The following is a 57671-nucleotide window of genomic DNA, read 5'->3' as shown; positions in this document are numbered from 1 at the left end:
ACGCCCCACCCCCTCAGGCGCGACTGACACCCTCTCACCTGCAGAAACAGCCGCGTCAGCAGCCGATCGCTCACAGCGAACAACAGCCCGGGAACAACAGCGGAGCGCCGTGCATTGAGTCGGCATAGCTCAAGTTGACTGCCTAAGGGGAGATCATGGCTGCTGAGTCCACGGCATTCACGCTCGTGTTGCCCGTGCTGCCGCTCGACGACGAGGTCGTGCTGCCCGGGATGGTGGTTCCGCTGGACCTGAGCGACGCCGAGGTGCGGGCCGCGGTGGAGGCCGCGCAGGCCGCCGCCCGGTCGGAGCCCGGGAAGCCCAAGGTTCTGCTGGTGCCGCGCATCGACGGCACATACGCCAAGACCGGTGTGCTGGGCACCGTCGAGCAGGTCGGCCGGCTGGCCGACGGCGACCCGGGGGCCCTGATCCGCGGCCGCGGCCGGGTGCGGATCGGCGCGGGTACGACGGGTCCGGGCGCGGCGCTGTGGGTCGAGGGTGCGCGGGTCGACGAGACCGTGCCGGATCCGCTGCCCGGGCATGCCACCGAACTGGTCAAGGAGTACAAGGCCCTTGCCACCAGCTGGCTGAAGAAGCGCGGCGCCTGGCAGGTCGTCGACCGGGTGCAGGCCATCGACGACGTCTCCGCGCTCGCCGACAACTCCGGTTACTCGCCCTTCCTCACCACCGAGCAGAAGGTCGAGCTGCTGGAGACCGCCGACCCGGTGGCCCGCCTCAGGCTCGCCGCGCAGCAGCTGCGCGACCACCTCGCCGAGCAGGACGTGGCCGAGACCATCGCCAAGGACGTCCAGGAGGGCGTCGACAAGCAGCAGCGCGAGTTCCTGCTGAGGCGTCAGCTCGAGGCCGTCCGCAAGGAACTGCGCGACCTGAACGGCGAACAGGACGGCGAGGAGTCCGACGACTACCGCGCCCGCGTGGAGGCCGCCGACCTGCCGGAGAAGGTCCGCGAGGCCGCCCTCAAGGAGGTCGACAAGCTGGAGCGGGCCTCCGACCAGTCGCCCGAGGGCTCGTGGATCCGCACCTGGCTGGACACGGTTTTGGAGATGCCGTGGAACGAGCGAACCGATGACAGCGCTTCCGCGTACGACATCCAGGGCGCCAAGGCGATCCTGGACGCCGAGCACGCGGGTCTGGAGGACGTCAAGGAGCGCATCACCGAGTACCTGGCGGTGCGTAAGCGGCGCGGTGAGCGCGGACTGGGTGTCATCGGCGGGCGGCGCGGCGGTGCCGTGCTGGCGCTGGTCGGGCCTCCTGGGGTCGGAAAGACCAGTCTAGGGGAAAGTGTCGCTCACGCCATGGGCCGTAAGTTCGTCCGTGTCGCTCTCGGTGGCGTCCGCGACGAGGCGGAGGTCCGCGGTCACCGGCGTACGTACGTCGGCGCGCTGCCCGGCCGTGTCGTGCGTGCCATCAAGGAGGCGGGGTCGATGAACCCCGTGGTCCTGCTGGACGAGATCGACAAGGTCGGCTCGGACTTCCGCGGCGACCCGGCGGCGGCCCTGCTGGAGGTGCTGGACCCGGCGCAGAACCACACCTTCCGGGATCACTACCTGGAGGTCGAACTGGACCTGTCCGACGTGGTCTTCCTCGCCACCGCCAACGTCCTGGAGGCCATCCCGGAGGCGCTCGCCGACCGTATGGAGATCGTCCGCCTGGACGGCTACACCGAGGACGAGAAGGTCGTCATCGCCCGTGACCACCTGCTCCCGCGCCAGCTGGAGCGGGCCGGCCTGGCCAAGGACGAGGTCACGATCGACGAGGGCGCGCTGCGCAAGCTCGCCGGCGAGTACACCCGCGAGGCGGGCGTGCGCACCCTGGAGCGGTCCATCGCGCGGCTGCTGCGCAAGGTCGCGGCCCAGCACGAACTCGGCGAGCGAAAGCTGCCGTTCACCGTCCGGGACGAGGACCTGCGCGCCCTGATCGGGCGTCCGCACCACGTGCCCGAGTCCGCCCAGGACCCGGCCGAGCGCCGTACGGCCGTGCCCGGTGTGGCGACCGGCCTCGCGGTCACCGGAGCCGGCGGCGACGTCCTCTTCGTCGAGGCGTCCCTGGCCGACCCGGAGACGGGCGCGGCAGGGCTGACCCTGACCGGACAGCTGGGCGACGTGATGAAGGAGTCGGCGCAGATCGCGCTGAGCTTCCTGCGCAGCCACGGCGCCGAACTGGAGCTGCCGGTGGCCGACCTGAAGGACCGGGGTGTGCACATCCACTTCCCGGCGGGCGCGGTCCCGAAGGACGGTCCGAGCGCGGGCATCACGATGACCAGCGCCCTCGCGTCCCTGCTCTCCGGCCGCCTGGTCCGCACGGACGTGGCGATGACCGGCGAGGTCTCGCTGACCGGCCGGGTGCTGCCCATCGGCGGGGTGAAGCAGAAGCTGCTCGCCGCCCACCGCGCCGGCGTGACCACCGTGATCATCCCCAAGCGCAACGAACCCGACCTGGACGACGTCCCGGCCGAGGTGCTGGACAAGCTCGACGTCCACGCCGTGACCGACGTCCGCCAGGTCCTGGAGCTGGCGCTCGCGCCCGCCGTGAACGGCGCGGAGCCGGAGGTTCCGGTAGCGGCGTGACGGACGCTGCCGGATGAGGGAAGGCCCGGGTCCCGTGAGGGAGGCCCGGGCCTTCGCCATGCCATGGGCGGGCGCGCAGGTGGACAAGCGTGCGGATGGATCAACTGGATAGAATTCAGGCGTGAGTGGGCAGGTGGTGCAACCCTCCGGCCCGATCGGGACGGAGATCGCCGGCTACCGGGTGGACCGCGAGCTGGGCCGCGGCGGCATGGCCGTCGTCTACTGCGCCACGGACCTGCGCCTCGGCCGCACGGTGGCCCTCAAACTCCTCGCGCCCGAGTACACCCGCAACGACTCCTTCCGCCGCCGCTTCCACCAGGAGTCACGGATCGCCGCCGCCATCGACCACCCCCACATCGTCCCTGTCTTCGAGGCCGGCGAGACCGACGGGATCCTGTACATCGCGATGTGCTACGTCCACGGGCTGGACCTGCGCGCCGTGCTCGACCGCGACGGCCCCCTGCCCGTACCGGCCGCGCTGCGCATCGCCGCCCAGCTGGCGTCCGCGCTCGACGCGGCCCACGAGCACGATCTGGTGCACCGGGACGTCAAACCCGGAAACGTCCTGGTCACCGAGGGCGTCGACAGCGAACACCCCGAGCACGTCTACCTCACCGACTTCGGGCTGGCGAAGAAGTCCCTGTCGCTGACCGGGTTCACCACCGCGGGCGAGTTCGTCGGCACCCTCGACTACGTGGCGCCGGAGCGGGTCGCGGGCCGCCCCGTGGACGGCAGGTCCGACCTCTACAGCCTGGCCTGTGTCGTCTACGAGACCCTCGCGGGCGCCCCGCCCTTCCGGCGGGACGACGACCTGGAGCTGCTGTGGGCGCACCAGTACGACCCGCCGCCCCTGCTGAGCGAGGAACGGCCCGGGATCCCGTCGGCCGCCGACGACATCCTGCGGAAGGCGCTGGCCAAGGCCCCGGACGACCGTTTCGGCACCTGCCTGGAGTTCGTCACCGCCCTGCGCGCCGCCCTGGCCGACTCCGGCCCGCGGCGTCGTACGCCCACGCTGGTGGACGCCCGTGCGGCCGGCACCCTCCCCGCCGCCGAGCCGGTGCCTGCCCCGCCCGCCTGGGCCGGCCCGGTCCTCAAGGGACCGGAGGCATAGGCGCCCGCCTAAATACCGGGCGTTTCCCTTCTCGTCAAGTCCCGAGTCCTCGGAACGTGACCCCGTTCTGGCATTCCGGCCTACTTGAAGCACGGCCCCACCGGAGAAACCGGAAACCGAAAAAGGGCCCCGATTCAAGTAGGAGAAAGTCATGAAGCGCATCAACGAGAGCCACGCCGTCCGTCCCAAGCGTGGTTTCCGTCTCTCGACGATCGTCGCCTCGGCCGTGGTCGTCGCCGGCGGAATCGTTCTCCCGGCCGCTGCGGCCTCGGCGAGCCCGATGCCGGACTCGGTGGCCGTGTCGATGGCGACCACGCACCACGACAAGAAGGACGAGCACCACAAGAAGGACCACCACAAGAAGGACCACAAGAAGAAGGACCACGGCAACGCCACCGGCGGTGACGGTGGTAACGCCACGAGCAATGGCAAGGGTGATGCGACCGGCGGTGACGGTGGTAACGCCACGAGCAATGGCAAGGGAGATGCGACTGGCGGTGACGGCGGTAACGCCACTAGCAATGGTGCCGGCGACGCGACCGGCGGTGACGGTGGTAACGCCACGAGCAACGGCAAGGGTGATGCGACCGGCGGTGACGGCGGTAACGCCACGAGCAACGGTGGCGGCGACGCGACCGGCGGTAACGGTGGTGACGCCACTTCCAACTGAAGCCCACCTCGCTGACAGCAGCCAGTGAGCGACGGCGGACTCGGGTGGCGCGGTCACCGACCGCGCCACCCGACCCCCGGCCACGAACTCCCCCCGCAACCCCGACCCCCCTCACGAAACGGCACCCCCCCATGATCCGCAACGTCCGCAAGAGCAGCCTGGCCGTGGCCGCCGCCTCCCTCCTGTTCCCCATCGGCGCAGTCCTGGTCCCCGCAGGCGCCGCCTTCGCCGCTCCCGCGTCGCACAGCGTGACGGCTTCCGAGGCGCACGACGACCACGGCAGCAAGGACCACAAGAAGCGCGACGGGCACCACGAGGACGACCACCACAAGAAGCACGGCGATCACGGGGACGGACACCACGGAGACCACGACACCTGCAGCGCCGGCAACGCCACGGGCGGCAACGGCGGCAACGGCACCGGCGGCGACGCCACGGTCTGCACGGCTCCGGGCGGTACGGGCACCGGCGGCACCGGCGGCCGGGGCAGGGGCTCCTGCGGCGGCAAGGGTACGAACGGCCGCAACGGCACCGGCACCAACGGCAGCGACGGCCCGCCGTGCCCCGACCACAAGCCGGACCCCTCGGGCGGGGACACCGGCGGCAGCACCACCACCCCGGAGTCGCCCACCCCGGCGCCCTCTCCGGCCGACCCCCCGGCCGACTCCGGACCCGCTGCGCCGGACCCCGGTCATGACAGCGGCGGCGGCACCGCCCCGGACGCGCCCGCCCCGCCGGACGTGGTCGTCAACTGAGCACAGCGAGACCCGGACAACCGAGCAGAGCGAGACCCGGACTGCCCCGCCCCTCCCGGCGGGGCAGCCCCATGTCAGAACCCGGTCAGCGACTGCTCCGCCCACACGGTCTTGCCGACCCGGTCGTGGCGGGTGCCCCAGCGCTTGGCGAGCTGGGCGACGAGCAGCAGGCCCCGGCCGCCCTCGTCGAAGATCCGGGCGCGCCGCATGTGCGGGGTGGTGCCGCTGGAGTCGTAGACCTCGCAGATCAGGGTGGAGTCCTGGTGGATGAGCCGGAGCTGGATGGGCGGGCGGCCGTAGCGGATGGCGTTGGTGACCAGTTCGCTGACCATCAGTTCGGTGGTGAAGGCGGCCTCCTCCAGCCCCCAGGCGCTCAGCTGTGCGTTGGTGTGCTTGCGGGCCCGGGCCACCACGCTGGGGTCGCTGTCCAGCTCCCAGGCGGCGACCCGGTCGGCGTGCAGGGCCCGGGTGCGGGCGACGAGCAGGGCGATGTCGTCGTCGGGGCGGTGGCTCAGCAGCTCGGTCAGCACCCGGTCGCACACCGCCTCCAGGGTCGGCGAGGGGCGGCCGAGGGCGCTGAACAGCTTGTCCAGCGCCTCGTCGATGTCGTGGTCGCGGGCCTCGAGCAGCCCGTCGGTGTAGAGGGCGAGCAGGCTCCCTTCGGGCAGCTCGGTCTCGAAGGCCTCGAAAGGCAGCCCGCCCAGCCCCAGCGGCGGACCGGCGGGCACGTCGAGGAAGCGGACGGTGCCGTCCGGGGTGACCACGGCGGGCGGCGGATGACCGGCCCGGGCGAGCGTGCACCGGCACGAGACCGGGTCGTAGACCGCGTACAGACAGGTGGTGCCGATGCCCCCGGCGGTATCGGCGGCCGGGTCGGCGCTGCCCTCGTCGGCGGCCAGCCGCAGGACGAGGTCGTCGAGGTGGGTGAGCAGTTCGTCGGCGGGCAGGTCGACGTCGGCCAGGGTGCGCACCGCGGTCCGCAGCCGGCCCATGGTGGCGGAGGCGCGGATGCCGTGGCCGACGACATCGCCGACGACCAGGGCGACCCGCGCCCCGGACAGCGGGATCACGTCGAACCAGTCGCCGCCCACACCGGCCCGGGTGGCGGCGGGCAGATACCGGGTGGCGATGTCCAGGGCCGCCTGGTCGGGCAGCGTGTGCGGGAGCAGGCTGCGCTGCAGGGACATGGTGGTGGTGCGCGCGCGGGAGTAACGGCGGGCGCTGTGCAGGCCGGTGGCCGCCTGGGCCGTGAGTTCCTCGGCGAGCCGCAGATCCTCCGGACCGAACGGCTCGGGGCGCCGGTGGCGGCCGAAGAGGGCCACCCCGAGCGTGCTGCCCTCGGCGAGCACCGGCACCAGCAGCAGCGCGTGCGTACCGTACGCGCGCAGCCACGCGGCCGCCGGATCCACGGCCGCCCACGCCGAGACCACCGGGTCCAAGGCGTCGTACAGGACGGAGTTGCCGGAGGCCAGGCAGTCCGCCGGGGGTGAACCCGGCTCGTAGGCGATCGCGTCGCCGACCCGGGCCCCGGACGCGCGTCCCTCGTCCTCCGGGAGGGCGCGCAGCGCGGCGCGGCGCAGGACCACCGGACCCGTGTCGGCGGCGCCGGCCGGGGTCCGCGGGGAGTCCAGCAGGTCCACGGCCATGAAGTCCGCGAGCCGGGGGACCGTGGCCTCGGCCAGGTCCTGCGCGGCGCGCGCGAGGTCGGGAACCGCACCCGCGTGGGCGCCGGTCTCGCCCTCGGTGCCCTGCGGGGCGGCGGTGTCCGGGGCGCGCCGGTGTGCGGCGAGGCAGACGGCGCGCACCCTGCCGGTCCCGTCCTTGAGCGGGGTCAGGACGGTGGGCCGGCCGAGGTCCGGGACCAGGTCGGTCTGCACCTCCCGGGCCTCGCCGGTCTCCAGCACCTGGCGCATCGTCCGGTCGGCCTCCTCGCTCGCCGGACCGGGCGCGATGTGCGGCAGGCGCAGCCCGCGCATCGCCGCCTCGGGCAGGGACAGGGCACGTTCCAGACGGCGGTTGGCGCGCATCAGGTGCTGCTCGGTGTCGAAGATCGCCAGCGGGAAGGGGGACTGGATGAACGTCCACTCCTCCAGCGGTTCGCCCCGGGGCGGCTGCGGCCGGTCCGCGACGGCGGTCACCACGAGCCAGTCGGTGGCCCCGGTGCCCGAGGTCCGGCGGTGGGCGAGGAGCCCCTGCTCCAGACGCCGGCCGTCCCGGTGCCGCAGCGGCACGGTGCCGTTCCAGCGGTCCCGCCCGGCCAGGGTCCGCCGGGCCGCTCCGGCCTCGGCCGCAAGCAGCGCGGACGCGGGCCGTCCGACGACCTGAGAGGCCTCGTGGCCGAGCAGCCGCTGGGCGCCTTCGCTCCAGCCGGTCAGGATGCCCTGCTCATCGATGGTGGCCGTGGCCGTGTACGTCGACTGTCGCTCCATCGCCGCTCATCTCGCCCTTGCTCGGCAGGCTCCTCTCCTGACCAGCATGATCCCGGCCGGCGCGGAGCACCAACGCAGCGCACGGCGGCCGCCCCCGGGGGAGACGGCCGCCGGATACGCACAGTGCGGGCTAGCCGTTGGCCAGCGCGACCACCCGGTCCAGGGCCCCGTTGAACTTGTCGTGGTCCCCGACCGTCGGGCCGGAGGACGTGTACTGCCACATCGTGTAGTACGACCAGCCCGCCGGCAGCGTCCCCGGGTCCGAGGCGTAGCGGGCGATCCACAGCGGGTTGTTCGTGGCGAAGCCGCCGTAGTTGCCGGTGCACTGGGTCCACCAGCTGGTGGCCGTGTAGATCACGGCGTCCCGGCCCGTCCGCGCCTTGTAGGTGTTCAGGAAGTCGGCGATCCAGCTGACCATCGCACTGGCGGACTTGCCGTAGCAGGCGGCGCCGTACGGGTTCCACTCTATGTCCAGCGCGCCGGGCAGGGTCTTGCCGTCGCGGGACCAGCCGCCGCCGTGGTCGACGAAGTAGTTCGCCTGGGTGGCGCCGCTCGTGGTGTCCGGGGTCGCAAAGTGGTACGCGCCGCGGATCATGCCGACGTTGTACGAGCCGTTGTACTGCTGCGCGAAGTAGGGGTTCGTGTAGTACGTGCCCTCCGTGGCCTTCGTGTAGGCCCAGCGCACGCCGCTGCTCCACAGGGTGCTCCAGGCGACGTTGCCCTGGTAGCCGGAGACGTCGACGCCCTCGGTCTGGGTGGCGTCACCGGTGGAGGGGGTGCCGTTCTGCCCGTCGTGGGCGAGGACTCCCATGCCCATGTACGCCGAACCGCGGCTGGGCGTGCTCGCGGCCTGGGCGGTGGTGAGGGGGAGGGCCAGGGAGAGCGCCGAGAGCAGGGCGGTGACGAGGACGGTGAGGGGACGCGGGCGGGGGGAACCGGGTCTGTGCACGGGCATGACGTGCCTCCGGGGAGTGAGGTGGGGGGACCGTGAAGTGACCGCTGATCGAAGTGACCGCTGATCCACTGGCGTGGGCATGCCATTGATTGCCTGCTGAAGAAGCTACGCACGTAGATGACGGCGTGGGAAGGGGGTCCGGAGGCTGCCGTTGGTCTACGCCTGCGAAATACTTACGGAGCTGCGGCAATGACGGCGTTTGACAGAAACTTTCAGGACAGCGAAACCGATCAGGGGTGCTGACGTGCACGAGGACGGAAACGGTGACGGACATCGGGTCACCGGCCAGGTGACACCGAGTGGTGCAGACCAGGAATTCCTGGCGCTGGAGCGCGAGTTGACCGTGCTGCTCAGGCGGGCCCGGGCCAACCAGGGCGAGATGGCCCGCGAGGTCCACCCCGACCTGGAGTCCTCCGCCTACGGCCTGCTCATCCGCCTCGACGAACTCGGCGGCCAGCGCGCCACCGAACTCGCCGCCTACATCGGCGTCGGCAAGGCCACCATGTCCCGCCAGCTGCGCGCCCTGGAGGAGCTGGGCCTGATCGCCCGCGAGCCCGACCCCGCCGACGGCCGCGCCTGGCTGGTGACCCTGACCGACGAGGGCCGCGGCCGCGTCGGCAAGGTCCGCGAGGCCCGCCGCGCCCGCTACGTCAGCCAGCTCGCCCACTGGGACCGCCGCGAGGTGGCCGAACTGGCCCGGCTGCTGCACCAGTTGAACACGGTCATGAAGAAGTAGCCGGCGCTCAGGGCTTGTCGGACAGGCCCTACAGCTCGACGTACACCGCCGTCGCGTCGTCGTGAGTCTTGCTGCGGCCGAGGAACGCCCGCTCCTCCCGGTCCGCCGACTCCAGTTCCCGTACCCGGTCGACCAGGGAACGGGTGCCCTCCTTGGCGACGAGGTCGAACAGGGCCGTCCAGTCGCCCTCGTGGAACTTCTCCGTCCAGCGGGTCGCGCCGTCCGTCAGCGCGGCCAGGGCCCGGACCCCGTGGCGGGGGAGGGTGCCGCTGACCGCGCGGGAGGCGACCGAGGGGTCGGCGGCGACCGTGAAGAAGCCGCCCTCCTTGTTGCGCAGGTTGGCGTCGATCAGGGCGTCGGTGGCGAGGGCGGAGCGGGGCAGCCGGGCGAGCCGGTCGTCCAGGACCGGGGTGACCGTGCCGTCGGGGGACTGCACGAGCAGCACCGAGTCGGACAGCACCAGGTACTCCAGGGTCTCGGCGGACCAGCGGGTCAGGACCACCGTCGCCTGGGGTGTTCGCGGGTGAGAAAGCTCACAGGTGTGCGCGTGGGCCTCCGCGGTCCGGCGAATCGCCCGCGAAAGAATCTCCGGGAGCGTCAGATCTGGGTCGGAAACGGTCAGTTCGGTCAGCGCGCCGCCGAGCCGCGCCGTGAACCACGCGACGGAATGCAGACACCCCGTCCCGTCCCGCGGCGGCGTCACTCCGTCCAGCAAGATCACACAACCCCCCTGACCGGACGCGGGTAGTCCGACTCCCGCGAAGTCCTCGTTGGGGCGGGTCGCGTCGCCGGGTTCGGAAACCAGATCAGTGCGCATTCGGCCAGTCTGCACGACCCCTTCACAGACTTCGCCAAAGGCTGGCAAGCGCCGCCGAATTGGCACGGCCCCGCAGGTCAGGCGCCTGGTTTGGGGGTAAATGACGTACTCCGGGAAGGCGTGTCGGCGAATACTGCCAAAGCCTGCCGCGCGCGTCCAACCGGCCCGCCGCACAGGGGTCCTGCACACGCCACAGGAACTTGCCCGCCAACTCCCCTCCGATGTTCACTCCTTCGGGTGGCGGGTCAGGTGATGCGCGACCGCTGCCCACCGGCGCTGGGAGGGTCGGGAACCGTACGAACCGGGTGTACGCACCACTTGGCACCTGGGCCCTGTCGCAGATCACGGGGCGCCACCCGGGCCCTTGGGTAGACGAGTTCAGGATTGCGAGCACCGGTGCAGAAGAAGCGGCCTCGGCGCACAGGCAGGCAGACGGCCCCCGAGGGGGTCGCCGAGCAGACCCCCGTGGGCAGCGGCCGCCCCACTCATGTGCGCACCCGGCTGATCATCGCCGTGGCCGTGGTGGCCGCGGCCATCGCCGCGGCGGGGGCGCCCGCGCTGCTCACCGCCTCCCAGGACCTCAGCGACTCCCAGGACCTGGTGACGCTGGCCGCCCGCACCCAGGACGCGCTCGCGCTCGCCCACTCGCTCGCCGACGAACGCGACGAGGTCACCTCCTACATCGCCGCCGGCCGCCCCAAGGCCAAGGCGCCCTCCGAGCAGCGCAGCGCCCGCGTCGACCGCCAGGTCGAGGACCTGCGCGCCGACACCGACACCCCGGTCTCGCTGCGCACCGACCTCGACGCCATCGCGGCCGTCCGGCGCGCCGCCCTCACCGGCAAGACGAACGCGCTGCAGACCCACCAGGCGTACTCGGCCACCATCAGCGAACTGCACCGGCTCGCCGACAACCTGGCCGATCAGCTGCCCCCGCGGGCCGGCTCCGGCGCCTACTCCCTCGCCGAACTGGACTCCGCCGTCCAGCAGTCCGCGGCCGCCCGCGGCCTGCTGCTGGCCGCGCTGAACATCCCGTCCACCACCCAGACGGTGATCAGCCCCACCACCGGTCTGCCCACCACGACCACCACCACGACCGAGGCGGACCGCAAGCAGCGCGACGCGCTCACCGCCGCCGCCCAGCAGGCCCGGCTGCGTGCCGACGCGGCCCTCGCCGACTTCCGGGAGACCGCCCCCAAGGCGGCGGTGGCCTCGTACGACTCCACGGTCACCGGCCCCGAGGTCAACTCGGCGGAGAAGTACCTGGCCGCCCTCACCGACCAGCCGACGCTCACCGGCAGCGAGCCGACCACCAGCACCAAGAAGCTGGACGCGGCCCTGTCCGCCCGCGTCGACCTGATGCGCGGTGCCGAGTCGGCCCTCTACGACCACCGCACCAAGGACCTCGCGGTGCTCCGGGACGACGACGTCACCGCCCTGGAGATCCGTGTCGCCGTCCTCGGCGCCCTGATGCTGGTCACCGTCGGCATCGCCACCGCCATGGCCCGCACCCTGACCCGCCCGCTGTCGGTCCTGCGCCGCGGCTCCGCCCGCCTGGCCGAGGCCGCGGACCCGGTCACCCAGGAACCGATCACCTTCACCGGCCGCAACGACGAGTTCGCCCAGGTCGTCCGCTCGGTCAACGCCCTGCACGCACACGCGGTCGCCCTGCACGAGCAGACCGCGGCCGCGCACGAGCGGGTCACCACCCTGGAGACCGACCGCAAGCACCTGGTGGGCCAGCGGCAGAAGATGGCCGACGCCCGCGAGGAACTGCGCGCCGAACTCGCCGACTCCGCCGCCCAGCTGGAGCGGCTGCGCGGCAGCATCGGCGGTACGTTCGTCAACCTCTCCCTGCGGACCCTGGGCCTGGTCGAGCGCCAGCTGGCGGTCATCGAGGGCCTGGAGGAGCGCGAACAGGACCCCGAGCGGCTCGCCACCCTCTTCAAGCTCGACCACTTCGCCACGGTCATGCGCCGCCACAGCGAGAACCTCCTGGTCCTCGCCGGCACCGAGCACGTCCAGCAGCACCACGGCCCGGTCCCGCTGGTCGACGTGGTCCGCGCCGCGGTCAGCGAGATCGAACGCTACGAGCGCGTCCGCATCGCCGCGCTTCCCCCGCACGCCCATGTGGCGGGCTTCGCGGCCGACGACCTCTCCCACCTCCTCGCCGAACTCATGGAGAACGCCACCTCGTTCTCCCCGCCGGAGATGCCGGTCGAGGTCTCCGGATGGCTGCTCGAATCCGGCGAGGTCATGCTCTCGGTCCAGGACGAGGGCATCGGCCTGGCGGCCGACCGCCTCGACCGCCTGAACTCCCGCCTGACCGACTTCGACCCCGCCTCGCCGTACGACCAGGAGGGCGAGGCCGGTCTCGGCCTCGGCCTGTACGTCGTGGCCCGCCTCGCCCACCGGCACGGCGTCCGCGTCCAGCTGCGCGAGCAGAAGCAGGGCGGAGTGGCGGCGGTCGTCGTCCTCCCCCAGCCCCTCCTCACCGAGGCCCCCGCAACGGCCCCACCCTCGGACACCACCCAGACCATCGCCTTCCCCGGCGCCACCGCCGAGGCCAACTCCAACGTCCTGCCGGCCCGCCCGAAGACCAAGACCTCGGACCCGCTGGTGGCACTGGCGGAGAAGGCGGTACGCGAGGCGGAGGAACCGACGCCGGAGCCTGCGGCTGGGGAGACGTACGCGGGTGCGGCTGATGCGGAGTCTGCGGCTGGGGGGACGTACGCGGGCGCGACCGACCCGGAGCCTGCGGCTGGAGAGAGGTACGCGGGTGCGGCTGGCGCGGAGCCTGCGGCTGGCGAGGCGTATGCGGGCGTGACCGACCCGGAGCCTGCGCCCGGCGGGACGGTCGCGGGCGTGGCCGAGCAGGAGCCTGCGCCTGGTGAGACGCACGGGGGTGCGGTCGACCCGGAGCCCGCGTACAGCGAGACGCATGCGGGTGTGGCCGACTCGGAGCCTGCGCCCGGCGAGACCCATGCGGGTGCGGTCGAGCAGGACACCACGTACAGCGAGAGGCTCGCGGGTGCGGTTGACCCGGAGCCCGCGCATAGCGAGACGTACGAGAGTGCGGCCGACCTGGAGCCTGTGCCTGGCGAGACGTACGCGGGTGCGGTCGAGCAGGAGCCCGCGCACAGCGGGACGCGCGAGAGTGTGGCCGGTCGCGAGCCCGTGCCCGGCGAGACGTACGCGGGTGCGGCCCAGCAGATGCCTGCGCACAGTGAGACGTACGTGGGTGCGGTCGGCCCGGAGGCCGGGACCGTGGAGACTCACGGACGGGCGGATGTGGTCGAGTCGAGCGCGGCCGAGTCGCCGACCCGGCCGAAGGCGCCGGCGGAGACCTTCGCCGAGACGACGATGGAGCTGCTGCTCCCGGACCTGACGGCGGACCCGACGACGGCCCCCGCGGCGGAGTTCACGACGGAGCCCGCGGCCGCCGACGGCGAGGACGCTCCACCGGGGCCACCCGCACCAGACGACGAAAGCCGCACGGGTGGTGCGGGTGGGGACGAGGACGCCGAAGGCGAAGCCGAGGCGGTTACCAGCAAGGGCCTCCCCAAGCGCACACCCCGGATCACCGCACCCGCCCACACCCCACGTCAGCGGACCAGCACCGTGGACGCCGAAGCCCTCCGCAGGAGACTCGGCGGCTTCCGCCAGGGAGCACAGGCCGGCTACAGGGACGTAGAGGCAGAGATCGCAGAACGTACCGAAGAGACCACGGGGGGCACAGTCGAGGAGGCAAGCAGTTGACCGCGCCCAGTACCTTCGGACTGAGCAGTGAGGCCCGCAACCTGCACTGGCTGCTGACCAACCTGGTCGAGGAAGTCCCCGGCATCCAGTCCGTCGCCGTGGTCTCCTCGGACGGCCTGCTGCTCCTCTCGTCCGACCCCGGCCACACCGAGCAGTCCCGCCAGAAGGTCAGGACGAAGGGCCCCAAGGGCTCCTCCGCCGACCTCGCCACCATCGTCTCCGGCATCGGCAGCCTCACCGTCGGCGCCGCCAGGCTCATGGAGTTCGGCGGGGTCAAGCACACGATGATCGCGATGGACGAGGGCAGCCTGTTCGTGATGTCGATCAGCGACGGCTCGCTGCTCGGCGTACACGGCTCCGCCGAGTGCGACATGAGCGTGGTGGCGTACCACATGGCCCTCTTCGTCGGCCGCGCCGGCCACGTCCTGACCCCCGAACTCCGCAGCGAGCTACGGAAATCCCTGGAGGCCGAGTCGACCGGGAGCGCCCAGTGAGCGGCACAGCGAAGAAGCAGCAGCTCCCCGTCCGCGGCGGCGACCGCAAGCCCGCCCGCGTCCGCCCCTACTCGCTCACCGGCGGCCGTACCCGCTTCGGCCACGTCCTCCTGGTGGAGACCTTCGTGGCCGCCCTGGAGGCCCCCGAGGAGCGCAGGGAACTGACCAGTGCGCCGCTCTCCGCCCGGGTCATGCCGGAGATGCGGGCCATAGTCGAACTGTGCCGCCGTATGCGCACGGTGGCCGAGATCGCCGCGCTGCTGAGGATGCCGCTCGGCGTGGTCCGCGTCCTGCTGAGCGACCTCGCGGACCAGGGAAAGATCCGTGTGTACGGCACCGGAACCGGTCACGGCACCGGCCGTCCGGACCGCGTCCTGCTGGAAAGGGTGCTGAGTGGACTCCGCCGTCTCTGACGTCACCGGCGTCACCCCCCTCGTCGCCGGGTTCGCCGAGCCCGACGAGGATCTGAAGGCCTGGCAGAAGGACCGGGACCGGCCCCCCGTCGCCACGAAGATCGTGGTCGCGGGCGGCTTCGGCGTCGGCAAGACCACGCTGGTCACGACCGTCTCGGAGATCACGCCGCTGCAGACCGAGGCGCTGATGACCGAGGCGAGCGTGGGCACCGACGACCTCTCCGCCACGCCCGGCAAGCTGACCACCACGGTGGCCATGGACTACGGCCGCCTCACGCTCGACGACGACCTGGTGCTCTACCTGTTCGGCACGCCGGGCCAGCAGCGGTTCTGGTTCATGTGGGACGACCTGGTGCGGGGCGCGATCGGCGCCGTCGTGCTGGCCGACACCCGCCGCCTGAAGGACTGCTTCCCCGCACTGGACTACTTCGAGAGCTGCGGACTGCCGTACGTCGTCGCGGTCAACCACTTCGACGACAGCGAGCTGTTCGAGCCGGAGGATGTGCGCGAGGCCCTGACGATCCCCGCGCACATCCCTGTCATGATCATGGACGCGCGGCGCCGGATCTCGGTGATCGAGACCCTCCTGGCCCTGGTGGGCCACGCGCTGGACGAAACCCCCGAGTAGTCCCCAGCCCCCGTAGGAGACACACCCGCATGCGGAAGATACTCGTCGTCGGAGCCGGCCAGTCCGGACTCCAGCTCGCCCTCGGCCTGCAGTCGCACGGCTACGAGGTCACCCTGATGTCGAACCGGACCGCGGACGAGATCCGCTCCGGCCGGGTCATGTCGACGCAGTGCATGTTCGACACGGCACTGCAGCACGAGCGCGATCTCCAGCTGAACTTCTGGGAGTCCCAGGCCCCCAAGATCGAAGGACTCGGCGTCTCGGTCGCGGCCCCCGGCTCGCACGACCCCGGTCCGACCCAGCGGGCGATCGACTGGGTGGGCCGGCTCGACGGGTACGCCCAGTCGGTCGACCAGCGGGTGAAGATGGCCGGCTGGATGGAGACCTTCGCCCAGCGCGGCGGCCAGCTGGTCATCCACGGCGCGGCGGTCGGCGACCTCGACTACTTCTCCCGCACCTACGACCTCGTCCTGGTCGCGGCGGGCAAGGGCGAGCTGGTCTCGATGTTCGCCCGCGACCCGGAGCGTTCCCCGTACGCCGAGCCGCAGCGCGCGCTGGCCGTCGCGTACGTCCACGGCCTCGGCCCCCGCCCCGAGCACCCGGAGTACGACGCGGTCCGCTGCAACCTGGTCCCCGGCGTCGGCGAACTCTTCATCATGCCGACGCTCACCACCTCCGGCCGCGCCGACATCCTGTTCTGGGAGGGCATACCCGGCGGCCCGCTCGACGTCTTCAACGGCGTCAAGGACCCGGCGGAGCACCTCTCCCTGACCCTGGAACTCATGGAGAAGTTCACTCCCTGGGAGTACGCGCGGGCCACGCAGGTCGAACTGACCGACGCCGGCGGCACGTTGGCCGGCCGCTACGCCCCGACCGTCCGCAACCCCATCGGCCGTCTTCCCTCCGGCGGTCTGGTCCTCGGCGTGGCCGACGTGGTCGTCGCCAACGACCCGATCACCGGTCAGGGCTCCAACTCCGCCTCCAAGTGCGCGGCCGCGTACCTCGCCTCGATCCTGGAGCGGGAGGACAAGCCGTTCGACGAGGAGTGGATGCGGCAGACGTTCGACCGGTACTGGGCGACCGCGTCGCACGTGACCAAGTGGACCAACGCCATGCTGGCCCCGCCGCCGGAGCACATCCTGAACCTCATCGGCGCGGCCGGCCAGCTGCCCCCGGTGGCGAATCGATTCGCCAACGCGTTCAACGACCCGGCGGACTTCGAGGACTTCTTCTACGAGCCGGAGAAGACCGAGGCGTACCTGGCTTCGGTCGCCGGAGCCTGACAGGGCTCTGACCAGCGATCCGACCGTTGTTACTGGTCGTCGTCGGCTGCCCTGGACGGCCCGGAGACGGCCCCGGTTGTGCTGCCGGGGCCGTCCCTGCATGCTCACCGCTCGCTGCTGCATGAACTACGGTTCACCCCACTCGGGGACGCACATCATGCTGTGAGCCGGCACCACGGGTTCGCTCGGCAACGGATCGATTCCACGGACCCGTACGGCCACGACATCGGCGGGGATGTGAGAGCGGGCCGGGAGTCTCGTCAAACGCCACCTGAAGGCCTCCGGGACGTCTTTCGCGGGCAGTTCCACCATGGCGAGGCTGACCCATCGGTCGTAGTTGGTGGGGTACAGGCGGATCGAAGCGCCGCATTCCGGGCACATCGGTGGCTCGATCCATGTCACGTCGTCGGGGTCGGATGCGGGCCTGGGGGCGGCTGTGGCCCCGTCGGCCTCGGCCATCTCGTTGGCGAGGATGTTCCAGCACTTCTCGCAGTACCTCGCCATGAGGCTGATCCGCCCGCGCTCGCGTACGGAGCCGCCGGCCTCTCCGCAGCGAAGACATATGGACTGGTCACCATCCCGCGTCGCCCCCATGTGTTCGAGTGTGGGCGAATCTGACCGGTTCCCAGTAGGTCGCGATTTAGCCTCATTTGGCGATCACGTGCTCGTCTTCGTCCCGGTCATCTTCGAAGACGAAGAGCGGTTTGGCGTCGTGTGCGGGTGTTTCGGCGAACGCGATGGCTTCGGTGAAGCGTTCGAGCGGGAAAGGCCGGCCTTGGGGGATGCTCAGCACTTCGTCGGCGACGAGACCGCGCACCTCGGACAGCGCGCGCAGCGCATCCGCGGGTGAGGCAGTGCCGAACCAGCGGTTCAGCCAGAAGCCACGGACTGTTTTGGTCTCGTAGATGACCGAGCGTGCCTGCAGCGGGATCGTCAGCGCTGCCGGGTCGGTCTGCCGGTGGGTGGAGAGTGCGCCGTAGACCACGACCTCTCCCCCCGGAGCCAGTGCCTGGGACACCTGGGCACCCACGTCGCCCGCGACGCAGTCGGTGGCCTTGCGCACGCCGGCCGGTCCTGAAATCTCGGCCACACGCCGCACCAGGTCCTCGTCCTCGGTGCAGATGACCTCGTCACCACCGAGCGCTCTGATCTCCTCGACGGCAGCGCGCCGCCGTACGACATTGATCGTGCGGATACCCAGATGCCTGGCCAGCTGAATGACGAGCCGGCCGACGGTGGAGCCCGCGGCCGTCTGCAACAACCATTCACCCGGCTGTACGTCGAGTTCGCGCGTCACCAGGAGCAGCGCGGTCAACGGGTTGACGGCGAGTTGGCAGGCGCTGGAGTCGCTCAGACGATCGGGGACCGGCAGGAGCCTTCGTACATCGGCAACAAGGTATTCCTGCCACGTACCGGCCACCTTCGGCCCGGGTACCGCCGGGACGGCAACGGCCACCACGCGCTCGCCGATCTTCAGTCCCTCGGTATCCGGGCCCAGGGCCTCAATACGGCCCACGCACTCCATGTGACCCCCGACAGTGGGGAACTCGGGGGAGAATCCGTAGCGGCCACGCAGCACATGCAGATCACTGGCGTGAATCGGAGTCGCCTTCACGCGGATCAACGCCTGACCGGCCTCCGGCGTGGGAACAGGCCGGGATTCCAGCCGGAGGACATCGGCCGGCTCGCCCACCATTCCGGCTACGAGCGCGCGCATGGATCGTGGCATGAGTGACCTCGTCTCTCAGCGCCCGAGGAGACTCGGGCCTACTTGGCTTCCGTGGCCTGATCGGGTCGTACGGCGCCAAGTACCGGATAGGACGCCAGGGGGGAGAGCTTCACCTTCTCGCCAGGTCTAGGCGCCTGTACGACCTTTCCGTCCCCCACGTACATCGCCACGTGCGTCGCCTCCGGGAAGTAGACGACCAAGTCTCCGGGGCGCAGGTCGGTCAGCGGGATCCGCTTCAGTCGGGCCCACTGTTCCTGGCTGGTGCGGGGGATGGGGGTGCCCGCGTGGTCCCAGGCCTGTGAGGTGAGGCCCGAGCAGTCGTACGACTTCGGGCCCGTCGCTCCCCACTGGTACGGCTTGCCGATCTGGTCCATGGCGTAGCGGACCGCCCGCTCGCCCCCGGCCGAGGAAGGGGCCGCGGCCTTGCCGAGGGCGCCCGAGGTGACGAGCTTGTCCTGGGCCGCGGTGACTCCCTGCTGTTCCAGTCCGGCGATCGCGCTGAGCTGTTCCGGGGTGAGGGAGGCGAGGAGCCGTTCGACATCGGTGAGCTTGGCCGTCACGTCGTCGCGCTGCTTCTTCTGCCGTGCGGCGAGGGTCTGCCGGGTGTCCAGGGCCTTGCGGGCCGCCCTGGCCAGTGCGTCCTTCCTCCTCTCGGTCCCGGTCAGCCGGTCCACCGTCTCGGCGCGCTCGCGGGCCAGCTGTCCGATGACATGGCCCTCGTCCAGCGCGTGCTGCGGGTCGGGCGCGAGCAGCAGGCGGAGGTAGGGGGAGAGGTCGCTGCGGTTCTGGTACTGCTGCCGGGCCAGGCGGCCGGCGTCGATCCGGCTGCCCTGCAGGGCGAGCCGCGCGCGGGCCAGTTCGCCGTCGAGGCGGTCCACCTCGTCCTGCTGCTTCTTGAGCTGCTCCGCCGTGGCGTTGTAGGTCTCGGTGGCCTGTTCGGTCTGCCGGTAGAGCTGCTGAAGGTCCGTCAGCAGCTCGGAGACGGGCCGCTGCGGGTCGAGCGCGGCCACCGCGGGTACGGGCGCGAGGACGGCCTGGGCCGCCACCGCGGCCGTACAGGCCAGGCGCAGAAGCACTCCTGACACGTCATCACCTCCGATGCGGTACGGGCGGTCCTTCCGCCTGGTGCCGCACGGCGATAATCAGACATGTACGGAGATGTATGTGCCCTGCCTACGCGGTTCGGCGCAACCCTGTCACCCGGTCGCGTCATCCGGCTTGCCGGACGGGCCGTCGTCCGGCTTGGACCAGGGCCACCTGACCTTGCCGCCGAGCCTGCCCTCGGGGTCGTACTGGTACTTCCACCCCCGCACCACGCCGATCTTGCTGTGCCCCCTCGGTACGCGGCGATACACGAGCACGGTGGGCGGGCCGCCGGCCGCGTCCGGGACGGGGATGCGGTACGTCTTCGGAGGGTGGCCGGTCATGCCCAGCAGGACGGGGAGCACGCGCCCGTCCATGGGGCCGCCCTCGAAGGGGGTGTCCTGACTCTTCACGGGGTCAGTCTCGGCCATCCTCGGCGAGCGCGCCGACGAGGGCCGCCGTCTGCGGGTCGCGTCCCGCGGTCACCGTGAGGACCGCCACGAACTGCTCGACCAGCCAGTCCCGCAGCTCCTCGACCGGGGGCTGCTTGTCCTCGTCCAGCCAGATCAGGGAGGCCGCCTCCACCGCGGTGATCCACATCCGGACGGTCATGCGCAGCCGGGGGCCCGGGGCGGTGACGCCGAGGTGGCTGAAGATGTGCTCGGCCGCAGCCCGGCGCACCCCGTCCACTAGGGCGGTCGTCCGGGACGTCTCCACCACGCTGCCGCCCTGGAGCAGCGCGCTGAAGCCGGTGTCGTGCTGGTCCACGAAGCCCAGATAGCGGTCGAGGGCCCGGGACAGGCGGGGGAGCAGGGGGCCGTGCAGGGGTTCGTCGAAGCACAGCCGCAGTTCCTCGGCGGCGGATCGCAGCGCGGCCTCGTACAGCTGCTGTTTCCCGCCGGGGAAGTACCGGTACACCAGGGGCCGTGAGACTCCGGCCGCCTCGGCCACGTCGTCCAGCGAGACGTCCTCGGGGGCGCGGTGCGCGAAGAGGGTGAGCGCGGCATCGAGGAGCTGACTTCGTCGCTCCTCGACGCTCAACCTGCGGTAGGCCGGGACGGTGGGGGTCATGACGCTCAGCGTAGTCGCCGCGCTGCTTGGGTCGTGATTCGTCTGCCGGTCCGTTGTGGCTGGTCGCGCCCACGCGGCGGAGCCGCATATCGATACAGCCCCGCGCCCCTGGGGAGTTGCAGCAACGTCGGCTGTCATGGCGCCGTACGTAGCTGCGGGCAAGCGCCCCACCCCCGCCCAGCCCCCGCCTACGCCAGCAGCCCGGACGACCTCCACAACCGCCGCCCCACCCCCCGCAGCACCCCGATGTCGTCCAGGAAGTCCGTCAACCGCTTCGCCCCCGTCTGCATGACCTCCCGCCGATGTCCGCTGGCCTTCACCTGCGCCATCGCCTCCCGCTTGTCCAGTCCCACGTTCGTGTAGACCTCGGGGTTCACGAACGCCACCGAGAAGACCCGCGCGAACTCGCCCGAGGTGACCCGGGTGAACTCCTGGGACCACTTCGGGGCCGTCAGCATCTGGCGGCGCAGTTCCTCGCGGGCGTAGCGGACGTGCCGGGCCTCCTCGACCACGTGGATGCGGGTGACACCGCGGATCAGCGGCTGCACCCGCTCGTCCGGGAACGTCAGCCGCTGCATCCAGTCCAGCACCTCCTCGCCGAGCAGCGTGGCCGTGAAGGAACCGGGGGTCGTGGAGATGGTCTTGAACACGCGGCCGAGGTTCTGGTGCGCCCGGCTCACCGGGTACCAGGGGGCGTCACCCCGCGAGATCAGCCGGGCGAACATCTTCGAGTGCCGGCACTCGTCCTCGATCTCGGTGAGGGCGTACCGGACGTGTGCGCTCGTCGCCGCCTTGTCGTAGATGTGCCGGACGAGCAGCTGCATGAGGATCAGCTCGAACCATATGCCGAGCGAGGCCAGCGCCGCGGACTCGTGCTGGGAGAGCAGGATCCGCTGTTCCTCGCCCATCCGCTTCCACAAAGGCGTGTCGTAGAGCGAGACCAGCTCCGGCGGCCAGAACCACTTTCCCTCTTCGAAGGGCGCGTCCCAGTCCAGCTCCTTGTCCGGGTCGAAGGAGTGCTTGGCGGAAGAGACGAGCAGCCGTTCGGCCACCTGTTCCCGGTCCTTCAGCAGGCCGAGTGCGTCGCGCAGCCCGTCGAGCGCGTCCGCTTCCGTCAGGGTCGTCATGGCTCTTTCACCTCGTTACCCGGGGTACGTCGTCGGCTCTTATGAGACTGCCTGTCAGCAAGGCCGTCAATCCCCCGCGCGTGACTTGTTGACTCGCCGTCTACGTGTGAGCCTGCGGGGTATGCCGACCCATGACCTGTACACGAACAACCCCGGAGACTCCCCCTGGCAGGTACCCGCCAGTGGCGCGGCCCGGTTCAGCTGGGAGTACGACGAAGGCCGGGACCGCCTGCTCGCCCTGTACCAGAAGGGCAAGGACAAGCAGTGGGACGGGCAGACGCGCATCGACTGGGAGCTGGAGGTCGACCCGCACGACCCGCTCGGCACCCCCGAGGAGTCGATGTCGCTGTACGGCACCCCGTACTGGGCCAAGCTCACCGACAAGGACAAGGGTGAGCTGCGGCAGCACTACGCGTCCTGGCAGTTCAGCCAGTTCCTGCACGGCGAGCAGGGCGCCATGATCTGCGCGGCGCGGATCGTGGAGTCGGTGCCCGACATGGACGCCAAGTTCTACTCGGCGACCCAGACGATGGACGAGGCCCGGCACGCGGAGATCTACGCCCGCTTCCTGCACGAGAAGATCGGGATGGTCTACCCGATCAACGACAACCTCCAGTCGCTGCTCGGCGACACCCTCCGCGACAGCCGCTGGGACATGCCCTACCTCGGGATGCAGGTCCTCATCGAGGGGCTCGCCCTCGCCGCCTTCGGCATGATCCGGGACACCACCAACAAGCCCCTGCCCAAGCAGATACTCGCCTACATCATGCAGGACGAGGCCCGGCACGTGGCCTTCGGGCGGATGGCCCTGCGCGACTACTACAAGCAGCTCACGGACGCCGAGCTGCGCGAGCGCGAGGAGTTCGTCATCGAGGGCTGCTATCTGATGCGCGACCGGCTGCGCGGCGTCGAGGTGCTGGAGAACTTCGGCATTCCCAGGGCCGAGGCCGAGCGGATCAGCGCGGACTCGGAGTTCCTGCAGCTCTTCCGGCGGCTGCTGTTCAGCCGCATCGTGCCCTGCGTCAAGGACATCGGCCTGTGGGGCAAGCGGCTCCAGCAGGCCTATGTCGACATGGGGGTGTTCGAGATGGGTGACTCCAACCTGGACCTGCTGATGGCCCAGGACGAGGAGATCGCCGAGCAGCTGGACGCGGAACGTTTCGCCGCGGAGGAGCGGGAGCGGGTGGCCGAGGTCCAGGAGGCGATCGAGTCGGGGGCGGGCGGGGTCTGACCCGCTCGCCCGGGTGCAGTAGCGTTCTGGCGTGTCCATGCCTCCGCCGCCGCAGCAGCCGCAGTACCCGCACCAGCCCCAGCAGCCGCAGTACCCGTACGGGCAGCAGCCGCCGCAGGCTCCCCCGCCTCCGGGGCCGTACGGCTCCCCGTACCCCCAGCAGCAGCCGTACCCGCAGCAGCCGTACCCTCCGCAGCCCTACCCCCAGCAGCCGTACCCCGGCTGGGGCGCGCCGCCCATGGGTCCGCCGCCGAAGAAGCGCGGGGTCGGTCTGGCGCTGGGGATCGTGGGCGGGGTCGTCGGTCTGTCCGTGCTCGGTTCCGTCGGCGGGTTCGGGGCGCTGCTCGGGACCGACTTCCCCACGGCCGAGCACAAGCTCACCCTGCCCCACGAGCTGGTGGACGGGAAGTACACACTCGCCCAGGACCTCTCCGACACCGAGGGGCAGAAGGTCGAGGACGAGGCCGACGGCGCCTGGGACGCCAAGGACGTCCACGCCCTGGTCGGCCGCTACAGCCCGGGCGGCGACGACTCCAAGGGCATGCTGCTGGTGTCGAGCATGTACGGCCGGTTCAAGAACGAGGACGACGTCCGGAGCAACATGCTCAAGGGGGCCACTGACGCCGACGGCGTGACGGTGGTCGAACCCGAGAAGGACGTCACCCCGTCCGGCTCGGACGTCACCATCAGCTGCGAGGTGCTCACCCAGAAGCAGTCCACGCTGACCCTCACCTACCCGGTCTGCGCCTGGGCGGACGGCAACACGGCGGCCGTGATCGGCGAGGTCGACCTGGCGCTCAAGGACTCCGCCGACGTGGACCTCGACGCCGCCGCCCGCGACACGGTCAAGGTGCGCGACGAGATGATCAAGCCGATCGGCTGACCGCCACCGCCTCCTGCGCCGGGAACGACGTCCGCAGCGTGAAGGCGTACGGCGTCGGGCCGTGCGCCCTCAGATGCAGCAGCCGCTCCTCCGCCTCGGCGACGGTCGGGCGGTGGCCGGCGGGAACCCACCACAGGGCGGCCATCGCCTCGGAGACACGCTCGAACCATTCGCGGCGCCGGGCCAGCAACTCCCGGTGCTGCCCCTGGTACATGAACGCGGTCAGCGCGTTGCTGTCCCGCCACACCGACATGTTGATGATCAGCCACTCGTCGCCGAGGACGGGGATGTCGGTCGCGTTGCCGGAGTCGCTCTCCAGCCGCCAGACGAACCCGTCCGCGGCGTCCGCCACCGCGTTCACCGGGTCGAGCGCGTCGACGAAGTCCTTCAACTCGGGGGAATCCACCGGGAACTTGAGGCGGGCGATGTTGACCTGGGCGAGTTCGTGGCCGACCGGCGCATGCGTCATGACCGAACGGTAGGTCGGTCGCCCCGGCCGCGGTACCCCCCGTCTCACAACCCGAGAACCGCCCGCATCACCTCCCGTGCGATCGGTGCCGCGTCCCCGCCGCCGCTGATCTCGCCCCGGTCCGCCGAGGCGTCCTCGACCACCACCGCGACCGCGACCTTCGGTTCCAGGTCGGCGTCGGCCTGCGCCCAGGAGACGAACCAGGCGTACGGCACACCGGAGTTGCCGACGCCGTGCTGGGCGGTACCGGTCTTGCCGCCGACGACGGCGCCGGGGATGGCCGCGTTGGTGCCGGTGCCGTCCGTGACCACGTCGGTCATCAGCTCCCGCAGCCGCACGGCCGTGGACGGGCGCATCACCTGCCGGTCGGGCCGCATCCCGCCGCCGCTGATTGTCTCGCCGCCGTGGCGGGTGGTCCGCTCCACCAGGTACGGCGTCCGCAGCCGGCCGCCGTTGGCGACGGCCGCCGCGACCATCGCCATCTGCAGCGGCGTCGCCCGGGTGTTGTACTGCCCGATCGAGGACAGGGCGAGCTGTGCCCGGTCCACATGGGTGTCGAAGGTGCTGGGGGACACCTCGAAGGGCACGCGCAGCCGGGTGTCGTTGAAGCCGAACGCCTGGGCCGTGGCCGACATGTCCGCCACCCCGACATCCACGCCCAGCTTGGCGAACACCGTGTTGCACGACCACTCGAAGGCCTCCCGCAGCGAGGCGTCCGCGCAGCCGTCGCCCTCGTTGGTCAGCCGGGTCCTGGTCCCGGGCAGCCGGTAGGGGTCGGGGGAGTCGGTGGACGCGTCCAGGTCCGTGACCACGTCCGCGTCCAGCGCCGCCGCCGCGGTGACCACCTTGAACGTCGACCCCGGCGGATAGGTCTGCCGTACCGCCCGGTTGAGCATCGGCTTCTCCGGGTCGTGGTTGAGCCGCGCCCACGCCGCGGCCGTCGCCTCGCTGTTGCCGGACAGTGCGGCGGGGTCGTACGACGGCGTCGACACCAGCGCCAGGATGCGGCCCGTGGCCGGCTCGATCGCGGCCACCGCGCCCCGGCGCCCGTGCAGCCCCTGGTACGCCGCCTGCTGCGCGACCCCGTCCAGGGTGGTGACGACGTCCCCGCCCGGGGTGGACCCCCGCGTCACGTCGTTCCACAGCGGGAACGGCGACAGCATCGGGTCCGTGCCGGAGAGCACCCCGTCCTGCGCGTGCTCCAGGAACGTGCTGCCGTACATCTGCGAGGCGAAGCCGGTGACCGGCGCGTACAACGGGCCGTCCCGGTAGGTGCGTTCGTAGCGCAGCTGCTCGCCGGTGTCGTTGGAGCCGGTGACCGGCTCGCCGCCGACCAGGATGTCGCCGCGCGGCTGCTGGTAACGGGCGATCGTGGGGCGGCGGTTGGCCGGGTTGGCGTCGTAGGAGCCCGCCTGGATCACCTGTACCCGGGCGGCGTTGACGAGCAGGGCCGCCAGCAGCAGGGTGCAGAACGCCCAGGCGTGCCGGATGTACCGGGCCATCGGCCGGCCGTTGCCGTACTCGGTCACGGGGCCTCCCGCCCGTCGTACTGGCTGCGGGCCGAGTCGCTCACCCGGATCAGCAGGGCCACGATCGCCCAGTTGGTGACGACCGAGGAGCCGCCCTGGGCGAGGAACGGCATCGCCATGCCGGTCAGCGGGATCAGACCGGTGACCCCGCCCGCGATCACGAACACCTGGAGCGCGACGATCGAGGCGAGGCCGACCGCGAGGAGCCGGCCGAAGGGCTCGCGCAGGGCGAGGCCGGCCCGGTAGCCGCGCTCCACGAGCAGGGCGTAGAGCAGGAAGATCGCCGCGAGGCCGGCGAGGCCCAGCTCCTCGCCCGCCGTCGCCAGGATGAAGTCAGACTTGGTGGCGAAGCCGATGAGGATGGAGTGGCCGTACCCGAGCCCGGTGCCGAGGACCCCGCCGGCGGCGAAGGCGAACAGGGACTGCGCGAGCTGGTTGGGGCCCAGCCCGGCGTCGATGGTGGCGAAGGGGTGCAGCCAGTCCTCGATCCGGCCGTTCACATGCGGCTCGAAGTGGCCGACGGCGAAGGCGCCGAGCACGGCGAGCACCAGACCGACCGCGATCCAGCCGGTGCGGCCGGTGGCGATGTACAGCAGGACGACGAACAGGCCGAAGAAGAGCAGCGAGGTGCCGAGGTCGCGCTCCAGCACCAGGACGCCGACGCTCAGCAGCCAGATGGTGACGATCGGCCCGAGCACCCGCCCGGTCGGGAACTGCATCACCCACAGCCGGCGGCCCGTGTAGGCGAGCGCGTTGCGGTTGTCGGCCAGGTAGGCGGCGAAGAACACCGCGAGCAGCACCTTCGCGAACTCGCCCGGCTGGATGGAGAATCCGGCGATCCGGATCCAGATACGGGCGCCGTTGACCGCCGGGAAGAGGATCGGCAGCAACAGGAGCGCCAGGGCCGCGACCACGCACACATAGGAGTAGCGCTGGAGCACCCGGTGGTCCCGCAGCATCAGCACGACGACGATGAACAGGCCCACCCCGAGCGTGGACCACACCAGTTGGGTGGGGGCGGCCCGGTCACCCGGCGTCTCCAGGTCGAGCCGGTAGATCAGCACCAGGCCGAGGCCGTTGAGCAGCACACCGATGGGCAGCGGGAGGGGGTCGGCGTACGGCGCCCGGATCCGGACCGCGAGATGCGCGCACAGGGCGAGCACCCCGAGTCCGGCGCCGTAACCGACGGCGCCCGGTGGGACGGTACCGGTCCGCGCCAGGCCCACGGCGCAGTAGCCGTACACGGACAGCAGGACGGCCAGCACGATCAGGGCCAGTTCGATGCCACGGCGTCGGGGGAGGCGTACGGCGGGGGCGGGTGTCCGCGGCGCCGCCATGGCTGTTCCGGCCTTGGTCATGTCCGGAACCTACCCAAACGGGGCGTGCTGTGTGCTGTTTGCCCGAGTTGTCGGCATCAGCGTGGCGTGGACCCGGTGGTGCGACCCGCGGTCGGCGGATCACCCGCAGTCCCCAGCTCTCACCCGCCCGCCCGCCGGAGGTCCAGCGTCGCCACGGCCCCACCGCCCACCGCATTGGCGAAGTACAACCGCGCGCCCAGCACCTCCGCCTGGCCCAGCGCGATGGTCAGCCCCAGCCCATGCCCCTTGGCCCCGCCCTCCGTACGAAAGCGCTGCGGCCCGTGCGCCACCAGATACCCCGGATACCCGCTCCCGTGATCCCGCACGGTCACCACCGACCCGTCCACGGTCAGCACCACCGGCGCCCGCCCGTGTTTGTGCGCGTTGGCCACCAGGTTCCCCAGCACCCGCTCCAGCCGCCGCCGGTCGGTCTCCACCCGGGCGTCCCGCACGATCCGCACCTCGGTGTCCGTCCCCGAGGCCCGCACCACCCGTCCGGCCAGCGCGCCCAGCTCCTCGGTGTCGGCTTCCAGCTTCTCCCGCCCGGTGTCCAGCCGGGAGATCTCCAGCAGGTCCTCGGTGAGCGTGCGCAGGGCCGCCACCCGGTCCCGCACCAGCTCGGTCGGCCGCCCGGGCGGCAGCAGCTCGGCCGCCGCGTGCAGCCCGGTCAGCGGGGTGCGCAGCTCATGGGCCACGTCCGCGGTGAACCGCTGCTCGCTCAGCAGCTTGCTCTGCAGCGAGGAGGCCATGGAGTCCAGCGCGGCCGCCACCGCGGCCACCTCGTCCTGGGGGCGCGTCGGGTCCTTGGTCCGGGGGTCGTTCACGCGGGCGTCCAGATCGCCCGCGGTGATCCGCCGGGCCACCTGCGCGGTGCCGTGCAGCCGCCGCGTCACCCGGGTCACCGCGAACGCGCCGACCAGCAGCGTCGCCCCGATCGCCAGCGCCGACGACCACAGGATGGAGTGGTCGAGCCCGGCGATCGTACGGGCCTGCTGTGAGTAGTCGACCTCCACTGCGAGCGCCCGGTGGCCGTTGGCCGGGCCCGCCGCCCACATGGTCGGCCGGCCCTGGTGCGAGGAGACCATCGTGCCGCGCTTCCCGGTCAGGGCGAGCGACCGCAGCCGTACGGGCAGCCCCTCGGGGTCCACCCCGGCACCCGGCAGCAGCGTGTCCCCGGCCTCGTACGCCTGGGTGGCGTCCTGCAGCCGGGTCAGCGCGAGGTCACGGGCCTGGCCGACGGTCTGGTTGGTCACCGACACATGCACCAGGACGCCGAGCAGCGCGGCCAGCGCGCAGCACATCACGGTGATGAACGCGGCCGCCTTCACCGCGAGCGTCCCGGCCCACCGGGGCAGCGTGGGCCTCATCCGGCGCTCGCCGCGGGGGTGCTGCTGGGGGACGGGGAGGGTGCGTGGCTGTGTCTGCCCTTGCCGGTGCGCAGGAACTCGTCCCGGGAGAACACCATGGCCCGCTGGTCCGGGTCCCAGGCCCAGGTGGTGCGGTACTCGTACCCGGAGATCCCGGCCGGGGAGCGGACGATCACCGCCCGGCCGGCCAGCTCGACGCCGATGATCGCGTCGTTGTCGGCCAGCACCTGCACCAGTTTGTGCTTCTCCACCGTGTAGACCCGCACCGCCGTCTGGTTGGTCGGGTACAGCCGGAAGCCGAGCGTCATGTCGGCCCGGCCGTCCCCGGTGAGATCCCGGTAGTACGCCTTGAGCAGCGGGCACCGCGCCCGGTCCCCGCCCGCGCCGCACTCCTTCATCCGCTCGACGGTCGCGTGGTACGCCCCCTTCGACCCGTAGTCGTCCGGATGCGCGGCTATCTCGGCCCGTACGACGTCCACCGGATCGACCTTGCGGATGTCGTCGCCCGGGATCCTGACGCCCTTGACGGTCTCGGTGTTCCCCTCGTCGTAGGGGTAGGCCGGGCTGGACGCGGGCCGGAGGTCCGGCCAGAGCTTCGCCGGACTCACCGCGGTCGGGGTCGCCCCGGCGCCCTCCAGGCCGCCCCGGTCGCCACAGGCCGCCGCCGTCGCCGACAGCAGGGCGGCGACGGCCGCGGTGAGGGCGGTGCGCGCGATGCGACGGGTTGGCACGGGGCTCCTGAGGATTCGGGGACGGCAGTGGCCCCGTACACCTTATTCGTAGGGAAGTCCTTTTTGCGCACCCGGGGCGGTGCTGGGGGAGAGGCTACTCGGCCAGTTCCTCCAGCAGCCGGGCGGTGGCCAGTCCCGTGCGCAGGTACTCCACGAACAGGTCGTTGTGCAGCGCCCACGGGGAGCGCCGGGCGCGGATCAGCTCGATCGCCTCCTCGGCACTGCGGCCCCGCCGGACCAGGGTGTGCGCGACGACCAGACCCGAGCGGTTGTAGCCGTGGTAGCAGCGCACCAGCACCGAGCGGCCGGCGTCCAGCGCCTCGTGCGCCGCCCGCGCGAGCCGGATCACGCCCGCGAGCTGCGTGCCGTCCAGCGGGCCGTCCGGAATCGGCCACACATGATGCTCGGTCCCGGGGCCGGGGCCGTAGCCCGGCAACCTCAGGAGCGACTGCACCACGTCGAACTGATCTCGCACGACGGCGGACTGCAGGCGCCCCGAACCGCCCCGGAACTGGTGCCCGCCCATCCACAGGCCGGGCTCTATCTCGCTCCAGGGGCTCTCCGGAGCCGGTACGTCGGGCTGCGTTCCGCGGGTACGCAACGGCGCCTCCCCAACTCCCCCTCGCAGGGCCGCTCTCCACGGTAGCCGGGTTCTTGCGTGGGAGCACCCCGCCTGTTCCCATGGTCGAGGGGTGATGGCGCATGAGCGGACTGCGCGTGGTGCCGACCTGGCGGCACGGCCACGAACGGCTGTACGTCTGCGGCCCGGACGGACGGAACATCGCCTGGTACGACCGGGACACGGGCCGGGTGAACCTGATCGCCGAGGACCGTCAGGCGGACGTGCTGGACGCCCTGAAGCCGTTCCTGACCGGCCCGGTGACCGTGGGCCCGCCCCCGGTGCCCACCCCCGCGGAACTGGCCCGGCTGACCCTGCACCCGGACGACGACCTCGCGCCCAACCGCCCCGGCGAGGCCCTGCTCGTCGCCCTCGACCGGGACCCCGGCCCTGCCCACCGGCTCCGCCCGGACCCGCGCCGGCGCGCCCTGACCGCGGAGCAGACCGTCGGCGAGGCCCTGGACCAGTGGGAAGGGGCGGGCTGGCACACCCTGCACTCCGTCCCGCTCCCGGGCGGCGACCGCATCCACCACCTGCTCATAGGCCCCGGCGGCCTCTACGTCGTACACGCCCTGTACGCCCGCAAGCAGCGGGTCCAGGTGGCCGACCCGATGGTCACCCTGGGCCGCCACGACCCCGAGCCCCTGCTCCGCCGCCTCCGCACCACCACCGACCGGGCCTCCTACGCCCTGACAGCGGAGGTCCACCCCGTCCTGGCCCTCCTCGACCCCACCGAGATACGCATCACGACCCCACCCCGAGCCCTCCGCATCCTCCCCCACACGGACCTGCCGACCCTGGCCCACCTGGGCGGAGTACTGAAGCCGGCGGACGTGGAGGCACTGCACGCGATGGCGCGGGACCGGGGGACGTGGGGGAGGGTGTAGCCGATCAGCCTGGGTGGCGTAAATCAGCCCGTTCGGTGCTTGAGGATGAAGGCCCACAAAATCAGCCCGTCCGGCGTTTGAGGACAAGGCCCGTTCAGGGCCGACAGTGGGGGCCTGGGGGCGGCAGCCCCCAGCAGGGGTCACAGGGCGACGGAGTCCCCTGGCCGGGACGGGTAGGGGCGGCGGGGGCGAGAAAACCTCAGGGCAGCGAGGCCGACCGCCCGGAATCCAGCAGGGGTGCCAGCAGATCCCCGTGGTCCTGCACCCGCGCCGCGACGTCCCCGGCCAGAAACTCCAACTGCCCCGGCGCCCGACACCCCGCAACCTCCTCCCACGTCACCGGCGCCGACACCAACGGAACCCGCCGAGCCCGCAGCGTGTACGGCGCGGCCGTAGTCTTCCGCCCGGCGTTCTGACTCCAGTCCACGAACACCTTCCCCGGCCGCAGACTCCGCGTCATCCGATGCACCACCAGCCGCGGCATGGCCCGCTCCGCCTCCACCGCCAACGCCTTCGCGTACTCACTGGCCCGCTCGGACGACCCCCCGCGCACCCCCGCCAGCAGATGCAGCCCCTTCGACCCGGCCGTCTTGGCGTACGCCTCGATCCCGTCCACCGCCAGCCGCTCCCGCAGCCACAGCGCGACCTCGCAGCAGTGCACGATGGTCGCGGGTGCCCCGGGATCGAGGTCGAAGACCAGCCGGTCGGCCTCCTCCGGCGCCTGGACCAGCCACTGGTGCGTGTGGAACTCGGTCACCAGGTTCGCCGCCCACACCAGACTCGCCAGGTCCTGTACGACCACCATCCGGGCCGGCCCCTCCGACCGCGGGACCTCGGCCGTCGTGACCCACTCGGGCGTACCCGGCGGCACGTTCTTGGTGAAGAACACCTGCCCGTCCGGCCCGTCCGGATAGCGCAGGAAGGACACCGCACGGTCGCGCAGATGCGGCAGCAGCACCTCGGCGCTGGTCGCGTAGTAGTGCACCAGCTCCCCCTTGGTGAAGCCGGTCTCCGGATACAGCACCTTCTCCAGGTTGCTGAGCGCGACCCGTCGCCCCTCCACGTCGGTGATAGGCGTCATAGGATGACGATTCCAGGCATATAGCCACGTAACACCGCAAACCAGAAATCAGGAAACCGGAAGCCGGAAGGACGGGTGCTGCACGTGCGATCCATATGGAACGGCGCCATCTCCTTCGGTCTCGTCAGCATCCCGATCAAGCTGGTGAACGCCACCGAGAGCCACTCGGTCTCCTTCCGCCAGATCCACACCGAGGACAACGGTTCTCTGGGGGTGTGAGGTGTTCGCTCGGTGTCGTTCTGGCATCAGTGCAGCTCAGAGCTGGTGCTGAGAACTCTATCCAGCGCAACAGCTGTGGCGGCATCGCTGAATCGGATGAAGCTGCTCCGTCCGGGGCAGATGCCGGCGCCGACGCAGCGTCTAGGACACCGTCGCCTTGCGTCGGCCGCTCTTGCTGGAGAGGGCCTTGATCAGTTCGTCGCGGCTCATTGAGGAACGACCAGGGATGTTCGCGTCGGATGCCCGCTGGTAGAGCTCTGTCTTGCTCAGGCCTTTGAGTTCGGAAGGCTTCGGCAGCTTCTCTTCGGACTTGATTGCAGCCCGGGCCCGGCGTTTCTCTGCCGCTTCCTTGATGTGAGTCGGCGGGCGACTGCGGCGGGTCGCTTCCTCTTCTTCCGCGTCGGCTTGCTTTCTGCGGCCCTTGGCTGATTCGACACTGGCCTGCAGAGCCGCCATGAGGTCGACGACCTTCGTTGTTGTCGGGGGCGGCTCGCCCTTCTCGACCGTTGCGCCAGTGCGCTTAGCCTCGATCATCTCGAGCACGCGCTCCTGGTAGGTGTCGTGATACTCGTGCGGATCCCAGTCCATGCTCAGCGCCTCGACCAACTGGACCGCTGTCTGCACCTCTCGCTCGGCGAGCTCTGCTTGCTCCAGCAGCGTTTCGAGATGGGCGTCTCTGACCTCATCGGCCCAGTGCAGGGTGTGCAGGGCCAAAATGTCGCCCTCTGCCTTCACCGCGACGAGGTATTCGCGGTTGCGCATCACGAAGGTGGCGATCCCGGCCTTTTCGGAACGGGACAGGGCTTCGTGGAGCAGGCCGTAGACCTTTGCGTATTCCTTGCTCTTTGGCGCTAGGTAGTAGGTCTTGTCGAAGAAGATCGGCTCGATCTTCTCCAGATCGACGAATCCGGTGATCTCCAGCGCCTTCGAGCGGCCAGGGGCGAGTTCTTCCAGCTCCTCGGGCTCGACCACCACGTAGTCTTCCCCTGTGTCATAGGCCTTGACGATCTCCTCGAAGGGGACCTCGTCGCCGGTGCGCTCGTTCACCCGCTTATTGCGTACTCGGTCAGAAGTGCCGCGCTGAAGCTGGTTGAACCGAATGGTGTGGCTCTCCGTCGCGGAAACCAGCTGCACTGGCATGGCGACCAATCCGAATGACAGAGCGCCGCTCCAGACTGCCGCCATGACCATCCACCTCCTCGGTTCCCATACGACCTCCACTGGGCGCTGATCGCATCCTGGATCTGCGCCAGTCGCGGACACGGTCAGCGATGGCTGTGGTTGAGCGAGCGGGTGAGTTCCCGGTTCGCCGCTCGTGCAGCCTGGAGTTCTTCGGTGCGTTCTTCCAGCTGGCTCTGGAGGTCGACCATGCGTTGTTCGAGGGTGGTGACGTGCCGTTGGAGCTGGTCGAGATCGGCTGCGGCCCCGAGCCCGGAGTCTCGCCATGCCTGTTCGCCGAGCAGCTGCGAAAGGCGCTTCTCTAACTGCTGCACTCGTGTGGCGAGCCGCCGATTCTGGGCGAGTGCGTGCGCCAGGTCCGCCTGGAGGGACGCGCGGCTCACCCGTTCCGCCCGGTCAGCGGAGGTCGCCGGGGTGCTGGCAACAGAGTGGAGGTGCGTCAGCAGGTCGCGGTGCCGATAGAGGAAGGAGCGGTCGACGCCGGCGGCGCGGGCGATGCTGGAAACCGTGATCTCCTCGCCGCCCTTGGCTGCCGAGTCGATGACTTTCAGGACCCTCTGGCGGCGGCGTTCCGCGTCTGCTCGTCGGCCCTCGGCCATGGCGCCATCGCTGGTCATGCGGGCCTTTCCGGTCGTAGGTCAGGAAGTGGCTGACGGACTCGAGGCATCCCCAGCAGGACACTCTGCCGGCCGCGACGGACCACGGCGACGGCTTCTTCGATCTCGGCTTTCTGGTTGTCGTCCAGGTCGTCCAAGCCGTCCTTGACGCGTTTGATCAACCGCCTGACCCGGCGGATCTCCTCGTCTGAGGGCATCGCCTCAGCCTTCGCCCAGTCATCGGCGTCCAGTGCGGCGGCCAGCCGTTCTCGGTTGCGCAACAAGTCGGAGAGGTATGCCTCCAGGTCCGGCAGGTAGGAGACATCGGTGCGGAAGTGACCGCAGCCGACGCAGCGGAACCGGACCGGGCAGTCCTGGCCGCCGGCTGCGACGTTGGACGGCTCGGTGCAGACCCCGTAGGGAACGGCGACTTCCCCAACTGCCCTGCGTGCATGCTCGGAGTCGAGCAGGGCCTTGGCCTGCCGCCAGATGCGCTTGCCGTGACGGTCGAACTGCATCTCGGTGACCCGGTCGACGGCCTCACGCCGACGTTCTTCCGTAACCCGGTAGTAGGCCTGAGTGGTGTCCAACCGCCGGTGATCCATCAATTCCCGCAGGACATCGACGGGGACACCGGCGTCCGCGTGTCGCTGGCAGTAGGTATGCCGGTAGGCATAGAGGAAGATCTTGGACTTATCGAAGGGCAGCATCCTGGTGACCGGCTGGCCTTCGCTCTCGACACGAGTCGGGACCAGGAAGTCAGGCAGGGAACGGATCCACTCGCGGTGCCTGCCAGAAAGCCAGCCAGCCGTAATCGGCTTCCGGCCGTGCGGGTTGGCCACCCGTGTCGGCAAGAGCATCAAGTCGGCAGTGGGCGTTGCGGGGAAGTCGGCGCGGATCAGTTCCTGCTGCCTAGTGATCACCCCGGCAGTGGCCTGGGAAATCGGTAGTCGGCGCCCCTTGCGGTTTGCCTTGTAGTTGTCATAGATCAGCACGTGCTGCCCGTCCGCATCCTGCTTGAGGCAGTCCCAGCGTAATTGGGAGATTTCCTGCGGCCGTCGCCCAGTGTCGATCAGCAGTTCCACTGCCACGTGGTTCTCATTCCCGTTTCGCTTCGTGCCGACAAGGGACGGTAGGTGCTCGCAGATCCGCCGCATGACCTCGACAGGAAGGTCCTTTCCCGCTTCGGTGTCCTCGGGATCGTCTGGGATGTCCTCGGCCAGGAGGGCGAAATCATCCGCCAGGCCGTGCAGCGGCTGGCCGGGGCGCGTCAGCCCCAGCGACCGCATCCGGACCAGGTTGCTGCGGATGTAGCGGCAGGCCACCACAGATCTGCGGGCCGAGATGGCACCGGTGTTCCGCAAGAAGGCGATGCGGTTGGTGAAGGCAGTGATGTCACGGCGGCCGACGGCCCGGATGTCGTTGCCGTGGTCCTCACGCTGTAGCCGCAGGCTTTCGGAGAGGAGTGCGAACGCGCTGAGGATGTCCTGAACTGAGCTGAGGACCCGGCCTCGGCGTTGGGGAATTGAGAAGAACGCCCATTCCTTCGCGGCCTCCCGCAGCCAGGGCTGATGAATCGCGGTGAAGCGCAGGTGGCCGGCGAGGCCGAAGACGGCGCCGTTCCAAACGTCCTTGGTCCGCTCGCCGTCCGGCGTGAGGCCGAAGCGGCCGACGAGGGTCACCAGGCTGTTGCAGATCCCCCGAACACCGCGGGAGACCTGACTGGGCTCCACCGCGGTCAGCGAAGGCAGTTCAAGCTCGCGCAGCCGGTTGGTGAGATTGCGGATCAGGAACGGGGTTGTGTGGAAGCCCTCGCGGGTGCGGGCCTGGATGCCGAAGAGGATCTCCGCGACTACTCGCTCGGAGAGCCCGCGCAGGCTGACCTCATTGTTTGCCGTGACCGGCGGGGTCGTGCGGCGCCACCGCTCTTCCTCTTCCGTGCTCAGTCCGCGGCTGACCGCATGGGCCCATCGCACCTGGTGAGCGTGACAGTAGGGGCTCTTGCCGTCCCGGTTCCGGTGACAAGCGGCGACCTCGCAGGGCCCAAAGGGCGCCAGGGGGACGACATCGTCGAGCGTGAGGAATTCCTCCAGCGTCACCTGCCGCCGCCGGAGCTGTGCCAGATGGGTCGAGCAAACCGGCTGCCGCCACGACATAAACGGCCGAGCGCATCCCGCAACCGCGCATTCCTCAACCCCGACCTGCCGCCGGGGTCGGTCCATCTCAACGAACTCCTCCAGCGGGGGCATCCCCGCCTCCCTCCAGCGCAGTCGGCAACCCGAACAAAGCCCTCTGGCCCGACTGGTCTGAGAACATCCCTTCGCCCTGCAGAGTGGGGTGCCCAGGAGCGGGTGGTCAAAAGGGAAGAACAGCACACGCACCTCCGCCGACCACCCAAGGAGAGCCAGGAACTCCGGCTCCACCGCGGCCCACAAGCCCGAGGTGAACGTGTCCTCGTCTGCTTGCTCAACGGCCCGGAGCGAAACAGCTGGAACCGTCATCAAACCTCCACCTCGCTCAGCTCTCGCGGAGAGGGAACGCGGTCGACCGCGGCCCGCAGCCGGGTCGCCGCCGGATGCAGGTATGGCCGAGCGGAATCCGGGTGCTTCTGCCCCAAAAGCGCCTGGATCTCATCCAGCGTGCCGCCGGAGTCCGCGACGTTGCTGGCCATGGCATGCCGCATCATGTGCGGCGCGATCTTCCGGTCCAGCCCCGCCTGGCGAGCCAGACTCGCCACCGTCTCGCCGATCGCGTCTGGCGTGACCGGCGAGCCCAGCGGTTCGCGGAAGAGATTGACCAGGACGAAGTCACTGCCGGCTGCCCCGAGCCGTTCATGACGCTCCAGCGCGTACTGGTCGAAGGCCTGCACCACCAGGAAGTCCACCGGCAGCACCACCGGGCGGCGTGACTTCGACCATGCCTGATTCGGATTCTGGCGCCGCACGACATGCAGGTGGGCGCCCTCCACTCGGCATCCCAGAGGAGCCGAGTCCATCAGAAGGTGTACGTCGCTGCGGCGAAGCCCGGCGGCTTGGCCCCGGCGCAGTCCGACCCGGGACAGGAGCAGGACTAGCAGCCGGTCACGGGCCGAGCGGCTGGCCCGGAACATCGCCACGATCTCCTCGTCGCTGGCGCGGTCCACCTCCGGCTCCGCTTCCGGGAGCCGGTGCTGGGCCTGCAGCCGATATCGCAGCCTCCCGTCCTCGCCCTGGGCCTGGAGCGGAAGATCCAGACTGTCTCCAAGCTGGTAGAGCTGTTCCAGCACCCAACCCGGCGCCTCTCGCTCCGTCACCGCGTGAGCCAAGAACCCACGAACCGCGACGAGGATCCGGTTGATCCGACGGTTTCCCCGCACCGGCTTTGCCCCGGGACCCGGCACTACTGGCGTGCATCCCTCTGACCTGCGCGGTTGCCATTTCAGCCAGAGGATGAACGAGCTCAGGTCGCGAGCGGCGGTGTGCCAGTCCCGGCCCGTCGTCACGCACCAGCGCAGGAACATCGCGATCGCACCGGCGTAAGACTTGGTCGTGGACTCAGCCCGGTCCTTGCTCAACCTCACGTTCATCAGAAAACGGTCGGCTGCTTCCACCACCCGAAGCTCATCGTCGAGAACCGTCCAATACACAGACCCGGACGGCATCCGAACCGGAAACGCACGCACCAGCAAACCCCTCGCTCCGCCAATAGATCGCCACGATCCAGCGCAGAGCAGCACCCCAAGAGAACCGTCGCAGAACCCTCAACGACGAGCCCAACCACAACGTCACGCCACGAGACCCGACCCCCCGGAGAACAACGGCCGCATCCGTTACCGCAAGGTGTGCGAACTGGAGGACCGCGAGGTCAGCCAGGCCGAGATCGGCAAGGGGTACGAGGACGCGGACGGCACGATCATCCCGATCAGCGACGACGACCTCTCCCACCTCCCGATCCCGACCGCCCGCACGATCGAGATCGTCGCCTTCGTGCCGGCCGACCGGATCGACCCGCTCCAGATGGACGCGGCCTACTACCTCGCCGCGAGCGGAGCCCCCGCCGCCAAGCCGTACACCCTCCTGCGCGAGGCCCTCAAGCGCAGCAACAAGGTCGCCATCGCCAAGTACGCGCTGCGCGGCCGCGAACGCCTGGGCATGCTGCGCGTGGTCGGCGACGCCATCGCCATGCACGGCCTGCTCTGGCCGGACGAGGTACGCGCCCCCGAAGGCGTGGCCCCGGACGTGGACGTCACCGTCCGGGACAAGGAACTGGACCTCGCGGACGCCCTGATGGACACCCTCGGCGAGGTCGAGCTGGAGGACCTGCACGACGAGTACCGCGAGGCGCTGGAGGAGGTCATCGCGGCGAAGGCGGCCGGCGAGACCCCACCCGAGGCCCCCGAGCCCGCCGCCGGCGGCAAGGTGCTGGACCTGATGGCGGCCCTGGAGAAGAGCGTGCGCGCGGCCCGGGAGTCCCGCGGCGAGGAACCGGCCCCGACCGAGGAGGCCGAGGTCAGGCCGCTCGCCCGCGGCCGGGCCACGCCCAAGGAGACGGGCGGCAAGAAGTCGACGTCGACGGCGGCGAAGAAGACGGCGGCGAAGAAGACCACGGCGGCGAAGACGACCGCCAAGACGGCCGCGAAGAGGACGACGGCGGCGAAGACGACCGCCAAGTCGACCGCCGCCAAGACAACCGCCAAGACGACCGAGAAGAAGTCCCCGGCGAAAAAGACCCCGGCGAAGAAGACGGCGACCCGCAAGCGCTCGGCCTGACCGCACCGTCCGACCCCCACGAAGGTCACCGGCCGAGAGGCGGCCGCGGCCGTCGGCTGAAGATGACCCCCTGATTCCCTCCCGCGAGGTGGGACGACTCGGGCACGATGAGGGGGTGACATACATGGTGACCGTGGCCATGGCCCCTCCCAAGGGCGCTCCGGAACTCGACGCGCTCCAGCGGGAGGGCGTCATCTTCCTGTTGCGGAAGGGGTTCGACTCGCTCGAAGCGATCGAGGGGCCCGACGGCATGGAGATAGACCTGATGGACGACGTCATCGCCGCCCATCCCGGAGGGGTCCTGCTGAAGCTCTTCGTGGACGCACCGGCCCTGGAGTTCGCGGAGGACGCCGCCCGTGAGGTCGTAGCGGAACTCCTGGAACGCACCGAACCGCTCGCCGACTGGCAGATCACCCGGTGCGCGGTGGAGCTGAACTCCGAACTCCTCCAGGAGAGCCTGGACGCGGCCGACGGCCCCGACGCCCCGCCCGCCGACCCGGCGGAACGCGCCCGGCGCCACCGGGCCGCCGAGCCCGCCCCGGCCCCGGGCCGTCTCGACCCGGCCGAGGTCGAGGCCATGCGCTCCCGGCTCCGCGCCCTGGCGCCCCTGCTCGCGGCCTTCCCGCTCGACCGCTTCGGCTACTCCGACGACCCCGGGCAGCGGACCGTGGGCCGGGAGGCGGCGGAGATCGCGGCCGGCGCCCTCGTGTTCGGCATCGACCTCCTGGTGGACGAACTCTTCACCGACCTCGCCAGCCTGGAGGACGACGGTCCGACCGTGGCCGAGAGCGACGCCACCTTCATGCTCCTGGACGACCTGCCCCCGCAGTTCGCCGACGAGTACACCGTCCTGTTCGCCCGCCGCCTCACCGTCACGGCGGTGACCCTGACCGCCCGCCTCACCCAACCGCACCCCACCCGTCCGACCTGCGTGGCGGAGGAGCTCCTGCTGAGATTCCTGCTCACCCAGGCCGAGGTGACGGCCGACCTCTACGACCTCCTGACCGAGGAGGTCAGCGCGGCCCTGGAGACGTTCGCGGACGGCATCGACGGCGACCTCACCGAGGACGACCTGGACATCGACCCCACCGCGGTGGCCGACTGGTTCACGCCCTTCGACGCCGAGGGATTCGTCCACCCGTACGCCGCGAACGACGACGAGGAGTCACTGCAGGGCCCCGGCGCACGGTAGGCGTACGTCAGGCCGTCACACCGGCGGCCCTGGTGGCGGCGATGCTGCCCAGGAGGCGCAGTGCGGTCTCGGACGGTGAACCCGGCTCGGCGGTGTAGGCGATCAGCCGCTGCCCCGAGCCGCCGGGGACGCAGAGGTTCTCGAAGCTGAGTTCCAGCGCGCCGACGGCCGGATGGCGCAGGTGCTTGACGCCTGACGTACAGGTGCGCACCGGGTGCCGGGCCCACAGCGCGGCGAACTCGGTGCTGTGCAGGGAGAGCTGACCGACCAGCTCGGCCAGCCGGCGGTCGTCCGGGTGGCGCCCGGCCACCAGACGCAGCGAGGCGACGGCCAGCTGGGCCTCCTCGCCGCAGTCGCCGTACAGCTCCCGGTACCGCTCGTCCAGGAAGAGCATCCGGATCAGGTTGGGGCGGGCGGCGGGCGTACCGGGGCTGTCGGCCGCCAGGTGACCGGCGAGCAGAGCGTGCCCCAGGTGGTTCCAGGCGAGGACGTCGCCCCGCCGGTCCAGGACGAGTGCGGGTACGTCGGTCATGGCCGCCACCAGCTGCTTTGCCGACGCACTCGCGTGCTCCACCCGCGGCGGAGCGGGCCGCCGGGAGGCGGCGGTGGGACGGCGGGCGAGAGCCATGAGATGGGCGGTCTCGTCGTCGCCGAGCCGCAGCGTCCGCGCGATCGCCTCCAGCACGGCGTCCGACACGCCTGCCGCGCGGCCCTGTTCGAGCCGCGTGTAGTGGGTGATGCTGACACCCGCGAGCGTGGCCAGCTCCTCGCGGCGCAGCCCGGTGACGCGGCGGCGGGCGGGCTGCGCTGTGATGCCGACGTCCTCGGGACGCAGCGCGGCACGCCGGGACTTGAGAAAGTCCCCCAGCTCGGACGATACCCCCGCGTCCATCAACGCCTCCCGGATCCGGACCACTTGCCGTCCATGATGCCCTTCGCTCTCCGCGTCCGCGACGGGCGAGGGTGGTCATGGAATGACCACCCAGGCGCCGCCTACCCGGGACAGGGTTCTGGCTGGGCGGCGACGGGCGGCAGAGCCTTTCCTCGGCAACCGTGCACGGAACCGTGCAGGAACCCTCATGAGAGGAAAGGAAGCGACGTCATGCCCCTCACCGATACGGAGGCAGCGGACACCTCCGCCGGCACCGGAACATCTCGGGCCGCACTCACACCCCGGCTGCGCCTGATCCTGGTCCTCCTCCTCGCGGCCCAGTTCATGCTGGCGGTGGACTTCTCCATCCTGAACGTGGCGCTGCCGGTGATCGGCGAGGGCCTGGGCTTCCCGCTGGCCCATCTGCAGTGGATCGCCACGGCGTTCGCCCTCTGCGCGGCCGGCTTCACACTGGTCTTCGGCCGGGTGGCCGACCTGTTCGGCCGGCGCCGCCTGTTCCTGGGCGGCCTGGCGGTCCTCGCCGCCGCGTCCCTGCTCGGCGGTCTGGCGCAGAACCCGGAGTCCCTGATCACCGCCCGGATCTTCCAGGGCCTGGCCACAGCGGCCGTGACCCCCGCAGCCCTCTCCCTCCTCACCACGTCCTTCCCCGAGGGCCCCCTGCGGGAGAAGGCGCTCGGCCTCAACGGAGCGCTGATGTCGGCCGGGTTCACCACGGGAGCGATCCTGGGCGGCCTCCTGACGGACCTCCTCTCCTGGCGCTGGGCGTTCTTCATCAACGTGCCCGTGGCCCTGGCCGTCCTCCTCACCGCCCCGACGGTCATCAAGGAGTCACCCCGCTCCGCCGACCGCCCCAAGCTGGACCTGCCCGGCGCCGTCACCGTCACCCTCGGCCTCCTGGCCACGGTCTTCGGCCTCACCCAGGCAGGCGACCACGGCTGGACCGCAGGGCCCACCCTGCTCCCGCTGACGGCGGGCGCGGCACTGCTGCTCCTCTTCTACGGCATCGAACGCAGGGTGTCCGCACCCCTGATCCCCCTCACCGTGCTGGGCAGGCGCTCGGTGGCCTGGGGCAACATCGCCGGCCTGATCGCGTTCCTGACCGAGACGTCCCTGGTCTTCCTGCTGACCCTCTACCTCCAGGAGGTGCTGGGCTTCTCCCCGCTCACCGCGGGCCTCTCCTTCGGCGTCCTGGGCCTCGGCACGGTGATCGGCGGATCGGCCGCACCGAAGGCCATCGCCCGCCTCGGCAGCAGGCCGACCCTGATCACCGGCGGACTGCTCCAGGCACTCAGCACGGCAGCCCTGCTGGGCCTCGGCCCCGACCGCTCCTGGCTCTGGCTCCTCCTGCTCGCCACCTTCGCCGGAGGCGTCGGCAACATGCTGGTCATCGTCGCCTTCATGGTCACGGCGACCTCGGGCCTGCCCGACCACGAACAGGGCCTGGCCACCGGCCTCGCCACCATGACCCAGCAGATCGGCATCACCATGGGCACCCCGATCATGAGCGCGATCGCCACGGCGGCCATGCCGGCCACGGACGCCGCGGGCATCCTGGACGGCCTCAAGGCCGCGGTGGCGGCGAACGCCGCTGTCGTCCTCCTCGGGGTGCTGACCAGCGTGGTGTTCCTCCGTCGGATCAGGTCCGCCGCAGCACCCGGTTCGCGCCGGCCGCGGCCGTCGTAGCGAGGAGCCACCCCGCGCTGACGAGCACCACCACGACCCACTGCAGGCCGCCGTGCGGGCTGAACGCCCGCTCCTGTCCGAAGTCGACGACGGGCAGCAGGAGGTCGAGGGTGTAGATGGCCGGCTGGAAGTCCGGCGGCTTCCCCTCACCGGTGGGCGCGGGTGGCCAGGTGGCGAAGACCGCGGTCCCGATGGCGAAGAACGCGGCCAGCAACCCCACCGCGCGCAGCGGCCGGTAGCCGTAGCCGACGGTGACGTCCTGGAGGATGCTCCACGCGCGGGCCGGCCAGGCAAGGGTGCGGCGCACGCGGCGCTGTTTGGCCAGCAGGACGGTCCGGGCGTCGGCGTCCCGGCCGTGCTGCTGGTAGTTGGCCGCCAGCTGCTCGTAGGGCTGCGGCGCGAAGCCCGTGGGCTCCCGGTCGAGCCAGGGCAGCCGCCGCTCGGCGGGCAGCACGGGATGGACGCTGTCGTAGAGAAAACCTTCCAGCAGCAGCGCCCCGGGCCACGTGCCCGGGTCGTCCCGCAACACACCGACCCGGGTGTGACTCAGGTCGACGACGCCCTCCGTGGCTTCACGCGGGCTCAGTTCCAGCTCTGCGGCCGTGGACCGCCGGCACACCAGGGCATGCTTCCCGCTCGGCACATCGAACAGCGCGCCTTCGAAGCAGAGCCTGGCGCGTACGGTGATGTTGCTGAGCGATATTCGACCGTGCGCGGTCAAACCATCACAACAGTTGAATTCCGCACCCACTTCGATGCCGTTCGCCCGCAACGCCGTCCCCGCGAGGCCGGTCAGCTCCGCGCCCTCGAAGAGGACGGAGCCGCCGACCCGGGCATCGCGGATGTCCACGAGGCCCTGCGAGACGAACCCCTCACGGCAGCTGAAGTTGCCACCGACGTGCAGGCGCTGTGCCTTGAGCGCCGTGCCGGCCGGTTGGTGCAGCCGGGCCCTCTTCAGCACGACACTGCCGCGCACCGTGGTGTCCCTGAGATCCACGCATCCCCGCACGACGAGCCCCCGGCCGGCCTGGATGTCCCCGCCGACCGTGGCGCAGAGCAACTGCAGCGCCGGCTGGCCCCGCTTCTCGCCCGTGCCGGTCAGGGTGCTGTCCTCCAGGTGCAGAGAACCGCCGATCGAGGCGCCGTAGAGGTCGATACCTCCGTCGCTCACAAAACCCCGGTCCAGGTGGAGACCGCCGCCCACACTCAGTTCGGGAGCCTGCAGACAGGTCCGCTCGCCACGGATCCGCGCGCCGCGGAAATCGAGTGTGTCCCGCACGTCGGAGCTGTTGAGGTACACCGGCCCGGTGCATTCCATTTCGGCCGCCGAGAAGTCCTCCTCGACGGCGAGCGACTGCGCGTCGACCGCGGCTCGGCCGTCCGGGACGACCACCCTGGACCGGTCGAGCGAAAGACGGGTGCCCACGCTCAGCGACCGCAGATCCAGCGTGCCGTCGATCACGCACCCCGCGATCACGCACTCCTGATCGACCCGCGCCCCCACCGCGGTCAGCCCCGGCAGGGCACAGTCCCTCAGCTCCAGGGCGCCGAAACGCCCCCCGTCGAAACGGGGCGCCTCGTCCAGGCGGCAGGACCACAGGCGTATCGCGCACCGGACCTCTGCCTCGGCGAGATCGAGCGTTCCGGTGATGTGCGCCCCGCGCAGCCGGAGCCGGGCAAGACTTCCCCGCACCGGGGGAGGCGCGGCGACGAGCAGCCACCGCAGCACCTCCGCACGGACCTCCGGCACGTCGTCGCACCACTCGCCCCGCCGGTACGCCTCCCAGATCCGGCGCTCATGCGGTTCCCACGCGTCCGGCGGTCTGTCATCCGACACCGCGACCCTCCCCCTCAGTCCAGCCGCAGCGAAGCAGCGCATGACTACCCGAAGAGGATCGAGATCACGCCCGGGGAGTGGTCCCGCGCCGAAGCGGTCCTAGGCCGCGTTACGCCACACCTTCACGTCCAGATCGGCGTACGTCGTCCCGGACGAGCCCCGGTACGTCACCAGCCCCACGTGCCCCGTCCCGCTGATGACGCACATCTGCTGGCCGACGGTGAGGTCCTTGATCCAGACGTAGCTCTTGTAGCCGGTCGCCGCCTTGCACACGTCCAGGCTCCCCTGCCGGCCCACGGGCAGCAGCGCGAGCGAGCTTCCGGAGGTGGTGCCGGGGGCGAGCAGCGCGCCCGAGGAGTAGACGGCGTAGGTCAGATCCTCGTCGGAGGTACCGGTGTCCGCCTTGGACCGCACCGGGGTGTCCGCCAGGTACAGGTCGTGGCTCTTGGTCATCCGGATCCCGGCGTACGTCACCGGGACGGGAGCCTTGGGAGCCGCGGGCTTGCTCGCCGCGGTGCTCGGCGGCGCCGAGGACGCGGTCCGCGTGGGCGTCGGGGGCCCCGAAGGGCTGGGCGGCACAGCGGACTTGGTGGCCTTCGCCTTCTTCGAGGCCTTGGCGGACGGGGAGCCGGACGCCGATGCCGACGGCGACGGGTCGACGGACGCGGCCGCGTGCGACGCGGTCTCTTCCCGCGCCTGCGCACCGCCCTTGTCGCCGTCCCCCGGAACGAACAGCAAGGTGGCGGCCGCCCCGCAGGCGACGAGTACGACGGCGGCGGCGGACAACAGCCAGAACCGTCCCTTACGGGCCTTGCCGCCCGCGGCCACCGGTGCGGTGGGTGCGGTCTGTGTGTCGGCAGGGAGGTGCGGCTGGGGCCCGCCGACCGGCGCGTAGGCACCACCGGGCGCGGCCCCCGGACCCATGACGAAGGGTCCGGGCAGCGCGGCGTGGGACGGCGGGGTGGGGGCGTACGCCGCCGGAGGGGTGGGGGAGTAGGCCGCCGGCGGCCCGAACGCGCCGGGACCGGTGGTCGGGAAAGCGCCAGGCGTGCCCGGCATATGGGGAGCACCGGAACCGTCGGCTGCCCCGAAAGCACCCGAAGGGTGGGCGACTTGATTTGTACCCGTACCCGGATCCGCCACCCGCGCCCTGGCCTGATCGGCGCCCGCGGCCCGAGCCTCGATTCCGGCGGCCAACTCGCCCGGCAGCCACGCCCCGGAAGCGAACCGCGCCTCGTCACCGCGGTACGCCTGGATCTTCTGGACGGAGCGGATGACCTCCTCGACGGTGGGCCGCTCGGCGGCGGGCTTGCGCAGACACCGGGCCACCAGCTCCTGTATCTCGGCGGGCACGCGGCTGAGATCGGGCTCAGCGTGCACCACCCGGTACAGCACCGCGTGCGGATCCCCGTCCCCGAACCCGGCGCCGCCCGTCGCCGCGAACACGGCGATCTGCCCGAGCGCGAACACGTCGGCCGAGGGTGCGGCCTCCCCGCCCAGCACCTGCTCCGGCGCCATGTACGCGACCGTGCCCAGGGCCGTACCGCTCTGGGTCAGTGACGTGGAGTCGGCCGCGCGCGCCACACCGAAGTCGATCACGCGCGGGCCGTCGGCGGCGAGCAGCACGTTCGCCGGCTTGAGGTCCCGGTGCACGATGCCTTCGCGGTGCACGGCCTGCAGTGCCTCCGCGACTCCGGCGATCAGCCGCAGCACGGTGTCGACGGGCAGCGGCCCGTGATCGCGTACGGCGTCGGAGAGGGAGGGCCCCGGCACATAGGCGGTCGCGCACCACGGCACGGCCCCCTCCGTGTCGCTGTCCACCACCGGAGCGGTGTAGATCCCGTGGACCCGGCTCGCTGAGGCCACCTCGGCCCTGAACCGCTTCCGGAACTCGGAGTTCTCGGCCAGCTCGGGCCGGATCACCTTGACCGCGACGGCCCGTCCGCCCGGGGTGTGCGACAGATAGACCCGCCCCATGCCACCGGCCCCGAGCCGCGCCACCAGCCGGTACCCGCCCACGGTCCGCGGATCACCTTCCCCCAGCGGTTCGAAACTCCCCGCATCGGGCCCACCGTTGCTCAACACGCCCACCCCGCCCCGAGATCTGCTCCGTCGGACCCATTGCATCACGGGTCCCTTGCGCCCCGTCCGGGCACTGCGGCGGACGCTTCTGACGACGCCGGGAACGGGCGGCGGCCGGCGTGGGCGCGGGTGCGGTGGCGGGGCAGGGCCGTGTACGTCGGCCTGCTGCACGCGGCGTCACCGGGATGCCCAGGAGCGCACGGTCCGCGTGCGCCGCGCACCTGACCATCGCAGTCTGGACGTATGACCTGTCGGTGCGCGACGAAAGGTGACCCATGAAGTTCGCAGTCATCGGTGGTACCGGCCTGATCGGGTCGCGGGTCGTGAAAAAGCTGAACGCGGCAGGGCACGAGGCCGTGCCGCACTCGCAGTCCACGGGTGTCGACGTGATCACAGGGGAGGGCCTGGCGGAGGCGGTGGCCGACGCCGACGTCCTCGTCAACCTGACGAATTCTCCGACCTTCGACGACGCCTCACCGGCGTTCTTCCAGACCTCGATGGACAACGTTCTGGCCGCCGCCCAGAAGGGCGGGGTGGGCCACGTCGTCATCCTCTCGATCGTCGGCGCGGACCGGGTGCCCGGCCTCGACTACTACCGGGCCAAGGTCCTGCAGGAAGACATCCTCAAGGCCGGACCGATCCCCTACTCGATCGTCCGCGCCACCCAGTTCATGGAGTTCATGGACGCGGTCCTGTCCTGGACCACCGAGGGTGACACCGTCCGCCTGCCCACCACTCCGCTCCAGCTGATCGCCGCCCAGGACGTCTCCGACACCGTCGCCGAAGTCGCTGCCGGCGCCCCTCTGAACGGCACCCTCGAGGTCGCCGGGCCCGACGTCCTCCCGCTCGACGAACTCGGCCGGATCACCCTCGAAGTCCATCCCGACGGCCGCACGGTCGTCACCGACGACACCGCCGGCATGTTCGCCGCCGTTCAGGGCGATGCCCTGATCGCCAGGGGCGACGCCCGTATCGCCCCCACCCACTACAGCGACTGGCTCTCCTGAATCAGCCGGCCGGTCGGACTCCTGGAGCCGCTTTCTCGTCAGCATGATGTGTGCGCCGGGTCAGCCCATGCTCACCCTGGTCGACGACGAAGAGCTGGCACCTGATCCGCCAGGTCGGTTGGCGTCAGCGGGCGGCGCTGTATGCGGCGCGGCATCATCCGCTGGAGATGCCGGTGCTCGTGCCCGTGTGTATGCCCATTGCTCTCTGCCGGTTCCATCGGGGGACCGTCAGACGCCGAGGCCGCACCCTTCCAACTGTGTTGGTGGGGTGCTGGGCTGTGTGCCAGGGCGTTCAGCCGCCGGTGCCGGGACGGCTTCGGGTCGCTAGGCAGCCTTGGGCCGCGCGGCACGCGTGCCCGGGGTGGGCTCCTGTGCATCCTCGGACCACAAGATCTCGTCTTCTCCGAAGTCCGGGGCCTGGAAGGGCGTTGTAGTCGGAGGCGGCGATACTGCGGTGGAACGGCGGGGTTGCCCTTCCAGGGCGGAGAACAGCGACGTCGGGTCGATGAGAGGTCTGCCTTTCATTACAGGTCCCTGACGAGACCTGGCGTGCCCTGAGCGGGCACAGCGGTCCTACAGCTTGGTCATCTTGGAGTACGGGCTCAAGATCCGCATTTGCGCCGAGCCGAAATCCACGAGCGCCGCGATTCCGTCCTCGATGCCGACTACCCGGCCGAGGCCGTACACGTCATGCGTGACCTGGTCGCCCATGGCGAAGTGCTTGGGAGCCGCTGTGACCGGGGCCTTGAAGGGGCTGGTGGGCAAATGACGCTTCGGTGCCGCAGGTTTGGTCATGGCTCAGTATGACCCTACGTTTGTCCCGCTCGCTGTGGCCGTCGGCACAGATCCGGACGGGAACAACCGCATCACGCCACTGACCTGGTGTTTCGGGACCCGGTGAGGCCCCAGAATCTGGCCCGGTCGTGGCACGGACCTCGGCCGACACCTACCAACTCGTCCGCTTAGGCCTCGTCAGGGGCAAGACCGTCACGGCGTCCGTGAGCGACCTGCCTGCGCATAGAAAAAGACCCCGCATTCAGCGAATTTGCTGATGGCGGGGTCTTCAGGCACTTCACGCGAAGTGCCCCCGGCAGGATTCGAACCTGCGCACACGGCTCCGGAGGCCGTTGCTCTATCCCCTGAGCTACGGGGGCGTGTCGGGCGCTTGACTTCTTGCTTGCGGCGACGGGTAGAACCCTAGCAGGTCTTGCAGGGTGATCAGGAACGGGTTTGCGGGGGGCGCTCCGGGGTGGGTCCCTCGCAGGGGTTGGAAGTGGGGAAAACCCGGACGCGGTGGCCGGTCCGGACCTACTCTCGACTTGTGCCAGGCGCGTCGGGTCGGGTGCTTGTTGTGGACGACAACAAGGTCATCCGGCAGCTGATCAGGGTCAACCTCGAGCTGGAGGGGCTTGAGGTCGTGACCGCGGCCGATGGTGCCGAGTGTCTGGATGTGGTCCATCAGGTACGGCCCGATGTGGTGACGCTCGACGTCGTCATGCCCCGGCTGGACGGGCTCCGGACCGCCGCCCGGCTTCGGGCCGATCCGCGCACGCATGATCTTCCCCTCGCCATCATCAGCGCCTGTACGCAGTACGAGGTCGAGACCGGCCTCGACGTCGGCGTCGACGCCTTCCTCGCCAAGCCCTTCGAACCCGCGGAACTCGTTCGGCTCGTCAAGCACCTGATCGAGCGCCGGCCCGGGGGCAGGAGGGGAGGGCGAGGTGAAGGTGATGGGGAGAGTGAGGGTGAGATTGACGGGGATGGTGAGGGTGGTGGGGGGATTGGCGGGGGGATTGGTGGGACTCCCGACGGGGTCGCCGGTGGCGTGGGCGGCGGTGTGACCGGTCGGGCCGTCGGCGGTGTGACCGACGGAGTCTCCTTCGGCTGACCGCCAAGAGCTCCAGTAACCCCTACCCCACCCGGCACAAACCAGCTCGCATACCCACCCCCCACCTCCCCTACGCTTGTCCCGTGACCCCCGTCGAACTCTCCCGCACCGTGCTGCACGCGGTGCGTCGTGCCGTAGAGCAGGGGGAGCTGAGTGTGACCGTGCCGGAGCGGGTCGTGGTGAGCGAGCCGGGGCCCGGGGGGTGCGGGGACTTCGCCACCAATGTCGCTCTGCAGCTCGCCCGGCCGGCCGGGCAGCCGCCCCTGCGGGTCGCTGAGATTCTGCGGCCGTATCTCGTCGGTGCCGAGGGGATACGGGATGTTGTCGTCACCGGACCCGGGTTTCTCAACATCAGCCTCGATGAGCAGGCCGACGTCGCCGAAGGCGTCGTACGGGACATCCTTGAGTGCGGTGGCAGGTACGGGTACGGCAGTGGGCTCGCCGGGGAGGTCGTCGTCCTTCGGGTTCCGTATGAGGCGCGCGCCGAGGTTGTCGCCGACGCGGTCGTGCGGATCGTCGGGACTCAGGGCGGGCGGTGTGAGGTCGAGCACGGGGAGCCCGTGAATCTGCGGCCGGTTCCGGCGCCGGAGGATCCCGCGCCGCTCGGAGCCGACGCCGCGCAGTGGGCGCTGCTGCATCCCGCGCCGCACGACCGGCCCCGGATCACCGCCGACCATCTCGTGCAGCGGGAGAGCAATCCGCTGTTCCGGGTGCGGTACGCGCATGCCCGGGTCCGGGCCGTCAGCCGTAACGCCGGTCGCCTCGGGTTCAGCGCCGAACCCGGTCCCGTGCCGGCCCGTGAGATCCTCACCGCCCTCTCCGACTACCCGCGTATCCTCACCGCGGCCGCCACCCATCGCGGCCCGGACCGGCTTGCCCGGCATCTCGTCACCGTCGCCGATGCCGTCCTGCCCTTTCTGCCCACCGTGCTTCCGCGCGGCGAGGAGAAACCCTCGGCCGCCCACCGTGCCCGGCTCGCCCTCGCCGAAGCCGCCGGGACGGTGCTGGCCGGCGGCCTGTCCCTGCTCGGCATCGACGCACCCGAACACCTCTGAGGGCCTCAGAGCGACACGCATGAGCCCCGGAGCGAGACAGAGAGTCTGAGAGTCAACGTCATGAGCCGTTCCGCCCACCCCGCCGGGCCCCGCCACGCCGACGTCCTGTCCGACGGGCACTACTCCGCCCCGCCCGCCGACCTCAACGCCCTCGACCCCAAGGTGTGGGCCCAGACCGTCGGCCGGGACGAGGAAGGTGTCCTCACCGTCGCCGGGATTCCCGCCACCCGGCTCGCCGAGGAGTTCGGCACCCCCGCCTACATCCTCGACGAGGCCGACTTCCGCGCCCGGGCGCGCGCCTGGCGCACCGCCTTCGGCGCCGACGCCGACGTGTTCTACGCCGGGAAGGCCTTCCTGTCCCGGGCCGTCGTGCGGTGGCTGCACGAGGAGGGGCTCAACCTGGATGTGTGCTCGGGTGGGGAGCTGGCCACCGCCCTCTCCGGCGGCATGCCCGCCGAGCGCATCGCGTTCCACGGCAACAACAAGTCCGTCCAGGAGATCGAGCGGGCCATAGAGGCCGGCGTCGGGCGGATCGTGCTCGACTCGTTCCAGGAGATCGTGCGGGTCGCGCACATCGCGCAGTCGCTGGGCAAGCGGCAGAAGGTGCAGATCCGGATCACCGTCGGGGTCGAGGCGCACACCCATGAGTTCATCGCCACCGCTCACGAGGACCAGAAGTTCGGGATTCCCCTCGCGGGCGGGCAGGCCGCCGAGGCCGTGCGGCGGGCCCTGCAGCTGGACGGGCTCGAGCTGATCGGCATTCACAGCCACATCGGGTCGCAGATCTTCGACATGTCCGGGTTCGAGGTCGCCGCGCACCGTGTCGTGGGGCTGCTGAGGGACATCCGGGACGAGCACGGGGTCGAGCTGCCCGAGATCGACCTCGGGGGCGGACTCGGTATCGCCTACACGAGCGATGACGATCCGCGGGAGCCGCACGAGATCGCCAAGGCGCTCACCGAGATCGTCACGCGGGAGTGCGAGGCCGCCAGGCTGCGGACCCCGCGGATCTCCGTCGAGCCCGGGCGCGCCATCGTCGGTCCCACCGCCTTCACGCTGTACGAGGTCGGCACCGTCAAGCCGCTCGACGGGCTGCGTACGTACGTCTCCGTCGACGGCGGCATGTCCGACAACATCCGCACCGCGCTGTACGACGCCGAGTACAGCGTCGCCCTCGTCTCGCGCACCAGTGACGCCGAGCCCATGCTCGCGCGCGTCGTCGGCAAGCACTGCGAGAGTGGGGACATCGTGGTCAAGGACGCGTTCCTGCCCGCCGACCTGGCACCGGGCGACCTGCTCGCCGTACCCGCCACCGGCGCCTACTGCCGGTCCATGGCCAGCAACTACAACCACGTGCTCCGGCCGCCCGTCATCGCCGTGAAGGACGGCAAGGCCAAGGTCATCGTCCGGCGCGAGACGGAGGATGACCTCCTGCGTCTCGACGTCGGGTGAGGAACAAGAGAAAGAGGGAGGGCGGGCCGGAGATTCTTCGGTCCCGGCGTCCCAGCGACATGAAATAGATGTCTCACGATCCGGACGAAGGGTAGAAACTGCCGTCCGGTGAGTGAGACTGGTCCAACCGTAGACGGTAAGAGGAAACGAGGTCGGATGATGCGTACGCGTCCGCTGAAGGTGGCGCTGCTGGGCTGTGGAGTGGTCGGCTCAGAGGTGGCGCGCATCATGACGACGCACGCCGACGACCTCGCCGCCAGGATCGGGGCCCCGGTGGAGCTGGCGGGCGTCGCCGTCCGCCGCCCCTCCAAGGTGCGCGCGGGCATCGACCCGAGCCTGGTCACCACGGATGCGACCGCCCTGGTCAAACGCGGCGACATTGATGTCGTCGTGGAGGTCATCGGCGGGATCGAGCCCGCCCGGTCCCTCATCACCACCGCCTTCGAGCACGGCGCGTCCGTCGTCTCCGCCAACAAGGCCCTGCTCGCCCAGGACGGGGCGGCCCTGCACGCCGCCGCCGAGGAGCACGGCAAGGACCTCTACTACGAGGCCGCCGTCGCCGGCGCCATCCCGCTGATCCGGCCGCTGCGCGAGTCCCTCGCCGGGGACAAGATCAACCGGGTGATGGGCATCGTCAACGGGACGACCAACTTCATCCTCGACAAGATGGACTCCACGGGCGCGGGCTACCAGGAGGCCCTCGACGAGGCCACCGCCCTGGGGTACGCGGAGGCCGACCCGACCGCCGACGTCGAGGGGTTCGACGCCGCCGCCAAGGCCGCCATCCTCGCCGGCATCGCCTTCCACACCCGGGTGCGCCTGGACGACGTCTACCGCGAGGGCATGACCGAGGTCACCGCGGCCGACTTCCGCTCCGCCAAGGAGATGGGCTGCACCATCAAGCTGCTCGCCATCTGTGAGCGCTCCAAGGACGGGGCGTCCGTCACCGCGCGCGTGCACCCCGCCATGATTCCGCTGAGCCACCCGCTCGCCTCCGTGCGCGGCGCGTACAACGCCGTCTTCGTGGAGTCCGACGCGGCCGGCCAGCTCATGTTCTACGGCCCCGGCGCCGGCGGCTCTCCCACCGCCTCCGCCGTGCTCGGCGACCTCGTCGCCGTCTGCCGCAACCGGCTCAACGGCGCAACGGGGCCCGGTGAGTCGGCGTATGCCGCCCTGACCGTCTCGCCCATGGGCGAGGTCGTCACCCGGTACCACATCAGCCTCGACGTCGCGGACAAACCGGGTGTACTCGCCCAGGTCGCGACCGTCTTCGCCGAGCACGGGGTGTCGATCGATACCGTGCGGCAGCAAGGACGTCCAGACGGGGACGGCGAGGCCTCCCTCGTCGTCGTCACCCACCGCGCGTCCGACGCCTCCCTCACCGGGACCGTCGAGGCGCTGCGCAAGCTCGACACCGTGCGGGGTGTCGCCAGCATCATGCGGGTTGAAGGAGAGTAACCAGCAATGACTCACCAGTGGCGCGGAATCATCGAGGAGTACCGGGACAGGCTGCCGGTCTCCGACACCACGCCGGTCGTGACGCTCCGCGAGGGCGGCACGCCCCTCGTGCCCGCGCAGGTGCTCTCCGAGCGCACGGGCTGTGAGGTCCACCTCAAGGTGGAGGGGGCCAACCCCACCGGTTCCTTCAAGGACCGCGGCATGACCATGGCCATCTCCAAGGCCAAGGAGGAGGGGGCCAAGGCGGTCATCTGCGCCTCCACCGGCAACACCTCCGCCTCCGCCGCCGCCTACGCCGTGCGCGCGGGCATGGTCTCCGCCGTGCTCGTGCCGCAGGGCAAGATCGCGCTCGGCAAGATGGGCCAGGCCCTGGTGCACGGCGCGAAGATCCTCCAGGTCGACGGCAACTTCGACGACTGCCTCACGCTCGCCCGCGCGCTGAGCGAGAACTACCCTGTGGCGCTGGTCAATTCGGTGAACCCGGTGCGGATCGAGGGCCAGAAGACGGCCGCCTTCGAGATCGTGGACATGCTCGGCGACGCCCCCGACATCCATGTCCTCCCGGTCGGCAACGCGGGCAACATCACCGCCTACTGGAAGGGCTACAAGGAGTACGCCGCCGACGGCATCGCCGCCAGGACCCCGCGCATGTGGGGCTTCCAGGCCTCCGGCAGTGCCCCGATCGTGCGCGGCGAGGTCGTCAAGGACCCCTCGACCATCGCCACCGCGATCCGCATCGGCAACCCCGCCTCCTGGCAGTACGCCCTCGCCGCCCGGGACGAGTCCGGCGGTGCCATCGACGAGGTGACGGACCGTGAAATCCTGCGCGCCTACCGGCTGTTGGCCGCGCAGGAGGGTGTCTTCGTGGAGCCCGCCTCCGCCGCCTCCGTGGCCGGTCTGCTCAAGGCCGCCGAGCAGGGCAAGGTCGACCCGGGGCAGCGCATCGTGTGCACCGTCACCGGCAACGGTCTGAAGGACCCCGACTGGGCCGTCGCCGGCGCCCCGCAGCCGGTCACCGTCCCGGTCGACGCGACCACCGCGGCCGAGCGCCTCGGCCTGGCCTGAGCACCGGCCCGAGCAGGGGCAAACCGCGTCAGGGTGCACAGGGGGCTTACGACACGCATCGTGCGCCTCCTGTGCGCCCTATGTCGCGGCAGAACCTTCCTTCGATAGGCTGTACTGAACCCGCCCACCGCATATGCCCTTGCATGTGGGCACGGGGGCCGTGCCGTCTCCGCGTCCCGACGGGTCTTCGTACGTCATCGAATGTCCATCGAATCCTCGGGTGACATTCGACTCCATCGGATGTCACTTCGACAGTCACGCAGCTCAAGGAGAGTCAACGAGCGATGGCTGGTCCAGCCTTCCGCGCCGCCGCCGTCCGGGTGCGCGTTCCCGCCACCAGTGCCAACCTCGGCCCGGGCTTCGACGCCCTGGGCCTCGCGCTGGGGCTGTACGACGACGTCGTCGTCCGGGTGGCCGACTCCGGGCTGCACATCGACATCGCGGGTGAGGGCAGCGAGACCCTGCCCCGGGACGAGAGTCACCTGCTCGTCCGTTCCCTGCGCACCGCCTTCGACCTGCTGGGCGGCCAGCCCCGCGGCCTGGAAATCGTCTGCGCCAACCGCATTCCGCACGGCCGCGGCCTGGGCTCCTCCTCCGCCGCCATCTGTGCCGGCATCGTCGCCGCCCGCGCGGTGACCATAGGCGGCGAGGCCCGGCTCGACGACGCCGCGCTGCTGGAGCTGGCCACCGAGATCGAGGGCCACCCGGACAACGTGGCGGCCTGTCTGCTCGGCGGTTTCACCCTGTCCTGGATGGAGGCCGGCGCCGCCCGGGCGATCAGGATGGAGCCGAACGATTCCATCGTTCCGGTGGTTTTCGTGCCCGGAAAGCCGGTGCTGACCGAGACCGCGCGCGGCCTGCTCCCGCGCACCGTGCCGCATGTCGACGCCGCCACCAACGCGGGCCGTGCCGCCCTGCTCGTCGAGGCCCTCACCCGGCGCCCCGAGCTGCTGCTGCCCGCCACCGAGGACCGCCTCCACCAGGAGTACCGCGCCCCGGCCATGCCGGAGAGCGCCGCGCTGGTGGAGCGGCTGCGGGCCGACGGGATCCCGGCCGTCATCTCGGGCGCCGGGCCCACCGTCATGGCCCTCGCCGACGTCGGCACCGCCGACAAGGTGGAAGCCCTGGCCGGCGCCGACTGGGCCGCCAACCGGCTGAGCCTGGATGCCCAGGGAGCGAGCGTGCTGCCGCTTGCGACCTGACACATGCTTGCCGGATTTGGAGAGGGGGAATGTTTGTTGGATCCGGTAGTGTTAACCTCAAGTCTGCACCCGACCCCACCATGGCGAGGTGCTTCGTGTCCCCGTCCGGGACAGACCTTCCTCCGGGAGCCTCCCAAGCCACTCCGTGTCCCATGTGCCGTACCTGGGCAGTACGTCGTATGCGGACACTGAGCGAGCCGCCGGGCACGCTCCGGAATCGGTGCTACCACGCCACGTGACACTGGATGCCACGGTTCGCGGAAGCGCCATCACCTGCAAATCTCTCTTCCGCCGCGTTGGCGGACCACCGCCCCGGCACGGTTCACAGAGACAGGACCGTAGCCGGACAGCACAACCGGTCGCCGAGCCAGACAGGCCGACGTCCGCTCCAGGGAAGGACCCTTCGTGAGCGACACCACCGATCTGATGGGCGCACGTGTCGAGGAGACCGCTGCCGCGCCCGCCACGGACGCCTCCGCGCCTGCCACCGGTGCCGGCTCCCGGCGGCGCCGTGGTACCGGCCTCGAGGGCATGGTGCTGGCCGAGCTGCAGCAGGTCGCCTCGGGCCTCGGGATCAGGGGCACCGCGCGGATGCGCAAGAGCCAGCTGATCGAGGTCATCAAGGAGGCTCAGGCCGGTGGGGGCGCCGCCCCCAAGGCCGAGGCCGCCACCGAGACCAAGCCCAAGCGCCGGGCCACCTCGAAGGCCCGTACGGGCGAGGACGCCGCCGAGAAGAAGGCGGCGAAGGCCGTGGAGGCCCCCGCCGAGAAGGCCGTGGCCCAGCAGCAGATCGAGATTCCCGGCCAGCCGGCCTCCGACGACGCCCCGACCGAGCGCCGTCGCCGCCGCGCCACCGCCGAGGCGGGCGCCCCGGCCGCGAGCAGCGCCGAGACCGTCGTCGCCGAGGCGAAGACCGAGGTGAAGGCCGAGCCCAAGGCCGAGACGCCCGCGCAGCAGCAGGGCGAGGCCGGTGACGGCGAGGGCCGTGGCCGTCGCGACCGTCGCGAGCGCGGCGAGCGCGGCGAGCGCGGCCGGGACCGTGACCGCCGGGGCAAGGGCGACGAGCAGCAGGGCCAGGGCGGCCAGCGCCAGCAGCAGGGTCAGCAGCAGGGCGGTGGCGGTCGCCCGGAGCGCGGCCAGCAGCGGGCCGACGAGGACGGGGACGACTTCGAGGGTGGCCGCCGTGGCCGTCGCGGCCGCTACCGCGACCGCCGTGGCCGCCGTGGCCGTGACGAGTTCGCCGGCAACGAGCCGCAGCTCGCCGAGGACGACGTCCTGATCCCCGTCGCGGGCATCCTGGACATCCTCGACAACTACGCCTTCATCCGGACCTCCGGCTACCTGCCGGGCCCGAACGACGTCTACGTCTCCCTCGCCCAGGTCCGCAAGAACGGCCTGCGCAAGGGTGACCACGTCACCGGTGCGGTCCGTCAGCCGAAGGACGGCGAGCGCCGCGAGAAGTTCAACGCGCTGGTCCGCCTCGACTCCGTCAACGGCATGGCGCCCGAACACGGCCGTGGCCGCCCGGAGTTCAACAAGCTGACCCCGCTGTACCCGCAGGACCGGCTCCGTCTGGAGACCGACCCGGGCGTGCTGACCACCCGCATCATCGACCTGGTGTCGCCGATCGGTAAGGGGCAGCGCGGTCTGATCGTGGCCCCGCCGAAGACCGGCAAGACCATGATCATGCAGGCGATCGCCAACGCGATCACGCACAACAACCCCGAGTGCCACCTGATGGTCGTCCTTGTCGACGAGCGTCCGGAAGAGGTCACCGACATGCAGCGGTCGGTCAAGGGCGAGGTCATCTCCTCGACCTTCGACCGCCCGGCCGAGGACCACACCACGGTCGCCGAGCTGGCGATCGAGCGCGCCAAGCGTCTGGTGGAGCTGGGCCACGACGTCGTCGTGCTGCTCGACTCGATCACGCGTCTGGGCCGTGCGTACAACCTGGCCGCGCCCGCCTCCGGCCGCATCCTGTCCGGTGGTGTCGACTCGACCGCCCTGTACCCGCCGAAGCGCTTCTTCGGTGCGGCCCGCAACATCGAGGACGGCGGCTCGCTGACCATCCTCGCCACCGCCCTGGTGGACACCGGGTCCCGCATGGACGAGGTGATCTTCGAGGAGTTCAAGGGCACCGGCAACGCCGAGCTCAAGCTCGACCGCAAGCTCGCCGACAAGCGCATCTTCCCGGCGGTGGACGTGGACGCGTCCGGTACCCGTAAGGAAGAGATCCTGCTCGCCAGCGACGAGCTCGCCATCGTCTGGAAGCTGCGCCGGGTGCTGCACGCCCTCGACCAGCAGCAGGCGGTCGAGCTG

At 70.8% G+C, this 57671-nt stretch carries 47 protein-coding genes, 1 tRNA gene and 2 pseudogenes (1 of these 50 cut by a window edge); 25 read left to right on the top strand and 25 right to left on the bottom strand.

All coding sequences use genetic code 11. The features are described from left to right. The first annotated feature begins 155 nt into the window (after window positions 1-155). The 4 genes from lon to BEK98_RS48915 all read left to right on the top strand — a co-directional run bounded on the left by lon (window position 156) and on the right by BEK98_RS48915 (window position 5121). Window positions 156-2585 carry an endopeptidase La gene (gene lon, locus BEK98_RS10400; protein WP_094216145.1) on the top strand — a complete coding sequence of 810 codons (2430 nt, stop codon included), beginning with the start codon at window positions 156-158 and terminating at the stop codon, window positions 2583-2585. Between the two features lie 121 nt (window positions 2586-2706). After that, entirely contained in the window at window positions 2707-3696 is a 990-nt protein-coding gene (locus tag BEK98_RS10395) for a serine/threonine-protein kinase (RefSeq protein ID WP_244201822.1), read from the top strand. A gap of 151 nt (window positions 3697-3847) precedes the next feature. After that, a complete protein-coding gene (locus BEK98_RS48920) occupies window positions 3848-4366 on the top strand; it encodes a hypothetical protein (RefSeq protein ID WP_167444125.1) in 519 nt (172 codons plus the stop codon). Between the two features lie 131 nt (window positions 4367-4497). Beyond that, entirely contained in the window at window positions 4498-5121 is a 624-nt protein-coding gene (locus tag BEK98_RS48915; RefSeq protein ID WP_094216144.1) for a hypothetical protein, read from the top strand. A 74-nt stretch (window positions 5122-5195) separates the two neighbouring features. On the opposite strand, the gene BEK98_RS10385 is transcribed toward BEK98_RS48915, so the two are convergent. After that, complete coding sequence (locus BEK98_RS10385) at window positions 5196-7550, bottom strand: SpoIIE family protein phosphatase (RefSeq protein WP_094216143.1); 2355 nt, start codon at window positions 7548-7550, stop codon at window positions 5196-5198. Window positions 7551-7680: 130 nt separating this feature from the next. After that, window positions 7681-8505 (bottom strand): lysozyme, encoded by an 825-nt coding sequence (locus tag BEK98_RS10380; RefSeq protein ID WP_094216142.1) that lies wholly within the window; start codon window positions 8503-8505, stop codon window positions 7681-7683. 244 nt (window positions 8506-8749) lie between these two features. Here BEK98_RS10380 and BEK98_RS10375 point away from each other — a divergent pair, with 244 nt between their 5' ends. Next, the gene (locus tag BEK98_RS10375; protein ID WP_094216141.1) at window positions 8750-9241 is read left to right on the top strand and encodes a MarR family winged helix-turn-helix transcriptional regulator; all 492 of its coding nucleotides are present in this window, start codon (window positions 8750-8752) and stop codon (window positions 9239-9241) included. Between the two features lie 28 nt (window positions 9242-9269). Here BEK98_RS10375 and BEK98_RS10370 read toward each other — a convergent pair whose 3' ends face one another. After that, window positions 9270-10058, bottom strand: coding sequence for a protein phosphatase 2C domain-containing protein (locus BEK98_RS10370; RefSeq protein ID WP_094216140.1), 789 nt, complete (start codon window positions 10056-10058; stop codon window positions 9270-9272). Window positions 10059-10454: 396 nt separating this feature from the next. Between BEK98_RS10370 and BEK98_RS10365 the strand changes: the two genes are divergently transcribed. The 5 genes from BEK98_RS10365 to BEK98_RS10345 are packed head-to-tail and all read left to right on the top strand — an operon-like array spanning window position 10455 to window position 16632. After that, window positions 10455-13814, top strand: coding sequence for a sensor histidine kinase (locus BEK98_RS10365; RefSeq protein ID WP_094216139.1), 3360 nt, complete (start codon window positions 10455-10457; stop codon window positions 13812-13814). Beyond that, complete coding sequence (locus BEK98_RS10360; RefSeq protein WP_094216138.1) at window positions 13811-14308, top strand: roadblock/LC7 domain-containing protein; 498 nt, start codon at window positions 13811-13813, stop codon at window positions 14306-14308. The genes BEK98_RS10365 and BEK98_RS10360 overlap by 4 nt, the downstream gene beginning before the upstream one ends. Next, window positions 14305-14721, top strand: coding sequence for a DUF742 domain-containing protein (locus BEK98_RS10355; RefSeq protein ID WP_094216137.1), 417 nt, complete (start codon window positions 14305-14307; stop codon window positions 14719-14721). Before BEK98_RS10360 ends, BEK98_RS10355 begins: the two co-directional genes overlap by 4 nt. Beyond that, the gene (locus BEK98_RS10350; protein ID WP_094216136.1) at window positions 14702-15349 is read left to right on the top strand and encodes a GTP-binding protein; all 648 of its coding nucleotides are present in this window, start codon (window positions 14702-14704) and stop codon (window positions 15347-15349) included. Before BEK98_RS10355 ends, BEK98_RS10350 begins: the two co-directional genes overlap by 20 nt. A gap of 29 nt (window positions 15350-15378) precedes the next feature. Further along, a complete protein-coding gene (locus BEK98_RS10345; RefSeq protein ID WP_094216135.1) occupies window positions 15379-16632 on the top strand; it encodes a styrene monooxygenase/indole monooxygenase family protein in 1254 nt (417 codons plus the stop codon). 126 nt (window positions 16633-16758) lie between these two features. On the opposite strand, the gene BEK98_RS49915 is transcribed toward BEK98_RS10345, so the two are convergent. From BEK98_RS49915 to BEK98_RS10315, 6 genes are all read right to left on the bottom strand, one after another. After that, window positions 16759-17226: a DUF6083 domain-containing protein gene (locus BEK98_RS49915; RefSeq protein ID WP_244201821.1), complete on the bottom strand. Its 468-nt coding sequence runs from the start codon at window positions 17224-17226 to the stop codon at window positions 16759-16761. Window positions 17227-17278: 52 nt separating this feature from the next. Further along, a complete protein-coding gene (locus BEK98_RS10335) occupies window positions 17279-18349 on the bottom strand; it encodes a zinc-dependent alcohol dehydrogenase family protein (protein ID WP_094216134.1) in 1071 nt (356 codons plus the stop codon). 50 nt (window positions 18350-18399) lie between these two features. Next, on the bottom strand, window positions 18400-19446 hold the full coding sequence (locus tag BEK98_RS10330) for a C40 family peptidase (RefSeq protein ID WP_094216133.1): 1047 nt from the start codon (window positions 19444-19446) through the stop codon (window positions 18400-18402). A gap of 111 nt (window positions 19447-19557) precedes the next feature. Continuing rightward, window positions 19558-19857, bottom strand: coding sequence for a hypothetical protein (locus BEK98_RS10325; protein WP_094216132.1), 300 nt, complete (start codon window positions 19855-19857; stop codon window positions 19558-19560). A 4-nt stretch (window positions 19858-19861) separates the two neighbouring features. Then, the gene (locus BEK98_RS10320) at window positions 19862-20515 is read right to left on the bottom strand and encodes a TetR/AcrR family transcriptional regulator (RefSeq protein WP_094216131.1); all 654 of its coding nucleotides are present in this window, start codon (window positions 20513-20515) and stop codon (window positions 19862-19864) included. A gap of 188 nt (window positions 20516-20703) precedes the next feature. Next, window positions 20704-21642, bottom strand: a complete 939-nt coding sequence (locus BEK98_RS10315; protein ID WP_094216130.1) for an AurF N-oxygenase family protein — start codon at window positions 21640-21642, stop codon at window positions 20704-20706. A 121-nt stretch (window positions 21643-21763) separates the two neighbouring features. Here BEK98_RS10315 and BEK98_RS10310 point away from each other — a divergent pair, with 121 nt between their 5' ends. Together BEK98_RS10310 and BEK98_RS10305 are read left to right on the top strand one after the other, a co-directional pair. Beyond that, window positions 21764-22873, top strand: coding sequence for a ferritin-like domain-containing protein (locus tag BEK98_RS10310; RefSeq protein ID WP_094216129.1), 1110 nt, complete (start codon window positions 21764-21766; stop codon window positions 22871-22873). 37 nt (window positions 22874-22910) lie between these two features. Beyond that, window positions 22911-23756 carry a hypothetical protein gene (locus BEK98_RS10305; protein ID WP_341868963.1) on the top strand — a complete coding sequence of 282 codons (846 nt, stop codon included), beginning with the start codon at window positions 22911-22913 and terminating at the stop codon, window positions 23754-23756. Here BEK98_RS10305 and BEK98_RS10300 read toward each other — a convergent pair. From BEK98_RS10300 to BEK98_RS10275, 6 genes are all read right to left on the bottom strand, one after another. Continuing rightward, window positions 23740-24225 carry a DUF3291 domain-containing protein gene (locus BEK98_RS10300; protein WP_094216127.1) on the bottom strand — a complete coding sequence of 162 codons (486 nt, stop codon included), beginning with the start codon at window positions 24223-24225 and terminating at the stop codon, window positions 23740-23742. The genes BEK98_RS10305 and BEK98_RS10300 overlap by 17 nt on opposite strands. A 44-nt stretch (window positions 24226-24269) precedes the next feature. Then, entirely contained in the window at window positions 24270-25727 is a 1458-nt protein-coding gene (locus BEK98_RS10295) for a penicillin-binding transpeptidase domain-containing protein (protein ID WP_208643074.1), read from the bottom strand. Between the two features lie 23 nt (window positions 25728-25750). Next, window positions 25751-27112, bottom strand: coding sequence for an FtsW/RodA/SpoVE family cell cycle protein (locus tag BEK98_RS10290; protein WP_094216125.1), 1362 nt, complete (start codon window positions 27110-27112; stop codon window positions 25751-25753). 119 nt (window positions 27113-27231) lie between these two features. Further along, complete coding sequence (locus BEK98_RS10285; protein ID WP_094216124.1) at window positions 27232-28479, bottom strand: sensor histidine kinase; 1248 nt, start codon at window positions 28477-28479, stop codon at window positions 27232-27234. Then, window positions 28476-29210 (bottom strand): hypothetical protein, encoded by a 735-nt coding sequence (locus BEK98_RS10280; RefSeq protein WP_208643064.1) that lies wholly within the window; start codon window positions 29208-29210, stop codon window positions 28476-28478. Before BEK98_RS10280 ends, BEK98_RS10285 begins: the two co-directional genes overlap by 4 nt. A gap of 94 nt (window positions 29211-29304) precedes the next feature. Beyond that, complete coding sequence (locus tag BEK98_RS10275; RefSeq protein ID WP_167444124.1) at window positions 29305-29811, bottom strand: protein-tyrosine phosphatase family protein; 507 nt, start codon at window positions 29809-29811, stop codon at window positions 29305-29307. Between the two features lie 101 nt (window positions 29812-29912). On the opposite strand from BEK98_RS10275, the gene BEK98_RS10270 reads away from it, so the two are divergent. Continuing rightward, window positions 29913-30716 carry a nuclease-related domain-containing protein gene (locus BEK98_RS10270; protein ID WP_094216121.1) on the top strand — a complete coding sequence of 268 codons (804 nt, stop codon included), beginning with the start codon at window positions 29913-29915 and terminating at the stop codon, window positions 30714-30716. Window positions 30717-30915: 199 nt separating this feature from the next. On the opposite strand, the gene ligD is transcribed toward BEK98_RS10270, so the two are convergent. After that, window positions 30916-31797, bottom strand: a complete 882-nt coding sequence (ligD, locus tag BEK98_RS10265; RefSeq protein ID WP_094216120.1) for a non-homologous end-joining DNA ligase — start codon at window positions 31795-31797, stop codon at window positions 30916-30918. An 84-nt stretch (window positions 31798-31881) separates the two neighbouring features. Between ligD and BEK98_RS47890 the strand changes: the two are divergent. Continuing rightward, window positions 31882-32007 (top strand): annotated as a pseudogene (locus tag BEK98_RS47890) (Ku protein); the annotation flags it as partial. A gap of 150 nt (window positions 32008-32157) precedes the next feature. Here BEK98_RS47890 and ku (BEK98_RS10260) read toward each other — a convergent pair. The 4 genes from ku (BEK98_RS10260) to BEK98_RS10245 all read right to left on the bottom strand — a co-directional run bounded on the left by ku (BEK98_RS10260) (window position 32158) and on the right by BEK98_RS10245 (window position 37452). After that, window positions 32158-33201, bottom strand: coding sequence for a non-homologous end joining protein Ku (ku, locus tag BEK98_RS10260; protein WP_279635458.1), 1044 nt, complete (start codon window positions 33199-33201; stop codon window positions 32158-32160). An 80-nt stretch (window positions 33202-33281) separates the two neighbouring features. Next, complete coding sequence (locus BEK98_RS10255; RefSeq protein WP_094216118.1) at window positions 33282-33812, bottom strand: DUF6262 family protein; 531 nt, start codon at window positions 33810-33812, stop codon at window positions 33282-33284. Next, window positions 33809-36040, bottom strand: a complete 2232-nt coding sequence (locus BEK98_RS49910) for a tyrosine-type recombinase/integrase (RefSeq protein ID WP_244201820.1) — start codon at window positions 36038-36040, stop codon at window positions 33809-33811. The genes BEK98_RS10255 and BEK98_RS49910 overlap by 4 nt, the downstream gene beginning before the upstream one ends. A gap of 251 nt (window positions 36041-36291) precedes the next feature. Continuing rightward, entirely contained in the window at window positions 36292-37452 is a 1161-nt protein-coding gene (locus BEK98_RS10245; RefSeq protein WP_244201819.1) for a tyrosine-type recombinase/integrase, read from the bottom strand. A 127-nt stretch (window positions 37453-37579) separates the two neighbouring features. On the opposite strand from BEK98_RS10245, the pseudogene ku (BEK98_RS10240) reads away from it, so the two are divergent. Together ku (BEK98_RS10240) and BEK98_RS10235 are read left to right on the top strand one after the other, a co-directional pair. Further along, window positions 37580-38539 (top strand): annotated as a pseudogene (gene ku, locus BEK98_RS10240) (non-homologous end joining protein Ku); the annotation flags it as partial. 124 nt (window positions 38540-38663) lie between these two features. Continuing rightward, complete coding sequence (locus tag BEK98_RS10235; protein ID WP_244201828.1) at window positions 38664-39731, top strand: hypothetical protein; 1068 nt, start codon at window positions 38664-38666, stop codon at window positions 39729-39731. 7 nt (window positions 39732-39738) lie between these two features. On the opposite strand, the gene BEK98_RS10230 is transcribed toward BEK98_RS10235, so the two are convergent. Next, complete coding sequence (locus BEK98_RS10230; protein ID WP_094216241.1) at window positions 39739-40623, bottom strand: helix-turn-helix transcriptional regulator; 885 nt, start codon at window positions 40621-40623, stop codon at window positions 39739-39741. Between the two features lie 210 nt (window positions 40624-40833). Between BEK98_RS10230 and BEK98_RS10225 the strand changes: the two genes are divergently transcribed. Next, window positions 40834-42306, top strand: a complete 1473-nt coding sequence (locus BEK98_RS10225) for an MFS transporter (RefSeq protein ID WP_094216116.1) — start codon at window positions 40834-40836, stop codon at window positions 42304-42306. Here the strand turns inward: BEK98_RS10225 and BEK98_RS10220 are convergent. Together BEK98_RS10220 and BEK98_RS10215 are read right to left on the bottom strand one after the other, a co-directional pair. Then, complete coding sequence (locus tag BEK98_RS10220; protein ID WP_094216115.1) at window positions 42260-44143, bottom strand: hypothetical protein; 1884 nt, start codon at window positions 44141-44143, stop codon at window positions 42260-42262. The genes BEK98_RS10225 and BEK98_RS10220 overlap by 47 nt on opposite strands. Window positions 44144-44242: 99 nt before the next feature. Next, a complete protein-coding gene (locus BEK98_RS10215) occupies window positions 44243-46162 on the bottom strand; it encodes a serine/threonine-protein kinase (protein WP_244201818.1) in 1920 nt (639 codons plus the stop codon). A 338-nt stretch (window positions 46163-46500) separates the two neighbouring features. Here BEK98_RS10215 and BEK98_RS10210 point away from each other — a divergent pair, with 338 nt between their 5' ends. Beyond that, window positions 46501-47232: an SDR family oxidoreductase gene (locus BEK98_RS10210; RefSeq protein ID WP_094216113.1), complete on the top strand. Its 732-nt coding sequence runs from the start codon at window positions 46501-46503 to the stop codon at window positions 47230-47232. Window positions 47233-47805: 573 nt separating this feature from the next. Here BEK98_RS10210 and BEK98_RS10195 read toward each other — a convergent pair. Together BEK98_RS10195 and BEK98_RS10190 are read right to left on the bottom strand one after the other, a co-directional pair. Then, window positions 47806-48027 carry a hypothetical protein gene (locus BEK98_RS10195; protein WP_094216111.1) on the bottom strand — a complete coding sequence of 74 codons (222 nt, stop codon included), beginning with the start codon at window positions 48025-48027 and terminating at the stop codon, window positions 47806-47808. A 287-nt stretch (window positions 48028-48314) separates the two neighbouring features. Further along, window positions 48315-48386, bottom strand: a tRNA-Arg gene (locus BEK98_RS10190). A 119-nt stretch (window positions 48387-48505) separates the two neighbouring features. Here BEK98_RS10190 and BEK98_RS10185 point away from each other — a divergent pair. From BEK98_RS10185 to rho, 7 genes are all read left to right on the top strand, one after another. Beyond that, complete coding sequence (locus BEK98_RS10185; protein ID WP_244201817.1) at window positions 48506-49120, top strand: response regulator; 615 nt, start codon at window positions 48506-48508, stop codon at window positions 49118-49120. Window positions 49121-49203: 83 nt separating this feature from the next. Beyond that, window positions 49204-50175, top strand: a complete 972-nt coding sequence (nrtL, locus tag BEK98_RS10180; RefSeq protein ID WP_094216110.1) for an ArgS-related anticodon-binding protein NrtL — start codon at window positions 49204-49206, stop codon at window positions 50173-50175. Window positions 50176-50235: 60 nt separating this feature from the next. Then, complete coding sequence (gene lysA, locus BEK98_RS10175; protein ID WP_094216109.1) at window positions 50236-51627, top strand: diaminopimelate decarboxylase; 1392 nt, start codon at window positions 50236-50238, stop codon at window positions 51625-51627. A 159-nt stretch (window positions 51628-51786) separates the two neighbouring features. Then, window positions 51787-53085 (top strand): homoserine dehydrogenase, encoded by a 1299-nt coding sequence (locus BEK98_RS10170; protein ID WP_094216240.1) that lies wholly within the window; start codon window positions 51787-51789, stop codon window positions 53083-53085. A 6-nt stretch (window positions 53086-53091) separates the two neighbouring features. Further along, a complete protein-coding gene (gene thrC / locus BEK98_RS10165) occupies window positions 53092-54150 on the top strand; it encodes a threonine synthase (RefSeq protein ID WP_094216108.1) in 1059 nt (352 codons plus the stop codon). A 284-nt stretch (window positions 54151-54434) separates the two neighbouring features. Continuing rightward, on the top strand, window positions 54435-55352 hold the full coding sequence (thrB, locus tag BEK98_RS10160) for a homoserine kinase (RefSeq protein WP_094216107.1): 918 nt from the start codon (window positions 54435-54437) through the stop codon (window positions 55350-55352). Between the two features lie 405 nt (window positions 55353-55757). Continuing rightward, on the top strand, window positions 55758-57671 hold the 5' portion of the coding sequence (gene rho, locus BEK98_RS10155; RefSeq protein WP_094216106.1) for a transcription termination factor Rho. 90 nt of this gene lie beyond the right edge of the window; the window shows 1914 of its 2004 coding nt (coding positions 1-1914); the start codon lies at window positions 55758-55760; the stop codon falls past the right edge of the window.

It is taken from the genome of Streptomyces diastatochromogenes (assembly GCF_002242805.1).
In the GTDB taxonomy this organism is placed as follows: domain Bacteria; phylum Actinomycetota; class Actinomycetes; order Streptomycetales; family Streptomycetaceae; genus Streptomyces; species Streptomyces diastatochromogenes.
The sequence above is the reverse complement of the archived record's forward strand: the minus strand, read 5'-3'. Positions and strand labels throughout refer to the sequence as shown.

Bases quoted from the DNA above. Each gene is read 5' to 3' on its own strand.
- lon (WP_094216145.1), top strand. From the start codon at position 156: ATGGCTGCTGAGTCCACGGCATTCACGCTCGTGTTGCCCGTGCTGCCG.
- BEK98_RS48920 (WP_167444125.1), top strand. From the start codon at position 3,848: ATGAAGCGCATCAACGAGAGCCACGCCGTCCGTCCCAAGCGTGGTTTC.
- BEK98_RS48915 (WP_094216144.1), top strand. From the start codon at position 4,498: ATGATCCGCAACGTCCGCAAGAGCAGCCTGGCCGTGGCCGCCGCCTCC.
- BEK98_RS10385 (WP_094216143.1), bottom strand. From the start codon at position 7,550: ATGGAGCGACAGTCGACGTACACGGCCACGGCCACCATCGATGAGCAG.
- BEK98_RS10380 (WP_094216142.1), bottom strand. From the start codon at position 8,505: ATGCCCGTGCACAGACCCGGTTCCCCCCGCCCGCGTCCCCTCACCGTC.
- BEK98_RS10370 (WP_094216140.1), bottom strand. From the start codon at position 10,058: ATGCGCACTGATCTGGTTTCCGAACCCGGCGACGCGACCCGCCCCAAC.
- BEK98_RS10345 (WP_094216135.1), top strand. From the start codon at position 15,379: ATGCGGAAGATACTCGTCGTCGGAGCCGGCCAGTCCGGACTCCAGCTC.
- BEK98_RS49915 (WP_244201821.1), bottom strand. From the start codon at position 17,226: ATGGGGGCGACGCGGGATGGTGACCAGTCCATATGTCTTCGCTGCGGA.
- BEK98_RS10335 (WP_094216134.1), bottom strand. From the start codon at position 18,349: ATGCGCGCGCTCGTAGCCGGAATGGTGGGCGAGCCGGCCGATGTCCTC.
- BEK98_RS10320 (WP_094216131.1), bottom strand. From the start codon at position 20,515: ATGACCCCCACCGTCCCGGCCTACCGCAGGTTGAGCGTCGAGGAGCGA.
- BEK98_RS10315 (WP_094216130.1), bottom strand. From the start codon at position 21,642: ATGACGACCCTGACGGAAGCGGACGCGCTCGACGGGCTGCGCGACGCA.
- BEK98_RS10310 (WP_094216129.1), top strand. From the start codon at position 21,764: ATGCCGACCCATGACCTGTACACGAACAACCCCGGAGACTCCCCCTGG.
- BEK98_RS10305 (WP_341868963.1), top strand. From the start codon at position 22,911: ATGCCTCCGCCGCCGCAGCAGCCGCAGTACCCGCACCAGCCCCAGCAG.
- BEK98_RS10300 (WP_094216127.1), bottom strand. From the start codon at position 24,225: ATGACGCATGCGCCGGTCGGCCACGAACTCGCCCAGGTCAACATCGCC.
- BEK98_RS10295 (WP_208643074.1), bottom strand. From the start codon at position 25,727: ATGGCCCGGTACATCCGGCACGCCTGGGCGTTCTGCACCCTGCTGCTG.
- BEK98_RS10290 (WP_094216125.1), bottom strand. From the start codon at position 27,112: ATGACCAAGGCCGGAACAGCCATGGCGGCGCCGCGGACACCCGCCCCC.
- BEK98_RS10285 (WP_094216124.1), bottom strand. From the start codon at position 28,479: ATGAGGCCCACGCTGCCCCGGTGGGCCGGGACGCTCGCGGTGAAGGCG.
- BEK98_RS10270 (WP_094216121.1), top strand. From the start codon at position 29,913: ATGAGCGGACTGCGCGTGGTGCCGACCTGGCGGCACGGCCACGAACGG.
- ligD (WP_094216120.1), bottom strand. From the start codon at position 31,797: ATGACGCCTATCACCGACGTGGAGGGGCGACGGGTCGCGCTCAGCAAC.
- ku (WP_279635458.1), bottom strand. From the start codon at position 33,201: ATGGCGGCAGTCTGGAGCGGCGCTCTGTCATTCGGATTGGTCGCCATG.
- BEK98_RS10255 (WP_094216118.1), bottom strand. From the start codon at position 33,812: ATGACCAGCGATGGCGCCATGGCCGAGGGCCGACGAGCAGACGCGGAA.
- BEK98_RS49910 (WP_244201820.1), bottom strand. From the start codon at position 36,040: ATGCCCCCGCTGGAGGAGTTCGTTGAGATGGACCGACCCCGGCGGCAG.
- BEK98_RS10235 (WP_244201828.1), top strand. From the start codon at position 38,664: ATGGTGACCGTGGCCATGGCCCCTCCCAAGGGCGCTCCGGAACTCGAC.
- BEK98_RS10230 (WP_094216241.1), bottom strand. From the start codon at position 40,623: ATGGACGCGGGGGTATCGTCCGAGCTGGGGGACTTTCTCAAGTCCCGG.
- BEK98_RS10225 (WP_094216116.1), top strand. From the start codon at position 40,834: ATGCCCCTCACCGATACGGAGGCAGCGGACACCTCCGCCGGCACCGGA.
- BEK98_RS10210 (WP_094216113.1), top strand. From the start codon at position 46,501: ATGAAGTTCGCAGTCATCGGTGGTACCGGCCTGATCGGGTCGCGGGTC.
- BEK98_RS10195 (WP_094216111.1), bottom strand. From the start codon at position 48,027: ATGACCAAACCTGCGGCACCGAAGCGTCATTTGCCCACCAGCCCCTTC.
- lysA (WP_094216109.1), top strand. From the start codon at position 50,236: ATGAGCCGTTCCGCCCACCCCGCCGGGCCCCGCCACGCCGACGTCCTG.
- BEK98_RS10170 (WP_094216240.1), top strand. From the start codon at position 51,787: ATGCGTACGCGTCCGCTGAAGGTGGCGCTGCTGGGCTGTGGAGTGGTC.
- thrC (WP_094216108.1), top strand. From the start codon at position 53,092: ATGACTCACCAGTGGCGCGGAATCATCGAGGAGTACCGGGACAGGCTG.
- thrB (WP_094216107.1), top strand. From the start codon at position 54,435: ATGGCTGGTCCAGCCTTCCGCGCCGCCGCCGTCCGGGTGCGCGTTCCC.